Annotated in this window: 46 protein-coding genes and 2 tRNA genes (1 of these 48 cut by a window edge); 29 read left to right on the plus strand and 19 right to left on the minus strand. The window is 68.4% G+C overall.

Annotated features, from left to right (window positions below; translation table 11 throughout):
* From HY049_17545 to HY049_17580, 8 genes are all read right to left on the minus strand, one after another.
* Positions 1 to 303, minus strand: partial view of an undecaprenyl/decaprenyl-phosphate alpha-N-acetylglucosaminyl 1-phosphate transferase gene (locus HY049_17545; GenBank protein ID MBI3450704.1) — the 5' end (the start) only. The gene continues 1,206 nt to the left of window position 1, outside the view; 303 of the gene's 1,509 nt are visible here — the first part of the coding sequence; the start codon lies at positions 301 to 303; its stop codon lies off the left edge, out of view.
* A 290-nt stretch (positions 304 to 593) separates the two neighbouring features.
* The gene (locus HY049_17550; protein MBI3450705.1) at positions 594 to 1,238 is read right to left on the minus strand and encodes a YdcF family protein; all 645 of its coding nucleotides are present in this window, start codon (positions 1,236 to 1,238) and stop codon (positions 594 to 596) included.
* A gap of 41 nt (positions 1,239 to 1,279) precedes the next feature.
* The gene (locus tag HY049_17555) at positions 1,280 to 2,803 is read right to left on the minus strand and encodes a hypothetical protein (protein MBI3450706.1); all 1,524 of its coding nucleotides are present in this window, start codon (positions 2,801 to 2,803) and stop codon (positions 1,280 to 1,282) included.
* A 57-nt stretch (positions 2,804 to 2,860) separates the two neighbouring features.
* A complete protein-coding gene (gene asnB, locus HY049_17560; protein MBI3450707.1) occupies positions 2,861 to 4,819 on the minus strand; it encodes an asparagine synthase (glutamine-hydrolyzing) in 1,959 nt (652 codons plus the stop codon).
* Complete coding sequence (locus HY049_17565) at positions 4,807 to 5,919, minus strand: glycosyltransferase family 4 protein (GenBank protein ID MBI3450708.1); 1,113 nt, start codon at positions 5,917 to 5,919, stop codon at positions 4,807 to 4,809. The genes asnB and HY049_17565 overlap by 13 nt, the downstream gene beginning before the upstream one ends.
* Positions 5,920 to 5,933: 14 nt before the next feature.
* Positions 5,934 to 7,646, minus strand: a complete 1,713-nt coding sequence (locus HY049_17570; GenBank protein MBI3450709.1) for a carbamoyltransferase — start codon at positions 7,644 to 7,646, stop codon at positions 5,934 to 5,936.
* 9 nt (positions 7,647 to 7,655) lie between these two features.
* Positions 7,656 to 8,555, minus strand: a complete 900-nt coding sequence (locus tag HY049_17575; protein MBI3450710.1) for a polysaccharide biosynthesis/export family protein — start codon at positions 8,553 to 8,555, stop codon at positions 7,656 to 7,658.
* A gap of 319 nt (positions 8,556 to 8,874) precedes the next feature.
* Complete coding sequence (locus tag HY049_17580) at positions 8,875 to 9,078, minus strand: hypothetical protein (protein ID MBI3450711.1); 204 nt, start codon at positions 9,076 to 9,078, stop codon at positions 8,875 to 8,877.
* Positions 9,079 to 9,304: 226 nt separating this feature from the next.
* Here HY049_17580 and HY049_17585 point away from each other — a divergent pair, with 226 nt between their 5' ends.
* The 11 genes from HY049_17585 to HY049_17635 all read left to right on the plus strand — a co-directional run bounded on the left by HY049_17585 (position 9,305) and on the right by HY049_17635 (position 19,079).
* On the plus strand, positions 9,305 to 10,306 hold the full coding sequence (locus tag HY049_17585; GenBank protein ID MBI3450712.1) for a hypothetical protein: 1,002 nt from the start codon (positions 9,305 to 9,307) through the stop codon (positions 10,304 to 10,306).
* An 18-nt stretch (positions 10,307 to 10,324) separates the two neighbouring features.
* The gene (locus HY049_17590) at positions 10,325 to 11,200 is read left to right on the plus strand and encodes a 3-hydroxybutyryl-CoA dehydrogenase (GenBank protein MBI3450713.1); all 876 of its coding nucleotides are present in this window, start codon (positions 10,325 to 10,327) and stop codon (positions 11,198 to 11,200) included.
* Between the two features lie 73 nt (positions 11,201 to 11,273).
* Entirely contained in the window at positions 11,274 to 14,075 is a 2,802-nt protein-coding gene (locus tag HY049_17595) for a DEAD/DEAH box helicase (protein MBI3450714.1), read from the plus strand.
* A gap of 296 nt (positions 14,076 to 14,371) precedes the next feature.
* Positions 14,372 to 14,578, plus strand: a complete 207-nt coding sequence (locus HY049_17600) for a hypothetical protein (protein MBI3450715.1) — start codon at positions 14,372 to 14,374, stop codon at positions 14,576 to 14,578.
* A gap of 76 nt (positions 14,579 to 14,654) precedes the next feature.
* Positions 14,655 to 14,861: a hypothetical protein gene (locus tag HY049_17605; GenBank protein ID MBI3450716.1), complete on the plus strand. Its 207-nt coding sequence runs from the start codon at positions 14,655 to 14,657 to the stop codon at positions 14,859 to 14,861.
* 193 nt (positions 14,862 to 15,054) lie between these two features.
* Entirely contained in the window at positions 15,055 to 15,894 is an 840-nt protein-coding gene (locus tag HY049_17610; GenBank protein MBI3450717.1) for a hypothetical protein, read from the plus strand.
* A gap of 52 nt (positions 15,895 to 15,946) precedes the next feature.
* The gene (locus tag HY049_17615) at positions 15,947 to 16,645 is read left to right on the plus strand and encodes a hypothetical protein (protein MBI3450718.1); all 699 of its coding nucleotides are present in this window, start codon (positions 15,947 to 15,949) and stop codon (positions 16,643 to 16,645) included.
* Positions 16,646 to 16,689: 44 nt separating this feature from the next.
* The gene (locus HY049_17620; GenBank protein ID MBI3450719.1) at positions 16,690 to 17,736 is read left to right on the plus strand and encodes a MinD/ParA family protein; all 1,047 of its coding nucleotides are present in this window, start codon (positions 16,690 to 16,692) and stop codon (positions 17,734 to 17,736) included.
* Entirely contained in the window at positions 17,724 to 18,563 is an 840-nt protein-coding gene (locus HY049_17625; GenBank protein MBI3450720.1) for a ParA family protein, read from the plus strand. The genes HY049_17620 and HY049_17625 overlap by 13 nt, the downstream gene beginning before the upstream one ends.
* Positions 18,553 to 18,852: a hypothetical protein gene (locus HY049_17630; GenBank protein ID MBI3450721.1), complete on the plus strand. Its 300-nt coding sequence runs from the start codon at positions 18,553 to 18,555 to the stop codon at positions 18,850 to 18,852. The genes HY049_17625 and HY049_17630 overlap by 11 nt, the downstream gene beginning before the upstream one ends.
* Before the next feature lie 17 nt (positions 18,853 to 18,869).
* Complete coding sequence (locus tag HY049_17635; protein ID MBI3450722.1) at positions 18,870 to 19,079, plus strand: hypothetical protein; 210 nt, start codon at positions 18,870 to 18,872, stop codon at positions 19,077 to 19,079.
* Between the two features lie 14 nt (positions 19,080 to 19,093).
* Here HY049_17635 and purE read toward each other — a convergent pair whose 3' ends face one another.
* The 5 genes from purE to gatC all read right to left on the minus strand — a co-directional run bounded on the left by purE (position 19,094) and on the right by gatC (position 24,241).
* Entirely contained in the window at positions 19,094 to 19,606 is a 513-nt protein-coding gene (gene purE / locus HY049_17640; protein ID MBI3450723.1) for a 5-(carboxyamino)imidazole ribonucleotide mutase, read from the minus strand.
* A gap of 19 nt (positions 19,607 to 19,625) precedes the next feature.
* On the minus strand, positions 19,626 to 20,936 hold the full coding sequence (gene purD / locus HY049_17645) for a phosphoribosylamine--glycine ligase (GenBank protein ID MBI3450724.1): 1,311 nt from the start codon (positions 20,934 to 20,936) through the stop codon (positions 19,626 to 19,628).
* An 89-nt stretch (positions 20,937 to 21,025) separates the two neighbouring features.
* Entirely contained in the window at positions 21,026 to 22,525 is a 1,500-nt protein-coding gene (locus HY049_17650) for an N-acetylmuramoyl-L-alanine amidase (GenBank protein ID MBI3450725.1), read from the minus strand.
* Complete coding sequence (gene gatA / locus HY049_17655) at positions 22,482 to 23,954, minus strand: Asp-tRNA(Asn)/Glu-tRNA(Gln) amidotransferase subunit GatA (protein ID MBI3450726.1); 1,473 nt, start codon at positions 23,952 to 23,954, stop codon at positions 22,482 to 22,484. Before gatA ends, HY049_17650 begins: the two co-directional genes overlap by 44 nt.
* Entirely contained in the window at positions 23,951 to 24,241 is a 291-nt protein-coding gene (gene gatC / locus HY049_17660; GenBank protein MBI3450727.1) for an Asp-tRNA(Asn)/Glu-tRNA(Gln) amidotransferase subunit GatC, read from the minus strand. The genes gatA and gatC overlap by 4 nt, the downstream gene beginning before the upstream one ends.
* 119 nt (positions 24,242 to 24,360) lie before the next feature.
* On the opposite strand from gatC, the gene HY049_17665 reads away from it, so the two are divergent.
* The 6 genes from HY049_17665 (at position 24,361) to HY049_17690 (ending at position 33,996) form a co-directional block, all read left to right on the plus strand.
* A complete protein-coding gene (locus tag HY049_17665; protein MBI3450728.1) occupies positions 24,361 to 25,266 on the plus strand; it encodes a hypothetical protein in 906 nt (301 codons plus the stop codon).
* Positions 25,267 to 25,534: 268 nt separating this feature from the next.
* Positions 25,535 to 28,801: a TonB-dependent receptor gene (locus HY049_17670; GenBank protein ID MBI3450729.1), complete on the plus strand. Its 3,267-nt coding sequence runs from the start codon at positions 25,535 to 25,537 to the stop codon at positions 28,799 to 28,801.
* Between the two features lie 83 nt (positions 28,802 to 28,884).
* Positions 28,885 to 30,423, plus strand: coding sequence for a GWxTD domain-containing protein (locus HY049_17675; protein ID MBI3450730.1), 1,539 nt, complete (start codon positions 28,885 to 28,887; stop codon positions 30,421 to 30,423).
* Between the two features lie 18 nt (positions 30,424 to 30,441).
* Positions 30,442 to 32,061 carry a GWxTD domain-containing protein gene (locus HY049_17680; protein ID MBI3450731.1) on the plus strand — a complete coding sequence of 540 codons (1,620 nt, stop codon included), beginning with the start codon at positions 30,442 to 30,444 and terminating at the stop codon, positions 32,059 to 32,061.
* Positions 32,062 to 32,164: 103 nt separating this feature from the next.
* A complete protein-coding gene (locus tag HY049_17685) occupies positions 32,165 to 33,589 on the plus strand; it encodes a cysteine--tRNA ligase (GenBank protein MBI3450732.1) in 1,425 nt (474 codons plus the stop codon).
* A gap of 41 nt (positions 33,590 to 33,630) precedes the next feature.
* Positions 33,631 to 33,996 carry a YraN family protein gene (locus HY049_17690; GenBank protein ID MBI3450733.1) on the plus strand — a complete coding sequence of 122 codons (366 nt, stop codon included), beginning with the start codon at positions 33,631 to 33,633 and terminating at the stop codon, positions 33,994 to 33,996.
* A 14-nt stretch (positions 33,997 to 34,010) separates the two neighbouring features.
* Here HY049_17690 and HY049_17695 read toward each other — a convergent pair whose 3' ends face one another.
* Both HY049_17695 and HY049_17700 read right to left on the minus strand, forming a co-directional pair.
* A complete protein-coding gene (locus HY049_17695; GenBank protein MBI3450734.1) occupies positions 34,011 to 34,790 on the minus strand; it encodes a glycosyltransferase family 2 protein in 780 nt (259 codons plus the stop codon).
* Positions 34,791 to 34,795: 5 nt separating this feature from the next.
* Positions 34,796 to 36,445, minus strand: a complete 1,650-nt coding sequence (locus HY049_17700) for a glycosyltransferase family 39 protein (GenBank protein ID MBI3450735.1) — start codon at positions 36,443 to 36,445, stop codon at positions 34,796 to 34,798.
* A gap of 47 nt (positions 36,446 to 36,492) precedes the next feature.
* On the opposite strand from HY049_17700, the gene HY049_17705 reads away from it, so the two are divergent.
* The 8 genes from HY049_17705 (at position 36,493) to HY049_17740 (ending at position 41,456) form a co-directional block, all read left to right on the plus strand.
* A tRNA-Gly gene (locus HY049_17705) sits at positions 36,493 to 36,567 on the plus strand.
* Positions 36,568 to 36,641: 74 nt separating this feature from the next.
* Positions 36,642 to 36,716, plus strand: a tRNA-Cys gene (locus HY049_17710).
* Positions 36,717 to 37,228: 512 nt separating this feature from the next.
* Positions 37,229 to 37,855 carry a hypothetical protein gene (locus HY049_17715; protein MBI3450736.1) on the plus strand — a complete coding sequence of 209 codons (627 nt, stop codon included), beginning with the start codon at positions 37,229 to 37,231 and terminating at the stop codon, positions 37,853 to 37,855.
* A 97-nt stretch (positions 37,856 to 37,952) separates the two neighbouring features.
* Positions 37,953 to 39,158, plus strand: coding sequence for a L,D-transpeptidase (locus tag HY049_17720; GenBank protein ID MBI3450737.1), 1,206 nt, complete (start codon positions 37,953 to 37,955; stop codon positions 39,156 to 39,158).
* Positions 39,159 to 39,253: 95 nt separating this feature from the next.
* Positions 39,254 to 39,907 carry a L,D-transpeptidase gene (locus HY049_17725; GenBank protein ID MBI3450738.1) on the plus strand — a complete coding sequence of 218 codons (654 nt, stop codon included), beginning with the start codon at positions 39,254 to 39,256 and terminating at the stop codon, positions 39,905 to 39,907.
* Positions 39,900 to 40,724 carry a hypothetical protein gene (locus tag HY049_17730; protein ID MBI3450739.1) on the plus strand — a complete coding sequence of 275 codons (825 nt, stop codon included), beginning with the start codon at positions 39,900 to 39,902 and terminating at the stop codon, positions 40,722 to 40,724. The genes HY049_17725 and HY049_17730 overlap by 8 nt, the downstream gene beginning before the upstream one ends.
* Positions 40,725 to 40,730: 6 nt before the next feature.
* On the plus strand, positions 40,731 to 41,027 hold the full coding sequence (locus tag HY049_17735; GenBank protein ID MBI3450740.1) for a DUF4197 family protein: 297 nt from the start codon (positions 40,731 to 40,733) through the stop codon (positions 41,025 to 41,027).
* Positions 41,028 to 41,030: 3 nt separating this feature from the next.
* On the plus strand, positions 41,031 to 41,456 hold the full coding sequence (locus tag HY049_17740) for a DUF4197 domain-containing protein (GenBank protein ID MBI3450741.1): 426 nt from the start codon (positions 41,031 to 41,033) through the stop codon (positions 41,454 to 41,456).
* Here HY049_17740 and HY049_17745 read toward each other — a convergent pair.
* From HY049_17745 to HY049_17755, 3 genes are read right to left on the minus strand one after another with little or no spacing between them, the layout of a single operon-like run.
* The gene (locus HY049_17745; GenBank protein MBI3450742.1) at positions 41,453 to 43,252 is read right to left on the minus strand and encodes a carbon starvation protein A; all 1,800 of its coding nucleotides are present in this window, start codon (positions 43,250 to 43,252) and stop codon (positions 41,453 to 41,455) included. The genes HY049_17740 and HY049_17745 overlap by 4 nt on opposite strands.
* A 3-nt stretch (positions 43,253 to 43,255) precedes the next feature.
* Entirely contained in the window at positions 43,256 to 43,789 is a 534-nt protein-coding gene (locus HY049_17750) for a DUF1566 domain-containing protein (protein MBI3450743.1), read from the minus strand.
* 21 nt (positions 43,790 to 43,810) lie between these two features.
* Entirely contained in the window at positions 43,811 to 44,998 is a 1,188-nt protein-coding gene (locus HY049_17755) for a PLP-dependent transferase (GenBank protein MBI3450744.1), read from the minus strand.
* Positions 44,999 to 45,104: 106 nt separating this feature from the next.
* Between HY049_17755 and HY049_17760 the strand changes: the two genes are divergently transcribed.
* Genes HY049_17760 through HY049_17775 form a run of 4 tightly spaced genes read left to right on the plus strand, consistent with a single transcriptional unit; the run spans position 45,105 to position 48,686 of the window.
* Positions 45,105 to 45,893, plus strand: a complete 789-nt coding sequence (locus HY049_17760) for an ABC transporter permease (protein ID MBI3450745.1) — start codon at positions 45,105 to 45,107, stop codon at positions 45,891 to 45,893.
* Positions 45,890 to 46,621, plus strand: a complete 732-nt coding sequence (locus HY049_17765; GenBank protein ID MBI3450746.1) for an ATP-binding cassette domain-containing protein — start codon at positions 45,890 to 45,892, stop codon at positions 46,619 to 46,621. The genes HY049_17760 and HY049_17765 overlap by 4 nt, the downstream gene beginning before the upstream one ends.
* Positions 46,618 to 47,685 carry an MCE family protein gene (locus HY049_17770; GenBank protein MBI3450747.1) on the plus strand — a complete coding sequence of 356 codons (1,068 nt, stop codon included), beginning with the start codon at positions 46,618 to 46,620 and terminating at the stop codon, positions 47,683 to 47,685. The genes HY049_17765 and HY049_17770 overlap by 4 nt, the downstream gene beginning before the upstream one ends.
* A 56-nt stretch (positions 47,686 to 47,741) precedes the next feature.
* The gene (locus HY049_17775) at positions 47,742 to 48,686 is read left to right on the plus strand and encodes a carboxypeptidase regulatory-like domain-containing protein (GenBank protein ID MBI3450748.1); all 945 of its coding nucleotides are present in this window, start codon (positions 47,742 to 47,744) and stop codon (positions 48,684 to 48,686) included.
* A 48-nt stretch (positions 48,687 to 48,734) separates the two neighbouring features.
* Here HY049_17775 and HY049_17780 read toward each other — a convergent pair.
* A partial coding sequence (locus tag HY049_17780) for a TonB-dependent receptor (GenBank protein MBI3450749.1) occupies positions 48,735 to 51,756 on the minus strand: 3,022 nt, incomplete at its 5' end.

A 51,756-nucleotide genomic window follows, 5' to 3' on the forward strand; every position in this document is an offset into this window, starting at 1 on the left:
CCTCATGCCGCGCCAGTCGTCGTACGCGCCGACGCAGGCCATGACGACGGCGCCGATCATCAAGGGCGTCAGCGCCTCGCCTCCGTCGCCGAGGAGCTGGGGCGCCTGCCACCGGACCACGGCAATGACGAGGAGGAATGGGACGACGATGGCGGCGCCGCCGAGGAGCGGGATCGGCACGTGGTGCATCTTGCGCCGCTCCGGGTGATCCACGATTTCCAGCTTGAGCGCGGCGCGGCGCACCACGGGGGTTAGGCAGGCTGCCCCCGCGAATGCGGAGATGAAGAGCAACGCGAGGATCAAGTCAACGCGCCTCCGGCTGGTTCACCCTGGAATGCCCTCCGACACCTCGTCCCCAGTCGAGGATTGCGGAGACTCCCGCCTCACCGGGATGCGCGGCGACCCGCGCATCCCGGGAACACACACTCAACCCCGAAAATAAGGGGAGCTGTTCGGAGTTCCCCCTCTATCACATTCTAACGATTCTGCCCGTAGACCTGCTGGTTCTCGTCCCTACATACGCCGGAACGGCGCGGATGTCAACGGCAGGGGCGCTACGCCTCCCCGGAATCGGCGTTGTCTGGTCGCTCGGCTCAACGCGTCAGGATCGCGATGCCGGGCACCGGAGCGCCCAGAGGACCGGCGACGGCACGAGCACCTGCGCTCGCCGTCAGGAGTCCGGAGAGCAGCCCGGCGACGGCGAGCCGGCGGTACTCGCCCGTGACGACGGCGATGCCGTCGGGCGTGCTCCACCACCGCTCGTAATCCACGTACATGCTCTCGGACGGGTAGACGCCGAACTCCACGCCGCTTCCCGCCAGCACTCGCGAGAAGACCCAGGCGGCGCGCCGCGTGTGAAACGGCGAGGTGATCACGAGGAGCGACTTGCGCCCCGACGCCCGGGCCCGCCGAAGCGCCGCTCTCGCATCGTCGAAGGTGCTCCCGGAAACCTCGCAGAACAGACGATCCCGGGGGACGCGGGCGCGCTCGAGGGGAAAGGCCATCGAGAACGAGTCTAGGCTCTCCCCGGTGAAGAGGATGTCCCCGCACGCTCCGCTCAGCATGAGATCGATCGCTGAGCCCACTCGCTCGCGCGCGCCGCCGCCGAGCACCACCATCAGGTCACACCGCTTGATGGGCACCGTCCTGACGAGCCATCGTCCGGCCCGGGAGACCCCGAAGCCTAGGGCGCTCATCAGGACTGCGGCCAGCGCCACCAGAACACTCGCCAATCTCATCCATCGGGTCCTCGGCTGGCGATCCGGAGGAGCGCTCACCGTCACGCGCTAGCCGGAGCCTCGATCTCCGCTTGCCCGTCCCGTTCCACCGTCTCGCGGATGGTCCAGCCGATCAGCAGCCACGCGAAGGGAGCGCTGACGGAATCCCGAAGGCACTGCCCGAAAAGGCTTCCGAGGAAGAAGGCCGCGAGAACACCGAACACGACACGGTATGTGAAGGGATCAGCGGACTTCGACGCGAGCGTGAGGATGTCGCGAAAGAACACGAAGCCAACCCCCACGAAGATGAACGCGGCGAGAGGACTGCTGCCGTACATGAGCTCGAAGAACATCGAATCGGCCTCGGTGCCCTTGCCCCCGGCGAACCTCCTCGCGGCGATGGTCGTCGAACCGAGCCCGCGACCGACGGGAAACTCGGTGAAGGAGCTGCGGACGATGTACGACCAGTTGGCGAGCCTCATGGTGAAGCTCTTCTCTTCCGTCGGATGGGCGATCCCGGAGATCGTGTGGACGACGAACGGGTCGTTCGAGCGCCCGGCGCCCTGCCAAACCTGCTCCGGAGTGAACGAGTACAACTGCGAGTAAATCAGACCGATCCCGATGAACGCCATCGAGGCTCGCAGGACGACGAGCCGCCTCTCGCGGACGTAGATGATCAGGAACATGATCAGGGAGAAAGCCAGCATGAAAACGGCGGTGCGCACGGCGACGAAGACCAGAGTGAACAACACCATCCCGACGGGTATCAGGTAGAGAGGTCTTGCCTTGTTCCTCCAGTAATGGGCGGCAGCAAGAAAAGCCGTGACGACCATGTAGAGGCTGAAGTCGCCCACCGTGGAGAACGTCGACATGACCCGGACCTTCTCGCCGAACGTCAGCAGGAAGTTCTTCGACTCCAGCTCGTACTTTTCCACGGCCGTCAACCCGAAGTAGTGCTGGTAGACCCCGTACGCGGTGGTGACGGTTCCCACGACGATTATCAGCAGGAACACCTTGTGGATGCCGCGCCGATCGAGCGTGAAGCCCATGAAGACCCACAGCATGGGGACGATGAAGTACATCGCGCCCGCGACGCCGACGAGGATGTTCCCCTGCAGCGGATTGAACATCTCCAGGAAGTAGACCCCCCCCAGCGACACCAGCAGCTTCATCAAGAGGCTGCTCTGGAAGTAGCGATAGCAGCGATTCCCCTGGAAGAGAAGGATCCCGGTGAACATCGCGATCGCCACGAGCGGGGGGAAGATGAGGATCGGATCGGTCTTGGAGAAATCATTGAAGTACAGCACCTGCCGGCGGAGGTAATACATGAACGGAAGGAACAGGAGGATGATGAAGATACCGCGCCGGGGAGACAGGCAGAGCAGTCCGAGCACGCCGAGAAGAATCAGCACGATCGTCCGGATCTCACCCTGGGTGAGGAGGTAGGCGACGGCGACGCCGAGGATAATCGTCGCGAGCCCCCAGAGGAGAACCGGCGTGCGGCGGTCGACCGGAGCGGTGTCCGGCCCCAGAATGAGGGGGATCTGGCCTCCGTGGTGCCGCTCGGACCCCGTGGGCGGGTTCACAGCGTGCGGCTCCCGGCCGCCGCGCCGCGGGCGCGTCCGCGATCGAAGGCGCTCATGCTAGAGGGTGACCTCCGTGCGCCGGCACCAGTCCACCAGCGCGAAGACGGCCCACGTGCGCGACCACGGAACTTGATGGGGCGCGGCCGACTGGGCCTCGAGCAATCGCGCGACCTCGGCGCGCTCGAGGCCGGCGCGGGCCACGAGGGGGGAGTCGAGCAAGGTCTCTCTCATCCGCGCGCGCACGGCTCCTGCGCGCAGCCAGTGCCTGTACGGGAGCACGAACCCCTGTTTCGCCCGAGGCTCCCACGCCCCCGCGAGGAACGGCGAGAGCACGTCGCGCTCGAACGGCTTGTCGGGAGGCCCAGCGCACCTCAGGCGCCCCGGGACGCGCATCGCCTCCTCCACGAACACATGGTCCGTGAACGGGGCGCGAACCTCCAGGGACACTCCCATGCTCATCGTGTCGGTGTCCCTCAGGCACCTTTCCCCGAGGAAGAGGCGCCACGTCAGAAGCGAAGTCGCCGTGACGGCGTCGCTCCCGCCAATCTCCTCCTTCAGGAATGCGACGAACTCGGGCGGCAGCCCGAGGAGTGACGGTGCGCTGTCCGCGCCGGTCGCCCGGGCCGCGGGCGCGATCAGGCGGCGCCGGCTCCACGAGGGGAATAGGATCTGGGCCGCCTGGTAGGCGGCGATCGCCCTCGTCTCCGGGGAGCCCGATCCGTTCGAAGCGGCCCCGAGCGTGTCGAGCGCGCTCCACGAGTAGGTGAGCTTCGACGCGGCGCCGTCTCCCGCCGTCAGAGCGCGGACCGCGCGCCTAATCCATCCGGCCGCCGGGCCCGCGGCGCCGACGAGGGCGCCGAGCGCCGGCACCCCCTTGAAGAAGGGGTAGCCGCCGAACAGCTCATCGGCGCCGATGCCCGAGATGGCAACCTTCAGTCCCGCCCGACGCGCGGCCCTCGAGACGAGATATGTGTTCACGCCGTCGAACGTCGGCTGGTCCATCGAGGCCAGCGCGTCCGGAAGCCACTCGAGGAACTCCGCCTCGCGAACGAGAGACTCCTCGTGCCGCGTCTTCCAGTGCGCCGCGACGCGCCGCGAGTAGGCCGACTCGTCGTGATCCTTCTCATCGAAGGTGATCGAAAAAGTCCGGAGATCCGCGCTCTCGGGGCCGAGGGCACCCAGGACGGCAGAGGAGTCCATTCCCCCCGAGAGGAAGACGCCGAGCGGCACGTCGCTGATCATCCGCAGCCGGACCGCCTCCCGGAACTCGTGGCGAAGCGCCTCGCCTCCGTCGCGTGGGCGCGCGCCCTCCGGCCCCAGGGCGCGCGGCGGCCGCCAATACGGAGCGTTCTCAACGATGCGCCCCTGAGCATCGACGCGCATGAAATGCCCCGGCAGCAGGCTTCGCACGCCGCGGAGCATCGTCAGGGGGGAGACGACGAACCCGTTCGCGAGGTAGACATCGAGGGAGTCGGGATCGAGCCGCCGCTCGACGAGGCCGCTGGCGAGCAGGGTCCGGATCTCGGACGCGAAGACGAAGAGGCCCGGACGGGGGGTCGCGTAGTAGAGCGGCTTCTTCCCGACACGATCGCGGGCGAGGAGCAGCTCGCGGCGCTGGTCGTCCCAGACGGCGAAGGCGAACATCCCTCGAAGGCGAGTGAGGCCCGCCGCACCGTGCGTGCGGTAGAGCTTGAGCGTGATCTCCGTGTCAGTCCTCGAGGCATAGCTCGCCGGCCCCTCGTCCAGATCCTTCCGCAGAGACTGGAAGTTGTAAACCTCCCCGTTGAAAGTGATCCAGTTGGCCGAGCCCGACTCCCTCATCGGCATGTGACCCGCGGCAGAGAGGTCGATGATCGCGAGCCTCGCGTTGCCGAGCCAGCATTCCGCAGTCCCCGCCGGTATCCTCTGAACCCCCGAGTCGTCGGGACCGCGGTGCCGCATGGAGGAGACCATCCTCGGGACCACGTCGGGATCGATCTCTCCGGCCGGCGCGACGAGCCCCGCTATGCCGCACATGTGGCCGCCTCCTCGAGAATCTCCCCCAACCGCTGCCGGAACACCTCGTGGGTAAAGCTCTCGCGCAGCCTGCGGTGCCCCGCCTCGCCCATGGCGCGCCGGCGCTCGGGGTCGGCGAGCAGATCGACGACCGCCGCGGCGATCTCTTCCGGACGGGTGCCGACGCAGCGCCCGTCGATGCCGTCGCGCACGACCTCTGGCGCCGCCCCCTCTCGGCTCGTGACGACAGGAAGGCGGTGGCGCCAGGCCTCCAGGAAGACGATGCCGAACCCCTCTCCCGTCGAAGGGAGCACGAAGACGTCGCTCGAGGCGTAGAGCGATTCCTTGAGATCTTCGTCCACCACCCCGTGAAAGCGCACGCAGGACGAGACGCCGGCCTCACGGGCAATTTCTTCGAGGCGGCCCCTCCACGGTCCGTCTCCCACGATGTCGCAGCGCGTCCCCGGGAATCGCGCGCGGACCGCCGGAAGGGCGAGAATCACTTTGTCGACGTTCTTGTGGGTGTCGATCAGGCTCAGTCGGGTGACGACGAGGAGGCGCCAGTCGCCCTCGGCCTCGTGCATTGTCGGGAAATGCTCCGGGTTTTCCCCGGCGGGCACGTCGAGCGCGTTCGCGAGAAACCGGAAGCGCGCCTCTTCCATTCCGTAGGCGCCGCCCATTGTCCTCGCGGTGAACCGGCTCACGGCCATGACGGTGTCCACGAATCGGCGCACGATGAACTCCTTGACCGCCGGAGGGCGCTCCCACACTTCGACGCCGTGCACCGTCAGGAAGTGCCTCGCCCGCGGCGCCACGAGGTGACCGAGCGCGATGCGCGGCGCGAAGTTCACGTGAGCATAGATGATGACGTCGGGGCGATGCCTCAGCAGGTGCGCGATGAACGTGGCGACGAATCGGGGTCGCGCGGAATCACCGGCGAAGAACTTGACCCCCGGCGGGGCCGCCGCCGACGTCGACGTGTCCCACAGTCCCATCAACCTGATCTCCCCGACCTCGCCGCGCTCGCGGAGCTCGTCGAGGCTCCGGACGAGACGGCGGTTGAACCGCTCGAGTCCGCCTTCCAGGCTGTAGACGGCGGTCGCGACGATCAACGCTTTCACGCCGCGGCCTCCCCTCACTTCTTGATCAGGAACGGACCCAGGCAGAGGGCGTCGAGGCCGGACGAGTAGAAGGTGCGCACCGCGTCCTTCGGCGCGCAGACGATCGGCTCCTCCCGGAGGTTGTACGAGGTGTTCATGACGACGGGGACGCCGGTGAGCCGGTCGAACTGGGAGATGAGGGCGTGGTACAGGGGGTTCACGTCCTTCCGGACGGTCTGGACGCGGGCGCTCCCGTCGGCGTGCGTCACGGCCGGGATCACCGACTTCTTCTCCTCCCGTACTGGGAACGTGAGAATCATGAACGGCGAGTCCGTGCAGCCCACGAAGTACTCTTCGGCGCGCTCCGCAAGGCACGAAGGCGCGAACGGCCTCCACCCCTCGCGGAACTTCACCACTTCATTGACGCGATCCTTCATCGCCGGGTCGCGCGGATCCGCCACGATGGAGCGGCTCCCGAGGGCGCGAGGGCCGAACTCCATCCGCCCCTGGAACCATCCGATGATTTTCCCGGCGGCGAGGAGGGCGGCGCCCTCCGCGGCGATGTCGCCGGGCCGGGTGAACGGAATCTTGCAGGTTCTGAGGAACGCCTCGATCTCCTTTTCACCGTACTCCGGTCCGAGGTAGACGTCGTCGAGGCGGTACCCGGCGGGCGCGCCCCCCGCCATCCGGTGCGCGGCGAGCGCGGCGCCGAGCGCCGTGCCGTCGTCCGTCGCCGCTGGCTGGATGAATATCTCGTCGACGATCCCGGACGCCAGGATCTTCCCGTTGGCCTTCGAGTTCATGGCCACGCCCCCGGCGAGGCAGAGCCGGCGCTGCCCCGTCCGGGTCACCACGTCCTTCGCCACGAGGAGCATCGCCTCTTCACAGCGATCCTGGACGGCCCACGCGATGTCCTTCTCCCGGTCGGTCAGCTCGCTCTCCGGCGCGCGCGGCGCCCCGAACTGCGCGCTGATCGCGCTGACGTCACCGAAGCGTCGTCCGAGGAGCTTGCGCGAGGCGACTCGGTAGCCGCTCCCGTTGAACGAGATGAATCGGCTGAGATCCACGCCGGGATGCCCGTACGGCGCGAGCCCCATCACCTTCCACTCGTCGCTGTAGGGCCGGAACCCCAGGAACTGGGTGAAGCCCGCGTAGAAATACCCGAGGGAGTCGGGATGCGGGTGAGCATCGAGAAGCGCGCAATCCCCTCCCCCCGCCTGCCACGTTGTCGTCGCCTCCCACGCTCCCCGACCGTCGACGATCATGACGGCCGACTCGCGGAAGCCCGAGAGCAGGAACGCGCTCAGCGCGTGCGCATAGTGGTGATCGACGTACTGAACGGGCCTCGCCGGCGCGCCGAACCTCTGTTCGAGAAGCCTGGCCCCGCCCTTCTGCCACATCTCGCGGACGCAGCGGCGGGCGCCGTTGATGAGGTAGCTCGCCGACAGCGGGACGCTGCCGGTGAGGAAGCACTTGAGGTCGTGCGCGAACGCCGCGCCGGGGCGCTGCCACCCGAAGCAGACCTGTGCGATGTCGCGATATTCGATGCCGGCGAACTGGAGAGCCGCCTCGAGGGAGCGATGGGGAAAGGAATTGTCCTTCTTCTGCCGGGAGATGCGCTCTTCGGCGATCGCGAAGATGATGCGCCCGTCCCGGGCCAGCGCGACCGCCGAATCGTGATCGTAGTAATTGATTCCCAGCGCGTAGATCGGCTCGCCTGTCCCTGGCTTCCCGTCATTCCCTCGCATGGACGCGGATCACCTGAACCCTTGCTGAACGACCCGTCCCTGGAAGAGGAATGTCAGCGACCTCAGCACCTGCTCGATGAACTGGTTGTACTTGCCGAGCGCGGTCGTCGGGACGTAGACGATGTCTCCGGGCCGCACGAGGATGTTCTGCGAGAGGTCCCCCTCCACGAGGCGCTTGTAGTTCACCACGGCGACCTTCGGGTCCTTGAGGCCGCCGCGAAGCACCGCGATCTCCTTCGACTTGGCGGTGACCGTCTCCACGCCCCCGGCGCGGGTGATGACGTTCAGGATGCTGACCGGAATCGTCGTCTCGACGGCGGTCTGGTTGCGCACCTCGCCCACGACGTAGATGTAGCGTTCCGCGGCCTCGGGAACGTACACGACGTCGCCGTTCTGGACCGGGACGTTCAGGCTGATGTCACCCCGCACCATCCGGGCAAAATCGACGTCGACGAGGCGCCCCTGGCGAACGAGGACCGCCTTCGCGAGGTCCGCCTTCTCGGTCGTGAGCCCGACCTTGAAGATCACGTCGGCCAGCGAGTTCTCGCGTGGCGTGATGTAGACGACGCCGGGGGACTTGACCTCGCCCCCGACATAGACCTTCTGGCGGCCGAACTCCCTCGCGATGAGGGTGACCTGGGGCGAACGGAGGTAGGAGCCCAGACGTCGTGTCAGCTCGCTTCGGATGTCCTCGACCGTGCGCCCCGCGGCCTCCACGTCGCCGATGAAGGTGAACGAGATCTTCCCGTCCGGACGCACGGGCACGAGGCGCGTGAGCTCGGCGTCGCCGTACACGCTGATCTCGAGGACGTCCTCGACGGCGACGGTGTAGTCCGATCCCTTCAGTGCCGTGCCCACCGACCCGGGGCCCGGCGCGCCCACGGGAACCGGCATCTCGGAGACGGGCACTGGGACGAACTCGGGTGATCCGGCGGCCGGCCTGGCGGCGTCTCCAGTATCCGGAAGCGCTTCGGGGTTCGACGCCGGCGACGACCGGTGTTGGCAGCCTGGAAGGAGAACGGCGCACAGAAGGAGCCCTGCGAACAACAGCCCGCGACCGTTCTTCACGAATGCGTCCTCATGCCGATCGGAACCGCCCGGTGGGGTGCCCGCGCGGGCCGTCTCATCTTTTCCCGGGAACGGGAGGCGCCGACACGACTCTCGGCGGCGAAGGCGCCAACATAGCCGATCGACGTCTCGGCTGCGATCCGGCGACCGCTTTCGCGCGCTAGTTGTCGGTGGCCAGAATCTTGGGGCTCGCCTTGATGATGAAGACCTCCCGGGTGCCGTCGGCGTTCATCTTCTCGACCCGGTGGAGGACGATGCGCTGATCGTTCTTGTAGGCGATGATCGAACTCACCTTGATGGGGTCGGTGGCGCGAGACTTTCTCTGCGTGTTCAGCGGAAGCATTCTCCAGCCGCTGATCTTCATGGCTCCCCCTGATCTCCTGAAGGCCTCTCGCGCCTTCCTCGTGAATTCCAGATCGAGTCCGACGCGGAATATTACATCCGTGGAGGCAGGCAGGCAACCGGAGCATCCGTCTCAACTCCTTTCTCCTGGCCGCTTATCCCGACGCTCGGGAAGACCGCCCGTGCGACTGTGATATATTCGCTACTCCGAAGATCGAAAGCGCGCACGCGCCTTGTCCGGAGGTTTCTTGCCAGAGGTCGTCGTCCTCAGCGCAGCGCGGACCCCCTACGGCCGGCTTCTCGGATCCCTCGCGGATCTCCCTGCCGAGATTCTCGGCGCGCGGGCCGTCGGCGGCGCGCTGAGAGCGTCTTCGGTCGCGCCGGGAGACGTCGAGCGGGTCTTCCTGGGGAACACAGCAGGCCATGCGCTCAGGGGAAATCCATCCGCGGCCGCCGCAGCCGCCGCCGGCCTTCCCGCTTCTGCCCGCGCGATCACGGTGCGCGCCGGGTGCGCGTCGGGACTCTTCGCCATCGTCGCAGCCGCGGAGTCGATCCTCGCGGGGGGCTGCCGGATCGTCGTCGCCGGCGGCTTCGAAAGCTCCTCGACCGCGTCCCATCTCGCTCTCAACCTTCGGCGCGGGCTGCGCCTCGGCGCCGGGACCCTCCTCGACGGCGCGCGGCATGACGGGCCCTCCGCGCCGACAGTTGCCGCGACGCCCGGTCGATCGCTCGCGCCCGAGTCGATGGAGTCGATCCGGGCCAGGATCGTCCCCGTCGAGATCGCGGCGGGGAGGCGCGGCGACCCCGGCGTGGTCGACAGGGACGACGCACCGGAGGCTGGTGACGGCGTGCGACGCGATGCCGGGGCTACGGGGTCGGCTGCGATCGCCGACGGCGCCGCGGCGGTCGTCCTCGCGGAGAAGGCGTGGGCCGACGAGCGCGGCCTCCGGGTCATCGCACGCCTCAGCCCGGCACCTGTCCCGGGGGTCGGCTCGTGGAGCGCATTCCGGTTCATCGAGGCCGACGTCCCGCAGGGAGACGGACTCCCCCCCCTCCCGTGGCAGGACCGCGGCGGCTCGCCCGCGCTCAACACCGGCGCGGGGATGCGCCCCGGTCATGCGACCGGGGCCGACGGCGCCGCGCTGGTGGTGGATCTCGTGGCGCTGCTCGCGAGCGGTGCAGGAGGGGCGGGATACGCGCTCGTCACGGGAGGCTGGGGTGAGAGCGCCGGGATCCGGGTCGACGTCTGACGGTTGCGGGAGGACGGGATGGTGATCAAACCGAATGACGTGTTCGGCGTCGTCGGCTCGGGGACGATGGGGCACGGGATCGCGCACGTCGCGGCGCGCTCCGGCTTCCGCGTGGTGATCGTGGACCTCCAGGAGTCTCTGCTCCAGCGCGCGATGGCGACCATCAGCGGCGAGATGCAGCGGGCGGTCGACAAGGGGCGCATGGCTTCCCCTGATCGCGAGGCGGCCCTCCAGAGGATCCGGACGTCCACGAGCGTCTCCGCCCTCGGCGAGGCGGCCCTCGTCGTCGAGGCCATCGTCGAGCGGCTCGACGTGAAGCGCGAGCTCTTCGCGGCGCTCGACGCGGTGTGCCCCCCGCACGCGATTCTCGCCACGAACACGTCGTCCATCTCCGTTACGCGGATCGCGGCGGCGACGGGACGGCCCGGCTCCGTGATAGGCATGCATTTCATGAACCCGGTCCCGATCATGGAGCTCGTCGAGGTCATCCGCGGCCAGCTCACGACCGACGCGACGGTCGCGGCGACGCACGAGCTGGCCGTCGCCCTCGGAAAGAAGCCGGTCGAGGCGTCCGACTACCCGGGGTTCGTCTCGAACCGCGTGTTGATGCCGATGATCAACGAGGCGGTGACCGCGCTGATGGAAGGAGTCGCGAGCCGCGACGCCATCGATTCGATCATGAAGCTCGGCATGCGGCATCCGATGGGACCGCTCGAGCTCGCCGATTTCATCGGACTCGACGTCTGCCTGCACATCATGGAAGTCCTCCACGACGGATTCGGAGATCCGCGCTACAGGCCCTGCCCGCTCCTGAGGCGGATGGTCGACGCCGGACTCCTGGGAAGGAAGTCGGGACGCGGCTTCTATGAATATCCCGCCGCCCCGGAGCGCTGATTCGCTCTCGGCGTTCGCCGACGAGCTCGCATCCTCGAAGTCCTTCCGCGACGCGGTCGTTCACAGGCGTCTCGTGCCCGGGTCCCCGGCGCGCTTCGCGGACACGGCGAGCCCGCTGCCCGGAGCGATCTCCCGCGCCCTCCACGCGCTCGGGGTGAGCCGGCTGTACGCGCACCAGGCCGAAGCGATCGACGCGCTGCGCGCCGGGCGCAACGTCGTGGCGGTCACGCCGACGGCCTCTGGCAAGAGCCTCGTGTACATGATTCCCACCCTCGAGCGCGCCCTGGAGTCGTCCGCGGCCACGGCGCTCTACCTTTTCCCCTACAAGGCGCTCGCCCGGGATCAGCTGCGCGCGTTCCGCTCCCTCGCCGCGGCAACGGGGTCGGATCCCGGAGCCGACGCCGCCGTCTACGACGGCGACACGACGGAACCCGAACGGCGCAGGGTCCGCGCGCACCCACCGCGGGTCCTGATCACGAATCCCGACATGCTCCACCTCGCGATCCTCGCGCACCATCGCTCGTGGGCGGGCTTTCTCTCGCGCCTCGATCTCGTCGTGATCGACGAGCTTCACGTTTACCGCGGAGTCTTCGGATCGCACCTCCACCACGTGATCGCGCGCCTCAGGCGCCTGTGCCGGCACTACGCGGCCGCGCCGCGATTCGTGGCGTGCTCGGCGACGATAGGGAATCCCGGCGCGTTCGCGGAGGGGGTGATCGGAGAGCCGTTTCACGTCGTATCCGGGAGCGCGTCGGCCCGATCGGCGCGCCACTTCCTCTTCCTGAGCGGCCGCGACGCGAGCCCCTACACGCTCGCGACGCGCGCGATGTCCGTCGCGATCGGGTCGGGCCTTCGCACCATCGCGTTCACGAAGGCGCGACGCATCACCGAGCTCATTCATTCGTGGCTGAGGCAGACGAGCCCCGGAGTCGCCGATCGGATCCGCGCCTATCGCGCGGGCTACCTCCCGGAGGAGCGCCGCGAGATCGAGCGGGCGCTCGGCGACGGGCGGCTCCTCGGCGTGGTGAGCACGAGCGCGCTCGAGCACGGGATCGACGTCGGCGGACTCGACGTCTGCATCCTGGTCGGGTACCCGGGGAGCATCGCGTCGGCATGGCAGAGGATCGGGCGGGTCGGTCGGGAGGACCGGGACTCGCTGGTGGTGCTCGTCGGCATGGGGGACGCGCTCGACCAGTACTTCATGACGCACCCGGGGGAGTTCTTCGATCGGGGGTGCGAGCCCGTCGCCGCGGATCCGGAGAATCCGATCATCGCGTCGCAACATCTTGTATGCGCCGCCGCCGAGCTTCCGCTGACCGAAGCGGATCGCGGAGTCTACGGCGCCGCGACATTCGGCCTCATCCAGGGACTCGTCACGAACGGAGCCCTCGTCGCGGACCACCGGACGGACGCGTGGCGCGCGCTCAAGCGCCGCCCCGAGCGCGACGTGAGCCTGAGATCCGGCGGAGCCGGCTACACCATCGTCGAGGAGCCGGAGGGCCGAATCATCGGGTCCGTCGATGAGGCGCGCGCCTTCCTCGAGTGCCACCCCGGCGCGATATACCTCCAGCAGGGGCAGCAGTACGAGGTCGTGTCGCTGGATCGGGATCGACGGAGGGTCGCGGTGAAGCGCTGCGACGTCGATTACTACACGCAGGTCACCGCGGGGAAGGAGACCGAGATCCTCGAGGTGCTCGAGACACGTGAGGAAGAGGGTTATGTCGTGCGCCTCGGCGAGCTCCGGGTGACGCAGGAGTTCAAGGATTACGCGCGGATCCGCATCGCCGACCAGCGAAGGCTCTCACGCCATCCGCTCGACCTTCCGCCGATGATCTACGAGACCGTCGGCCTCTGGATCGAGATCCCGCGCCCGATGAGCGGAGAGTGGGCGGCGCGCGGCCACCACTTCATGGGCAGCCTGCACGCCGCCGAGCACGCGGCGATCTCGCTGTTTCCTCTCTTCGCCATCTGCGACCGGGGCGACATCGGCGGCATCTCGTACGCGCACCACCCGCAGATCGGGGGGCCTGCGATCTTCATCTATGACGGATATCCCGGAGGGATCGGGCTGGCTCGACGAGGCTACGAGACCGCGGCGGAGCTGCTGGCGAAGACGGCGGTTCTGATTGCCACGTGCCGATGCGAGGCCGGCTGTCCCTCGTGCGTCCACTCGCCGAAGTGCGGCAGCGGGAACCATCCCCTCGACAAGCCGGGGAGCGCCGGGCTGCTCCGGGAGCTCGGGAAGCCGGGCGCGACCAGGTCGAGGGTCAGGGCGGCGGTGGTCACGATTCCCGAGCGACCCTCTCGCGCGGACGCGGCACCGGTCCGAGGCGGCGCCCGGCCGCGCCGCATCCTCTTCTTCGACCTCGAGACCCAGAGAAGCGCCGAAGAGGTCGGCGGCTGGGGGCGCATCCGCGAGATGGGGCTCGCGCTCGCGGTCACCTATGACTCCGAGCGCGGCGAGCACCGCACGTACTTCGAGAAGGACGCCGATCGGCTCGCCGCGCAGCTCCTCTCGGCGGATCTCGTGGTCGGGTTCAACGTCAAGCGTTTCGATTACGAGGTGCTGCGCGGCTGCACCGGCGCCGACTATTCCCGCGTCGCGACGCTCGACATGCTCGAGGAGATCCACCGCCGGCTCGGCTTCCGGCTGAGCCTCGGCCACCTCGCCGGCGCCACGCTCGGCGAGCGCAAGAGCGCCGACGGCCTCCAGAGTCTCAAGTGGTGGAAGGAGGGGCGGATCGATCTGATCGAGGAGTACTGCCGGCGCGACGTGGACGTGACCCGGGCGCTCTACGAGTTCGGGAAGACGCACGGATACCTGGTCTACCTCGATCGAGACGAAGCGCCGGTTCGCGTCCCCGTCGCCTGGTGACCGGAAGTTCTTGACATCGCGCGGATGCCCCGTTAGTCTCGCCCTTGTTCGCGACGGACCATCGATTGAGCCCGCTTTCCCGGGCGCACTGGCCCGGTTCCTCTCGTCGAGATGCGCACAGAGAGTGTCCCAGCATCCCGAATTCACGCCGGCGTCCGCCACGGGAACGTCATGAGAACCCGGAGGCGACGCTCTTCGAAGACTCTGTTCCCCGGCCCCCGCCTCGAGGCGACGTGTGTCGATCCGGCGGGAAGCCTCGAGGCAACCTGTTCCGAACGCGGAAGGAGGTGACCTGAGTGGCAAGGTTTCGCATGGACGATTTCCGAACCATCGAGAACGCGCCGACGTCCCCGGCGACGCTCCGCAGCAAGATCGGCGAGGTGATCCTTTCCTCGACCCACGCGAAGTGCCGCGTCGAATCGATCAACCCGGAGACCGGCGAGTACCGGATCATCCTTCAGGGAACTCTCGACAGGGAGACGACCAGATTCGACGAGTCCTAGGGTCCGCCGGGCCCGACGCGGCCGCCCGCCTCGAGCGGCGGCGGCGCGCGGCGGCCCCCACGGGAGGTGACAGACGATGGCCAGATTCAGAATGCAGGACATCCGGAGCGTGGAGAGGACGCCGACCGCTCCGGGAACTCTCCGCGCCAAGCTGGGTGAGCTGCTGTTCTCCTCCGTCAGCTGCACGGCGAAGGTGGACGCGCTGAACACGGAGACCGGGGAGTACCGCATCGTGCTCCAGGGAACTCTCGACAAGGAGGACAGCAAGTTCGACGAGTCCTGAGGCTCGCGAGCTCACGCCAGGACGGGCCGGCCCTCAAGGCGGCCCCCAGATCGATCTCGGGGCCCGGCGGCTGCCCGACGGCCGGGCCCCCTCCCGGAGTCCCGTCCGGCTCCCGTGCCGGCGACCCGACACTTCGATGACCGCAAAGAGAAAGCGCAGCGAGCCACCCGACGACGAGGCGCCTCGATCTCACATGCCGCGGAAGCCGCGACCGGGGCGGGAGGCGGGGGAAATCGACCGGAGCGCCAGCGCGCCAGCGGAGTCGGAGTTCGGGCCAGGCGGGACGGAGCGCCGAATCCGCGTCCGCGACGTCGACTTCGGCGACTTCCCTCAGATCACACCGCTCAACGCATCGTTCCTCCCCGGCGCGCGCCGTCTGAAGCTCTCGCTCGTCATCGACGGAGTCGACGCGGAGGCCGCGACGGCCGATCTGGTCGAATCGCTCACCGGGTTCCTCCCTTCGCTCAGCAGGCACAGGTGCTGCGGAGGGAACTCCGTCCGCGAGACCTTCGCCGGACGGGACCGCCGGCGCGGGTGCGCCGTGGACGATCGCGACCCGGGCGTCGATCTCGCGCACCTGGTCGAGCACGTGTGGATCGACGTGCAGCACTACATCGCCCGGATGGAGAGGTGCTCGGGCGTGACGTGCGCATGGATCGAGCCGCCGAACAGGTACGACGTGTTCGTGGAGTGCCCCGACGAGACGGTCGGACGCACCTGCGCGGGACTCGCGCTCGATCTCGTCGAGGATCTTCTCGCGGGGCGCCGGCCGAATCCGAGGTATCTCTGCGTGATCCACGTCGCGCGCCTTGCCCACGAGCACACCGGCCGCGCGCTCAACCCCCGGCTCCGACCCCTGGTCGAGACGTGGGGACGTCGCAACACGCTCGACGCGGTCGAGGCGCTCTGGGAGCGCGGCTTTCTCCGGGAGATGCCGGTCGCGTTCAACTTCAGCGGCGGCGCGCTTCTCGCGTTCGTGCCCCGCGAAGAGCCGGAGGCCTCCGGCTTGACTTGGCGCGCGCAGGCCCCCTAACATGCGCCGCAACTTCTGACGCGGTGACGGATTCCGTGATTTCGGAGGAACGTTGCCAGCAGCCAGGCTTCAGCCTCTGCCCTTCCCAGATCCTGCGCGTCTCCTCGATCTGATCGAACAGGAGCCGTCCCTCATCGAGGCCGGACTCACCCTCGTGGCCCGCCGGCTGCCGATCCCCGTCAAGGGCGACGCCGTGACTCTCGATGGCCTTGCGTACGACGCGCGCGGCCGTTGCGTGGCGATCCGGGCGGTCGAATGTCTCACGCCGCGGAGTGTCGAGCAGATGCTCGTCGCGCGCGGCTGGATCGCCGAAAGCCTCGAGACCCTGAGGGCGCTCTCGCCGCAGCTGGCGAAGTGCGGGAACGGCGCGCGCGCGCTTCTGATGGCCGGCTCGGTCGAGCCCGCGGCCGCGACCCTTCTCGCCCACCTGGCCTCGGGCGCCCCCGAGGTCCTGGAGGTGCACGCTTTCGAGCTCCCGACTGGACTCGCGCTCCACGTCACCGCCCTCACGCCCATTCCGGCCGGCTCGGCGCGCCCGGCAGCGCCCGCACCGTCCGCGAAACCCGCGCCGATCGACAGGGAGATGAATCCTCTCGCGGGGATTCCGCTCACGTCGGACGAGCTCGCGGAGTTCCGCAGGCTCTCGATGGCGCGCCCTCAGGCGGCGAAGCCGGGCGCCTCCGGGGAAGGGCGAGTGTCCGCCTCGTTCTCCAGCGCGAACGAAGTGCGCGGCGGATTTCTGGAAAATTGATGGCGAGCGACGGCGTAAGGAAAAAGAAATCGCTCGGTCGCGGGATGAGCGATCTCATCGGAGACTCTCTCGAGAAGCTGGTTCGCGGCGACCCTGAGGCGGGGCTCTCGAAGATTCCCGACGACGAAGGGGCCTCCGCCCAGCCCGTCGCGGCCCCCGCGCCCGGCCTCCCGGCCGCGCCTCCCGCAACCGCGATGCGCACGGCCATCACCCACCCGCAGCCGCGGCGCGCCGCGGCGGACTCCCCCGCGACCGCGTTCGTCGTCGCCGTCGCCAGCGGCAAAGGGGGCACGGGAAAGTCGCTCATCGCCGTCAACCTCGCGGTCGCGCTCGCCGAGTCCCAGCGCGTGGGCCTCATCGACCTCGACCTCGGCCTGGCGAACGCCCACATCCTGCTCGGTCTGCTCCCGCGGTTCGACGTGTCGCACCTCCTGCGCGGCGAGCGCTCGCTCGACGACGTCCTGCTCGCGGGCCCGCGCGGCGTCCTGGTGCTCCCGGGCGCCTCGGGGATCCCCGAGATGGCCGGGCTCGACGATTCGAGCCTCGGCGCGCTCGCCTCGGCCATCGCACCGCTCATGGCGCGCTCGGACATCGTCCTGCTGGACTGCCCCGCCGGATTGAGCCGGCAGAGCATCGTCTTTCTGCATGGAGCCGATCTGGTTCTCGTCGTCACCACGGAGGACCTGACGTCGATGACGGACGCCTATGCGCTGATCAAGACCCTCGTCACGCACCGGCCGCAGGCGTCGGTGGGGCTCCTCGTAAACGACGCGCGCTCGGCCATGGACGGGGCGGAGACGTACCGCAAGATCAGCCACGTCGCGCGCAAGTTCCTCGGCAGGGAAATCCTCTCGATGGGGACGATCCCGCGCGATGCGTACCTCGAGCGGTCGGTGAGGGAGCGGCGCCCGGTGGTCCTCGCCCATCCGACGGCGCCGTCGTCGCGCGCGCTTCTCGAGCTCACCGGCCGGCTCGCGGATCGAGAGCCGATCGACTCGATTCTCAATTTCTCGCAGCGGGTGGGCCGCGTGCTCACCGCCGCGGGCGTCGGCTCCGTCGACCCCGTGATGGGAGACGCATGCGCGTCCTGAGCATCACGAACCAGAAGGGAGGCTGCGGAAAGACGACGACCGCCATCAATCTCGCCGCCTGCCTCGCCGAGCGGAAGATGGACGTCCTCCTGGTGGACATGGACCCGCAGGCGCACGCCACGCTCGGTCTCAGCGCACGGGGCGGCGCCCCGGCGGGTGCGATTCATGATCTCCTCCTCTCGCCCAACGATCTGTCCGCCCGCGCCATCCGCGTCCGCGACGGGCTCGACCTCGTTCCGGCCGGCGACGAGCTCCTCTTCCTCGATTCCGAGCTGGCGCGCACGGCGGACGGCGAGGAGCGTCTCATGGAGTGCCTGAGGCGCACGACGCGCCGCTACTCCTTCGTGATCATCGACTGCCCGCCGAGCCTCGGCACCCTGACGCTCGCGGCGCTGCGCGCGAGCGACACGATTCTCATTCCGGTCGAGATCGGCTTCTTCTCGCTCAACGGAGTGGGGAACTTCCTGCGCGCCGTCAGGCGCCACCGGCCGGAGTGGCTGAAGGAGAAGAGAATCCGCGCCGTCGCCACGATCTACGATCACCAGACCTCGTTCGCCCGCGAGGTGCTCGCCGAGATCCGCTCGTTCTTCGGCGAGGCGCTCTACGCCACCGCGATCCACCGCAACGTGCGGCTGAAGGAGGCGGCGTCGCACGGTCTGGCCGTCCTCGACTACGATCGGCGGGCGCGCGGGACCGAGGACTACTCATCGCTCGCCTCCGAGGTCATCCGCGATCTCGTCCCGGAGCTGGCGAACCGCGCCCTCGCGGAGCATGCGCATCTCGAGGAAGGCGCGCGGCCCGGCGGCCTGGAGCCGGGTGCCCACTGACCGGGCGCGCGCGGGGGAATCGCCGGCCGGCGAAGGGTCGCTCGCGGGTCAGTGCGTGAACGATCGACGGGGCGTCACCCTCGAGGAGCAGGGGATGCTCGCGGGCCCCCCGCGCTGGAACACCGCGCCGGATCTCGGGGGAGACCGGGAGCGCGACGGGAGAGCCGATCGATTCGCCGGGGTGGTTCCCGTGCCGCCGGCAGACGAGTCCGCGTCTTTCTGGAGCTTCGGCGGCCCCCCTCGCGCCGCGCGGAGAAGGCGATTCGTCGACGACTACGAGAAGCCGTGACGGTCTCGGAGGATGGTATGAAAGAGCCCGTGGGTCACCCGATTCCGATGAACGAGCGCGGGGACCAGAGGGGCGGATCGATGCTGGTCCCGGCGCTCGCGACCCCCCCCGCCCGGACGTCGCACCACGCCCTCGCCGCGGAGACGACCTGCTCCGCCTGCCCGGACGATGCCGCCGCGGCCGAGCTGGGCTACCGTCTCGTGCTCCGCTGCACGACGAGCGCGTAGCGCGCGCCGGGGAGTCAGCTCCCGTTCTCGACCTTCGCCGCCTTCCGCTCCACGTCGTCGGCCATCTTCTTCTTGTGATCCGCGAGCTTCTTCTTGAGCGCCGGGTCCCCGGTCGCGAGAATCTGCACGGCGAGGATGGCCGCGTTGCGCGCACCCCAGGGGCCGACCGAGGTCACGGCGACCGGAACTCCGGGCGGCATCTGCACCGACGCGAGCAGCGCGTCGAACCCTCCCAGAGGGGAGGACGCCAGCGGAACGGCGATCACCGGGACGGTCGTCAGCGCTGCGAGGACCCCCGCGAGATGCGCGGCGCCGGCGGCTCCCGCGATCAGAACCTGGATTCCCCGGGCGTCCACCGACGCGGCGTACCGCTCGACCCTCGCGGGCGACCTGTGCGCCGACGCGACGGTGATCTCCGAGGCGACGCCGAACTCCTCGAGAACCCGGGACGCCTCACCCATCACGGCGAGGTCCGAATCACTTCCCATCACGATGCCGACCCGCGCCGGCGCTTTCGCGCTCTTCATGTCGTGACCCACCTGTCCTTCAGACACCCGCCCCCTCCGCCCCGGCAATCCGGCGCACGGCGGCGGAGGCGATGTCCCTCCTGAACATCATCCCTTCGAACCGAATCCTGGCGACGGCCTGGTACGCCGTCCGGGCCGCGGCATCGAGCCCCGCCCCGACCGCTGTGACCGAAAGAACCCTTCCCCCGGCCGTCTCGACTTCCCCCATTTTCCCCACTTTCGTCCCGCAATGGAACACGGTGGCCCCCGGAACCGCTCCCGCCTCCGGCAGCCCATCGATGCGCCGGCCCCTCTCGTACGAGCCGGGATAGCCTCCCGAGGCCACCACCACCGTCACGGCGGGCTCGGGCCGCCATTCGATCTTCCGATCGAGAGGAAGCGAACCTTCCGCGGCCGCCGCGAGCCACGGCACGATGTCGCTCCGCATCCGCGGCAGGAGGAGTTCCGCCTCGGGATCCCCCAGACGCGCGTTGTATTCGAGGACCATCGGTCCGCGCTCGGTGAGCATGAGTCCGGTGTAGAGAATTCCCTGATAGGCGCGCCCCTCGCGCGCCATCCCCGAGACGGTGGGCTCGATGATCCGCGAGAAGACGTCCTTCACCAGAGCCGCATCCACGTACGCGGAGGGTGAATACCCCCCCATGCCGCCCGTGTTCGGCCCCAGATCGCCGTCGAGCGCGCGCTTGAAGTCCTGGCACGTCGGCCACTCGACGACGCGGGTTCCGTCGCAGAGCGCGAAGAACGACACCTCGGGCCCGGTGAGGCATTCCTCGACGATGACGGCGTCCCCCGCGTCGCCGAACGCCCGCTGATCCATCATCAGGCGGACCGCGGCCAGCGCCTCCGCGGCGCGCGCCGCGACCACCACTCCCTTGCCCGCTGCGAGCCCGTCGGCTTTCACGACGATCGGATACCGCGTCGAGTCCGCCTCGAGGTGGGCGACGGCGGCGGGAAGGGATCGGAAGACCCGGTAGTCCGCCGTCGGTATCCCGTGGCGCGTCATGAACTCCTTCGCGAAGACCTTGCTCGCCTCGAGGGCCGCGGCGTTCCGCCGGGGCCCGAACACTCTCAGCCCGAGCCGTTGCAGCTCGTCCGCGAGGCCCAGGCTCAGCGGCAGCTCGGGACCCACGACGGTGAGGTCGATGGACTCCCTGGCCGCGAACTCCGCGAGCCCCGAGACGTCCGCGGCATCGATCGCGAGGCATTCGGCGAGAGAGGCGATGCCGGCGTTTCCCGGGGCGCAATAGACGCGATCGACGAGCGGCGACTGGGCGATCTTCCAGACGAGGGAATGCTCCCTTCCGCCTCCACCCACGACGAGAACCTTCATGAGGAACTCCCCCTGCCGCGCGGCGGGAATGCCGAAGTGTCCGGGAGGTGAGTATTTCACCGGGCCTGGTGGCGGATCAAGGAACGGGCTCAGCGGCCGGTCTTTGCCGCCAACTCGCCGCCCTTCGCGCGAGCGGGCTCGTAGTACCGCACGAGCGCGTCGACGATCCCCGCGGCCACCCGCTGACGGAACTCCGTCGTCACGATCAGCGCGCGGTCCTCGTCGTTGTTCAGGTTGGCGATCTCGACCAGAAGCGCGTGCGGGATGCGCGAGTCCCGGAGAACCGCGGGGATCCACTCGCGGCCGGATCGAATGACGTGATTCCGGATCGGCTGGTAAGGCTCGACGGCGACTCGCTGAGCGCGGAGCGACGCGATGACGCGCCGGGCGAGACCCCGGGACAGGCCCTCGGATCGTCTCAGCCCGCTCAGCGTCACTCCCTTCGGAGCGCTCCGACGATGGTCCGGCCCCGGGACGTAGATCATCGTCCCGCGAATCGAGGGGTGCAGCGAGTCGGCGTGGATGCTCAGGAAGACGACGTGGTCGTCCGGAACTCCCGCGGCGGAGAGTCTGTCCAACTCCGCGTTCGCCAGACGCCAGCGCAGGTTCACGCCGGTCGTCGTGGCGCCCGGGGAGCGCAGGCTGAACGGTGGGTCGCTCAGGATCTCCTCGTCGCGATCCCGGCGGATTCTTCCGTCCTGCGGCCGGTAGCCGGTGCTCTGATCGCGGATGGTCGCCACGACGACCGCCTTCGTGTTCTTCTCGAGGAGCGCCCGGACGCGGCACAGGATGTCGTAGGCGTACTCCTTTTCCTGCACTCCCGCGCTGACCGCCCCCGAGTCATCGCCGCCGTGCCCCGCGTCCAGGACGACGTGCACCCCCGCGAGCCTCTCGGCCCCGCCCCGAACTTTCTGGCGCGTCGACTCGACGATCCCCTCCTCCATGTCGGCGCGCGCCGGCGCCCCGTTCGGCAGGAACTCCGGGTTCACGAGCTCCAGGGGGATCTTGACCGGAAAGCCGGCGTCGATATTCCTCGGATCTGTGATGCCGCTCCGCCCGGCCACGAGGGCGGCGAGCGTGTTCACCTCCGACGGGTCGACGCGGCCCGTGAATCGGACGACGACGGCCGAATAGAGAGCCTCGCCGGGCTTCAGCCGGTAGACGGCGTAGGGGCCCGCCGCGTCGGTGCCGAACTCCAGCGGCGAGGTCGGGACCTCCTCCGGGAAGAGAGCCGACAGAACGAGACGGCGCCGCTCTTCCGAGAGGGCCTCGAGGGGAACGTGGTAGAAGGAACCGGGGACGGGCTCGGCTCCCCCGTTCGCCGCCTTGAGTGCCGCCGCGGAGGCCGTGGAGCCGGCGTAGCGGGCGGCCAGGCGCGCCGCGCTCTCGTCGGCGCCGGCCAGAACGTCGAGGAACAGCGAGCCGTCGCTCTCGGTTGCGAGCTCCCCGTCCGAGAGCACCACCCGCCGCACACCCTCGCCCGCGCGCGAATCCGCAATCGCCAGTGCCGCGAGGAGCACCGCCGCGACGACGCCGATCCGCGCGCTAGATCGGCAGCTTGGGGTGTGGACCTTTGAGCGCGAGGGCATCCTCGATGACGCGGCCGGCCGCGAACAGCGTCGACTCTTCGAAGAATTTTCCGAGGAGCTGGCACCCGAGGGGGAGCCCGCCGCGAGTGAACCCTCCCGGGACCGAGATCGCCGGTATCCCGGCGAGGTTGGCTGTGACGGTGAAGATGTCGGAGAGATACATGGCGAGAGGGTCATCCGTCTTCTCACCGAGCCGGAAAGCCGGGCCGGGCGTCGTGGGCACGGCGAGAAGATCGCACTGATCCCAGACGTTCTCGAAGTCGCGGCGCAGGAGCGCCCTGACCTTCTGAGCCTTCAGGTAGTAAGCGTCGTAGTACCCGGCGCTGAGCACGAACGTGCCGAGCAGGATCCGGCGCCGGACCTCCGCGCCGAACCCCTCTCCCCTCGTCTCCTCGTAGAGGGCGCGCAGCGATTCGGCGCCGTTCGCCCGGTAGCCGAACCGCACGCCGTCGAACCTCGCGAGATTCGAGGAGGCCTCGGCGGTGGCAATGATGTAGTAGGTCGCGATGGCGTGCCGCGTTTGCGGCAGCGACACCTCGACCAGCTTCGCGCCGGCCTCCTCGAGAATCCTGTGGCATCGCTCCATCGAGGCTGCGACCTCGGCGTCGAGCCCCTCGGGAAAGTATTCGACGGGGACACCCACGCGAAGGCCCCGCACCCCTCTCGCGAGCGCCGCCAGGTAGTCGGGAACCTCGCGGTGCGAGCTCGTCATGTCGGAGGGGTCGTGCCCCGCGACCACCTGGAGCAGGCGGGCGCAGTCGGCCACCGTGCGAGCGAGGGGGCCGATCTGATCGAGCGAGGAGGCGAAGGCGACGAGCCCGTAGCGGGAGACGCGGCCGTAGGTCGGCTTCAGCCCGACCACTCCCGTGAATGCGGCGGGCTGTCGCACCGAGCCACCCGTGTCGGTCCCCAGCGCCCCCGGCACCTCGCGCGCGGCGACCGCGGCCGCGGAGCCGCCGGAAGAGCCCCCGGGGACCCTGTCGGTGTCCCACGGATTCCGCGTGACCTGGAACGCGGAGTGCTCGGTCGACGAACCCATGGCGAACTCGTCCATGTTCGTCTTGCCGATGATGACCGCGCCCGCGCGACGCAGGCGCTCCGTGGCCGTGGCGTCGTAGACCGGCACGTAGTTCCGGAGGATGCGGGACCCGCAGGTCGTCTCCCACCCGCGCGTCCCGATGATGTCCTTGAGCGCGATGGGAACCCCCGCCAGAAGGCCCGGAGCCGCGCCGCGTGCGCGCGCCGTGTCCACGGCCTCCGCCTCGCGAAGGGCCTCCTCCGCGCGGAGGGAGAGGAAAGCGCGGATCCGCGGCTCGACGCTCTCGACACGGGCCAGGCACGCGCTCACGACGTCCTTCGACGAGGCCGCGCCCGTGCGCATCAGCTCCAGGAGTCCGGCGATGCTCTCCCCGTGAAGCGGCGGCGTCATCCGGGAAGCGCCCGCGGCGTCTTGAAGTGCCCCTCACCCGACTCGGGAGCGTTCCTCAGCGCGTCGTCCTGGGCGAGGACCGCCGACTCCTCGTCGGCCCGGAGCATGGAGATCTCCTCGGTGAACCCCAGAGCGGGGGCGACCGACGAGGTGTCGACTTCGTCGAGCTGTGCGATGTAGTCGAGGATCTGATCGAGGTCGGCGCGGAGGCGCTCCGCGAGCTCATCGGGGACGGCGAGGTGCGCGAGCGCCGCCACGCGATGGACTTCGTCAATCGTTATCCTCATGGCTCCCCGCGACCACCGGCCTCTTCGCGCCCGTCATCATAACGAAGCGTCGCCGCCCGATCCATCGAGCAACCCCGAAAGCTTCCCCGGACGGGCCGACCGCGATAGGATGACAGCCAATGGAAGCGACAGGCACCACGATACTCCTCCTCGCGCGCCTCCTCCTGACGGGGCCCGACGGAATGCATGCCCTGTCGGAACACAGGGCGCGCATCCCGCTCGGCGCGACCGGCCTCCTGCGGGAGACCGTTCGCGAGCCGGGCCTCCCGGGAGCCTTCGCCGTGAGTGTGACGCCGCGAGAGCGGAGGGCACCCGGCAAGGACGACCCCGGCGTCGCGAGGATCTCGATGTCGTTGCGTGTGGAGCTATGGGCCGACGCCGCGGCGGAGAGCTCGGGCAAGGCGGCCGACGAAGTGAATCTCGAAGAGGTGGAGCTCGAGGCCGGATCGTCGCACCTCGTCCAGGTCGCGGAAGATTCTGCCGGCGACCGCCGCCTGCTGCTCTCGCTGCGCCTGCTCAGGCCGGACGAGGAGACACCCGCGGGCGCGCCCCTCCCCTCCCACCTCAGGGAGGTCGCATTCCGGGTCGATGCCTACCGCGAGGCGGGAGGAATCCGCGAGCTCCTCTCGACCCACGCGCTCAGGACGCTCGAAGGCCTGCCGGTGTCGTGTCAGTCGTCGTGGACGGCCCCGAGGGAGGCGTCGGCATCGGGTCCATCGCGTCCCGAAGAGGAGATCTCGCTGACGCTCCGGCCGATGACGCCGCAGGCGGGGTGGATCAGCGTCGACGCGACCTTCAGCGCACGCCTCCTCCCCCTGCAGGATTCGAAGGAGCCGCGCCTTGTGGACGCGTCGTTCACCCGGACCGTATCCCTCGGAATCCCCTTCGAGCTCTCGTTCCCCTTGCGGGTCGTGACGCCGGAGGACGACCCAAACGCACCGGCCCGGCCTCAGGGCGCCGGCGGGGACGCATTCGTGGTCCAGATCACGCCATATCTGCCCGCGGCGGTCGGAGATACCCCATAAAAAAGGGACGAATGGCTATCATCCCGTCAACCAACGCGGCCGAATCCGGGTCAAAGGCGAGCGAAGAGTTGGTCCGCCCGGGGGAGGGCGGAATGGGGTGCGCCGATGCTGGCGCTACATCGTTATTACGTTGACGCTCGGGTGGGTGTGTGGTATAAGGCTCTGAATTCCGTCCTGTGCGTAAGACCTTATACCTTAACGCTTTCGCTCGGCAATCCGGAAAGTCCCAACCCCTTGTCCGGGGCCTGAGCTGGTTCGGAGGGTGGTGATGAAGACCCATCGACTGGTCGCGGTGTGGCTTGCCGCGTCCGCGCTGCTGGTTTCCGGAGCCTTCGCGCAAGCGACGACGGCGGTTCTGAAGGGCAAGGTCGTGGACAGCGAGGGCACGGGCCTCCCGGGCGTACCCGTGACGGTGGCCAGCAGGACTCACGGCGACGCGAAGAAGACCGTGATGACGGACATCGAAGGAAACTTCAAGTTCCAGCTCCTGCCCCCCGCCAACGATTACTCGCTGAACGTCAACTACCCGGGGTTCGCCCCCATCGAGCTGGGGCCTATCGATCTCGATCCCGGCAAGACGACCGTGCAGGACATCACGCTCCGGTCGCAAGAGGAGTTGACGCAGCGCGTCGAGGTCGTGGCCCACGGAAGCATCGTCGACACGGAGAGCACGAAAACCGCGTCCACGTTCAACACCGAGTTCATCGAGGGGCTGCCCATCATCGGCCACAACTACCAGGACATCCTGACCCTCACGCCCGGGGTGACCGACACCGACGGTGACGGGAACCCGAACGTTCAAGGCGCCCGATCGACGGGGCTCCAGTACCGTCTCGACGGCGGCAACATCACCGACCCTGCGAGCGGGACCTTCGGGCAGAATCTCAACATCGACGCCGTCGAGGAGATCGAGGTCATCACCTCCGGCGCCAGCGCCGAGTACGGGCGCGCCGACGGCGGGTTCGCGAACATCATCACCAAGTCGGGCTCGAACGACTTCGAGGGCTCCTTCAAGATGTTCTGGCAGGGCCGCTTCCTGAACGGACAGGGCGCCACGAACAACGTGGACACCTTCTACACGTTCAACAGGGTGGAGTCCAACCTGCGGCGCACGGCCCCCTACCTCACGGTGGGCGGAGCCCTCAAGAAGGACAAGATCTGGTACTTCGGGTCCATTCAGTACCTGGACCGGGTCAACCCCCTGAACCTCTCCGGCGCGACGATTGTCCAGCAAACGACGGGACACAACACGTTCGCCAAGGTGACCTGGCAGGTCAATTCCGACAACAAGCTCGCGCTCCAGTACAACGACGATCCCTACAAGTTCACGGGGTTCTTCCTGAACTTCGGCACCGACAAAGACTCCGACGCGACGTTCACGCAGGGCGGCCAGACCCCCCAGCTCCGTTGGACGTCCATCATCTCGCCGACGCTGCTCCTCGAGACCCTCGCCACGCACTATGACTCGGGAATTGGGGTCACGCCCGTGTCGAGTCTCTTCCACACGACGAACATCGACACCATCGTGTCGCGCGTCAACGGTAAGGTGAGCCTCCAGGCCCTCTACCCGGTCAAGGAGTGCTCCGTCGGAGGCACGGTCTTCATTCAGAACTGCGACCCGAGCGCCGGGAAACTGTCGATCTACGACATCAACCTCAGCAACGGCACCACGACAGGCCCGTACTACATCCAGTCCTCCGACTCGCGCAAGAGAGACGCCATCAAGACGGACCTCAGCTATACGATCGAGGACGCCTGGGGCGAGCACCAGATCAAGTCCGGCCTCGAGTTCGCGAACGAATCGTACGGGAACTCGCCGACCACGAACCCGTTCTTCCTGAGCTTCCTGAAGGATTGCCCGTCGTGCCGGGATCCCCAGGGTAACCCGATTCCGAACGCGGTCACGGGCGTCCAGGCGCTATTCCAGGCCCAGCCGGTCGTCGTCGATCAGCGAGCGGTCAGCTTCAACTCGGCCATTTATCTCGTGGACTCGTGGAAGCCGAAACAGAATGTGACCTTGCAGCTCAGCGCGCGCATCGATCGCGAGGATGTCGACAGCGCGGGGTTCACCTTCTTCAATCCGCGCACGGAGCGGAAGCAGGCAATCGACCTCGTGAAAGCGATGTGCTCGGACGGGCTCCGGGTCTCGAGCGCCGGCACCGGAGGCAGGAACACGTCGTCCCAGGTTTGTGGTCCGAATCTCACGAGCAACTTCGAGCCGAGCCAGAACCTGTTCTACACGATGGACGCGCAGACGCCGGAAAAGCTGAGAAAGTACGACACCAACCTCGACGGCGTCTTCGACGAGGGCGCGGACGGGTCGCCGTGGAGAAGCTTCTACACCACGTTTCCGGACAGGCTCCCCGAGAACTTCGAGATCAAGAACACGAATCTCTCCCCGCGCCTCAGCCTCTCCTGGGATCCGTGGGCGGACGGCAAGACCAAGCTCTTCTCGACGTGGGGGCGCTACTACGACAGGCTCTTCCTCGATACCGTGCGTTACGAAATCGGCCCCGATTCGGTCGCCTACATCTTCACGCCGGATCCGGCGACCCACGTCCTGAACCAGAACACCGTTTCGAGATCGACGTCCAGCGTCACGATCGAGCAGATCGACCGCAACCTGAAGACGCCCTACACCGACGCCTTCACCGTGGGGTTCGAGCGCGAGCTCGCTCCCGAGTGGTCCGCGAAGGTGACGTTCACGCAGAAGCTCGCGTGGAACCTCATTCAGGACACCGACTTCAACCACGCGCGCTGCACCGATTACCCCGCGTTCTTCGGCGTCAGCTCCTCCAGCGTCTGCCCGCTGTACACCAACTCGAAGACCGGGAAGATCGTCCTCAGCGACGATCTGTTCGGCAGCCCCGTGAATGGCGGCCCGAACACCGCGCCGGACCTCTACAACATCAATCCGAACTTCAACCAGATCCTCCGAATCGGAAACTCGAACGAGTCCTGGTACAAGTCCGTCGCCGTCGAGCTCAACAAGCGCCTCCACCGGAACTGGCAGATGCAGGCGAGCTATACCTACTCGAAGGCCGTCGGCAACGCCGAGGACTTCGCCTCGGCGCTCGGCAACGACCCGTCGACGAAGGACCACGAGAAGGGCTTCCTGAGCTACGACCAGCGCCATCGGGCGGTCGTCATTCTGAGCACGCACCTGCCGAAAGACGTCGAACTGGGAGGAACGATCACCTGGGAAGGCGGAACGCCGTACGCGGTCATCTCCCAGACGGTCGACCAGGACAACGCGGGCAACGTCAGCTTCCGCACCTTCTACCCGACGGGGACGAGAAACGACCAGCGCAACGGCAACTACTGGTCGCTCGACACGCAGGTCATCAAGCGATTCCGCGTCGGCAAGGTGCAATCGTCGGCGCAGTTCGCAGTTCAGAACATCCTCAACAACGATGACCTGACCCTCAGCGCCTACCGCGTCTCCTCGTTCAACGGAGTTGGGCTTCAGGGCGGGCCTCAGGGTCTGCGTCGTTTCGGCCGCTTCTGGGAGCTCGGGGTCTCGTTCAACTTCTAGAAACCGCTCCCTTCCAACGACTATGCTGGGGCCACGGCAACGTGGCCCCTTTTTTCTTGTACGCGCGGAGGCGAGCGAACGACATGGTCCGGCACCGCAGGCTCCTAGGTCTCGCAGCACTCCTGGCTACGACTTTCCTCCCCGCGCACGCCGACGTCGCCCCCGGGGATCCAGCCGCTCTCCTCGATCGAGCGGACGGCAAGTGGAGGCAGGGGCCCGCGCGGTATCTGATCACCAGGGACGAGGACGCCCAGTTTCGAAAGCTGAAGACGGACGAAGAGCGCAAAGCGTTCGTCGATCAGTTCTGGGCCCGGCGCGACCCCTCTCCCGGGACCCCCGCCAACGAGTTCAAGGATCTGCTCGTCAAGCGCCTCACCGTGATCGAGCAGCGCTTCGGCGGGCACAACGGCAAGGGATGGGAGGACGATCGAGGGAGGACCGTGCTCCTGCTGGGGCCACCCGACAAGATCGAGGTGCACGAGTCGGGCTCCGGGGATGCGGGAGGGCAGGGCCCCGGCGGCCCGGCGTCGGGCGGCCCCGCGGATTCCGGAGGATCCGGGCCGCGGCGGAAAGCGACGTTCATCTTCGAGCGCCCGGTGGTTCCCGGAGCCGTCGTCCCGTTGAAGATCGAGCTCGCGGAGGAGACGACCGGCGAGTACCGGTTGCTCTCGAAGTTCGATTTCACAGACCCGCGGCTCACGGGAGTGACTCCGCTTCCCTTGCCGGCGCCGGCCCCTGCGGCGCCGCCGAAGCCGGAGCCGCCACCGCCGGCGGCCCCGGCACCCGAGCCGCCCGCGGCGCCCCCCACTCCGCAGCAGGCGCTCATGGAGGAGCTCTTCTCCGGCGTGACCCCCACGGTGAAGCTCCCGATCTTCTACCGCTTCGATTTCTTCAAGACGGCCGACGCGGGAACGATGGGGACGCTGACGCTCGCGATCAAGAAGCCGACGAGCGGCAACCTCACGCCGATCGTCGCGGCGAGGATCACGGGCCCCGAGGACAAGGTCGTCGCGAAGTTCGACAGGGAGGACACGTTCGCGCCGTCGCCGGCCAACTCGGCGACCGGCGGCGAGGTCGTCTTCCAGGCGGCGCACGATCTTCCGCCGGGCAAGTACTCGTTCACCGTCGTGGCGAAGGACCCGAACAGCGGCGAGGCGGGATTCCTTCTGAACAGGGATCTGGTCGTCCCCGATTTCCACGGGACGGACCTGGGAATCAGCACCGTGGTTCTCGCCCGCAAGGTGGAGCGCCTCGCGGCTCCGGCCGACGCCACCGCGCGTTACGTGCTGGGGAATTTCAAGGTCCTTCCGTCCCCCCGCCCCTCGTTCAAGGCCGGAGAGGACGTATGGCTCTACTACCAGATCTACAACACCGCCAACGACGCGGCGTCGGGGCAGCCGAAGATCAAGGTGTCGTACACCTTTCAGAAGATCGAGAAGACGAAGCCGATCATTCTCGGGGGCAAGCCGATCGAGCAGGTCGTGAACAACAACGTCCAGGCCTATTCGGTCACCGTCGCGCCGCAGTGGCCCGCGGGCGAGTACCAGGTCCTGCTCAAGGTCGACGACCTGATCGCCGCGAAGTCCGCGACCGCCGCCATCGCCTTCAGCGTCGTGAAGTAGCGACGGGGAGTGCCGCTCATGCCCCGAGCCAGGGAATCGAGCCCCTCCCGGCTCCGGATCCTCGCCGCACCGTGCGCGATGGCAGCCCTCGCGGCATGCCTCGCCACGTCCCCGGCGGCTACGTCGAAGACGCACGTCGGCGATGAGCCCACCGAGGAATGGCGGGAGGGACCGGTCCGGTACATCATCACGCGGGCGGAGGACGTCGAGTTCAAGTCGCTCCGCACGGAAGAGGACCGGCGCGCCTTCATCGAGAATTTCTGGCGACGACGGGATCCCACCCCGGAGACGCCGGGGAACGAGTACCGGGCCGAGTTCTGGAAGCGGGTCCGCAGCGCCAACAGCCAGTTCGGCAGGGACAACCCGCGCCCGGGATGGCGCTCCGACATGGGAAAGATCTTCATCCTCTTCGGTCCGCCCGACGAGATCCGGCGCAACGAGGTCCAGGAGGGCAGCCGGGGGACCATCGTCTGGACGTACCGCAACAGCCCCAGGATCGGCGGGTTCAGCACCGAGGCCGGTCCGAACACCGTCATCGCCTTCGCGCAGGACAGCACGAGTGAATACCGCCTGACGGCCGAGCCGACGAAGCTGGCGAATGTCTGGGAGGGGCTCCCCAACCCCCAGCCCCCCATGGGCCAGTTCAAGATATTCGAGATTCAGCGGCAGGCCCTGATGGACGCCTACAAGAAGCGCATCGGACTCACCGATCCCGTGATTCGCGAAGCGGGGGGCCCCGCGTTCGAGTCGCCGCTCGGTCTGACGATGATCCTGGGCCGGCTCCAGCAGCCGCCGAAGGAGTGGACGCTCAAGGGCGAGGTCAACACGCGGCAGTTCTTCGGAGCTCTCCCCTTTCGCGCCCGCGCTGATTTCTTCAAGACGACCGGCCGCGAGACCCAGACGCTCTTCAACGTGGCGATTCGGAGCACCTCGGTGACCTTCCGCGAGTCTCCGACGGGCGGGAAGCCCGCGATTAGGGCCTTCGCGAGGCTCCTGGACTCGACCGCCACGGCGCCGGCCATGCCGGCAGGCGCGGAGGTCGAGTTCGCGCCGGCGCCCGGGAACGACACGGCGGGACTCGACGACGACCTGATCTTCCAGGCGCACGCCCGGCTGGCGCCCGGGTCGTACGTCGCGCGCATCACCGTCCTCGACGAAGTCAGCGGCCGGACGGGGAACAGCGACACGGCGTTCACGGCTCCGGATTTCACGAGCTCCGGGCTGACAATCAGCACGGTCGCGCTGGCCTCCTCCCTCGATCAGGTGCCGCAGGAGAGCGCGGGCTCGACCGCGCCCTTCGTCATCGGGACGTTGATGGTCGTCCCGAGGCTCGGGCAGGAGTTCTCGGCGTCGGACGATCTCGCCTTCTACTACCAGGTGTACGGCGCGACGCCGGATCCCGCCACGTCCCGGCCGAAGCTGAACGTCGCGTACATCTTCTTCGCCCCCGACGGAGAAAAGCTGAAGGAGGTCGCCCGGATCGCGTTCGAAGGCCAGAACTCCGAGGCGCACGGCTACTCGCTGCCCCTCGAGAACTGGCCCCCGGGCGAGTACATCCTGCGCATCGAGGTCACCGACACCCTCGCGTCGCAGACGACGGATCGCGACGTCATTTTCCGCGTCAGGAAACCCTCCTGACGGAGCCCCCCGGCGGCACGCCGGGGGCATGCGCCGCGGCGGCGGACCCCGGGGCCGCATTCTTGACAATGGCGAAGGCCGCGCCGTAGAGTCCGAGCCTGCCATGACTTCCACTCCCGCAATCCGATTTCACAGCACGATGACCCGGCGCACGGAGGCTTTCTTTCCGCTCATTCCCGGCGCCGTCCGCATGTACACGTGCGGCCCGACCGTCTACGACCACGCCCACATCGGAAATTTCCGGGCCTACGTCTGGGAGGATCTCCTTCGACGGTTCTTGAAGCACCGGGGGTTCGCCGTGACGCAGGTGATGAACATCACCGACGTGGACGACAAGACGATCCGGAACAGCCTGGCCGCCGGACTCTCGCTCCGCGATTACACCGATCAGTACATCCGGGGATTCTTCGAGGACATCGATCGCCTCGGCATCGAGCGCGCAGAGATGTACCCGCGCGCCACCGATCACGTGCCGGAGATGCTGGACATCATCCGCTCACTCTCGGAGAAGGGGCACACGTACGAGAGCGGCGGCTCGACGTACTTCCGGATCGACACCTTCGCGCCGTACGGGCGCCTTTCCGGTCTCGATCCCGCCGGAATCCAGGCCGGGGCCCGGGTCGAGAGCGACGAGTACGAGAAGGACGACGTGCGCGACTTCGTCCTGTGGAAAGCCGGGAAAGAGGGCGAGCCCTCCTGGCCGGCCCCGATCGGCGAGGGGCGGCCCGGATGGCACATCGAGTGCTCCGCGATGAGCATGAAGTACCTCGGCCCGTCCTTCGACATCCACACGGGCGCCGTCGACAACATCTTCCCGCACCACGAGAACGAGATAGCGCAGAGCGAGGCGTCCACGGGCGCGACGTTCGTCCGGCTCTGGATGCACTGCGCGCACCTGGTCGTCGACGGCGAGAAGATGTCGAAGTCGAAGGGGAACTTCTACACGCTCCGGGATCTCGTCGGGAGGGGCCTCGATCCGCGGGCCATCCGTTACTTCCTCCTGTCGTCGCACTACCGCAAGCCTCTCAACTTCACGATCGAGGGCGTGCAGCAGACGGCGCAGGCTCTCGAGCGCCTCGACGCATTTCGTGAGCGGCTCGACTCGGAATCGCACCGGACCGGGACCTCGCCCCCGGCGCCGGACGGCGGCGGGCTCGAACCGCGGGTGCGCGCGCACGCCGAAGCCTTCGAAGAGGCTTTGGCCGACGACCTCAACACCGCCGAGGCGCTCGGAGCGATCTTCGAGATGGTCCGCACCGTCAACGCCGCGCTCGACAGGGGCGGCGTCGATCCCGGCGGCGTCCGGGCCGCCGTCGATCTGTACGGACGATTTCAGCGCGTCTTCGGCGTGAGAGCGCGCGAGGACGCCGCGCTCCCGCCGGAGCTTGCGGGGCTGGTCGAAGCGCGGCAGGAGGCGCGCCGGCGCAGGGACTTCTCCGAAGCCGATCGCCTCAGGAAGCTGCTGCTCGAACGAGGGATCACGCTCGAGGACACCCCCGGCGGAGTCCGATTCAAGCGCTCCACCTGACGCTCCCCTGCCGACCGCATCACGAAGAAGGGAGCGAACGCATGGACGACCCACGGCCGGAGCTCGGGCTGCGCGGCGAGGAGGCCGCGGCCCGGCATCTCGAGCGAAGCGGTTACGCGATCCTCGCGAGGCGGTTTCGGACCCGGCTCGGGGAGATCGACATCATCGCGGTGAAGGGCGACACGCTGGTCTTCGTCGAGGTGAAGACTCGGACCTCGGCCAGCCACGGCGCGCCCGAGGAGAGCGTGACCGCTGCCAAGCAGCGGCGCCTCGCCCTCATGGCCGGCACGTTTCTCGCCGCCCGCAGCCTGCACGACCAGGACTGCCGGTTCGACGTCATCGCGGTGGACGCGGCGCCGGACGGCGCGCTCGCGGTACGCCACACAGAGGACGCGTTCCGGACCTGAGATCCCCGCCCGCGTCAGCTGTCGCCGCCCGGCCCGGAGGGTGTCCGCCGGCCGTGCGTCGCCCGCAGGCCGGGGGAGATCCTGACGAACTCGCGGAGAGCCCGGATCAGCGTCGCCGGGCTGTTCCCCGTCTGCTTCCCGTGCGCCCGCGGGAAGTGCGTCACCGCGACCTCTCGGATCACGCATCCGCTCCGCGCAGCCTTGATGAGCGCCTCCGCCGATATGAAGATGGAGTTGGACGCGAGATCGAAATCCTTCAGGAGCTGGCTCCGGTAGACCTTGAACGCGCAGTCGACGTCGCGCACCCTCAGGCCGAAGAGCGCCCCCAGCATCCGCTTGTAGATCGCGGCGTTGAGACGCCGGTGGAACGGGTCGGCGCGGTTTTCCCGAAACCCCGTGACGACGTCCGCGCCCGGAAGGAGCGGCAGAAGACGCGGGAATTCCGCGAGATCGAACTGGCCGTCGGTGTCGGTGTAGAAGCAGAACCCCTTCGTCATCGCGGTGAACCCGCTGCGAAGCGCCGCGCCGTACCCCCGGTTCTCCTGATGGTGGATGACGCGAACCCGCCGGTCCTCGCGCGACAGGGCGTCGGCGATCGATCCTGTCCCGTCGTGCGAGCCATCGTTGACGACGAGGATTTCGAAGTTACCGGTGAGCTTCTCGACCGCCGAGCGAACCGCCTCGACCGTGGCGAGGATGTTCTCCTCCTCGTTGAACGCGGGAAGCACGACGGAGAGCCCGTCCCGATCCAGCGCCTGCGCGCCGAGATCCGACTCGCGGTTCACGTTGTCCATCCGTCTCACCCTCCGGCGCCCGTCGCCGTCACGAGCACGTACCCCGAGCTGTCGTCCCCGAATCGGGCCGTCACGCGGGAGATCGATCCGATGCGATCGACGAGATCCCGATACTCGCGCGCTCTCAGCACGACCGCGTTGTCCGGCCCTTCTCTCAGGAAGCTCTCGACCCGGCTCGGGCGATCCAGCGGCGTCACCGGCACATCAGCATAGTACAGGATGTAGTCGGCTCCCTTCCTCCCGACCCCGACGCGGGCCCCGGGCCGCAGGTAGCGCGAGAGCTCGTGTCCCACCTGCGGCGCGATGTTCAGCCGGTTGCCTGCGTCCATCAGCGACGGCCCGGGTCCGAGGCGCACCACCGCCACCGCGATCACGAGCGCGGCCGCGCCCGCGATCGGGCGGCCGCGCGCCATGCCGGCGGCGCAGGTGGCGGCGCCCGCGAGGACGAGCCCCGCCGCAACCATCACGGCGGTGCCCGCGCCGGGCAGCACGTCGCGGCGCGCGACGAGGAGGAAGCCCACCCCTCCCGCGGCGGCGAGAGCGAGCAGGATGGCCAGATCGCGGAGCCGGTGGGAGAGCCACGAAGCCGCGGCCGGCGCCCCCCCCCGACCCGAGGCGAGGACGATCACCCTCGCGACCAGGAGGGCGGCGGCCGGCAGGAGCGGCATCAGGTACTCCGGGCTCTTTCCCGACGCCGCGGAGAAGAAGACGAAGATGACCGCGAACCACGTCCGGAGGAGCCTCCACGCGGCGGCATGATCCGCGTCGAGCCGTGCCACCGGGAGCGCGGCGGGGATGAGGAACAGCGTCCACGGGAGGAAGTCGAGCGGCAGGGCCTCGAAGTAGAAGTACCATGGCTGCTGCCCGTTCCACGCGTCGAGGAAGCGGCTGACGTTCTGATGGAAGAGGATCTCGCGCAGCCCGTGCGCGCCCAGGCGGGCTTTCAGAAGGATGAACCAGGGAGCGACGATAGCGAAAAATACGACCCCTCCAATCGCCCACGGCCTCGCGACGCGAAGCGCCGCGGGAATCAGACCTCGAAGACCGCGCCGGCACGCCAGCGCGAGGTCGGCGCCGATCACGGCCACGGGGACGACGACCCCCACCGGTCCCTTCGTCAACACGGCGAGGGCGCAGGCCGCCATGAAGGCAATTCCTCCCGCCGCAAGAGTGGGCTTCGCATCCGACTCGCACGGCGTCACCCTCCCCAGAACGGCCATCGAGAGCGCCAGGGCGATCATCGACGAGAGGAGCATGTCGGTCGTGCACCACTGCGAGTAGAGCAGCACGCGCCCACAGGTGCCCAAGATCGCCGCGCCGAGGGCCCCCGTGACCGGATCGAACAGCCGGGCCCCGATGACGAAGGTCGAGAGCAGGAGGATGACCGCCGCGACCGCCGAGGGGATCCGCACGGCCGTCTCGCTGACGCCGCCGAAAAGTCGGCTGACCTCGGCCCCCGCCCAGACGAAGAGCGGCGGCTTGTCGATGTTCGGCACCCCGGCGTACGTGGGGACGACGTAGTCCCGGGACGCGACCATCTCGCGCGTCATGACGGCGTACCGCCCCTCGTCGGGGGGCCACAGAACGCGCCGGCCGATGTGGAAGAAAGGAAGCATGCAGAGAAAGACCAGCGCCAGGGCGATGCGGGACCTCATCGGATTCTTGACTCCCCGAAGAACCTTGTGTATAGATCACCGCCGGTGCGGGAATAACTCAGTGGTAGAGTGCGACCTTGCCAAGGTCGAAGTCGCGGGTTCGACTCCCGTTTCCCGCTCCACCACACCATATTGACCTTCAAGTTCGACGCGCTGGCAAAGAGGTCCGGAGGATCTCTTTGCCTTTGCCTTTTGAGGCGGCGTAGCCAAGCGGTAAGGCAGAGGTCTGCAAAACCTCCATACATCGGTTCAATTCCGATCGCCGCCTCCAACCCACCCCCCCCACCGGCCGGGACGGTCCGGCCCCGCAATCCCTTCGGGCTGCCGGCATCGCGGGCAGCCGCCCGGTGGACGCAACCTGTTGATGGAGAATGAGAAACCCCGCTGAGAGGCCGGCCCGCGGGGAGCCCCACGGATGTTGACGCCGCCCGAAAGCGGCGTGTATTATACGCGCCCTTGTCGCGGGGGGACGAAAGTTCCCTCAACCGAATCCTGCCTCGCGGGTAGGCACCCGCGGGGAAGAGAAGGTGTCGATGGACTCGGAGAGGCGGCTCCCGCACGCGCCCCCCGCTCCGATTCACACCCTTGAAGTTCAGGGCTCCGCAGATCCGTCCGCGGGCTCGGCGGAAATCACGAGACTCGTGGAGGTCGACAGGCCGCAAGACTCGAGAGGACGTGTTCATCGGTTCAGGAAGCCAGAGGTCTGATATCTTTCTTTCGTAACGTTTCTTGTATGTCCGGAAGCCCTCGCGAGCGCGGGGGCGTCTAGGGAGGTCGAAGTAGATGAAGATGCAGCGGTTCGTGACGGTGGGTGCTGTTGTGGCCCTGGCGCTTCTCGTCGTCGGTTGCGCCAAGCCCCCCGTCGAGGAGCAGAATTCGGCCAAGCAAGCGCTCGACAATGCCCGCACCATCGCCGAGAAGTGGGCGCCGAACGAGTGGCGGTCCGCGCAGCAGGCGTTCGATGACTCGAACAAAGAGATCGAAACACAGAACAACCGATTCGCGCTGATGCGCAACTACGACAAGGCGAAACAGATGCTCGGCGACGCCAAGAACGCGGCCGACCGCGCCAAGCAGGCCGGTATCGACAACAAGGAAGCCGCCAAGAAGGAAGCCGAGGCCAAGCTCGGTGAGGCCGAGGCGGCGATCACGGCGGCCCGGGCGGCGCTCGACGCGGCCCCGAAGACCAAGGACACGAAGGCCGACCTCGAGCTCTTCAAGTCGGACCTCGACGGGCTCAACACGTCGATCGGCGACGCGAAGAACATGATGGGGCAGGAGGCCTACAAGGAGGTCTCCGCCAAGGCTGACACCGTCAAGAACCAGGCCAACGACATCAAGGCCAAGCTCGACGAAGCCACCGCCAAGGCCGCAGCCAAGAAGGGTGCGCACAAGGGCGGCAAGAAGTAAGATCCGACTCCACGTGACCCTGGATCCCGCCGCGCCGGTCGACGGCGCGGCGGGATCCAGGCGCCGCTCGCCGCGGCGAACCGGTGGAGGCGCGGATTTGAGACAGACGTTCCTCACGCAAGCCCGCGCGCTCCCATCGCTCCTCCTGCTGGCCCTCGTCCTCGCGACCACCGCGTGCGCGGACGCCCCCGTGCTGCTCAAGTACGAAGTGAAGGGGGCGATCCAGGCGGCGCGCGATGCGGAGGCCGACACCTACGCGGGCGATCTCCTCGGGCGCGCCGAGGCGGCGTATCGCGCGGGAACGCTCGCGATGGATCTCGAGGGCGAGCGGTGGTCGCCCGCGCGCGACTACGATCCGGCGATCACCCAGCTCGAGACGGCTCTCGCCCGGGCGCGCCTCGCGCGCCAGCTCTCCATCTCCCGGAAGTCGGATCTCGCGACCAGGGCCGAGGCGCTTCTCGTCGACGCGCGCGCCTCCATCCAGAACCTCAACTTCATCTTCAGCTACCTCCCCCCGCGCACGCGGGCGCGCTCCGACCTGATGCACGCCCGGGTCCTCGTCGAGGAAGCGGTGACCCTCCGCAAGCGCGGAGATCTCGCGCCGGCGGTCGAGCGGGCGGGCGCCGCGGCGCAGGAGACGGCGCTGATAGCGGAGACGCTCGCCCGGATCATCGATCGCTTCGCCGGGAGCGATCGCATGGCCGATTACCGGCGCTGGATCCGGGACACCGTCCGCGAATCCGAGGCGACCGGAGACCACGCGATCCTGGTCGACAAGCTGAGGCACACGCTGACTCTCATCCGGGGAGGGCGCGTCGTGCGGACGTACCGCGCCGAGCTCGGGCTCAACGGCAGCGCCGACAAGACCGTGTCCGGGGACAAGGCGACTCCGGAGGGTCGCTACCGGATCGTCGAGAAGAAGGATCTCGGCGAGACGCACTGGCACCGCGCGCTCCTCATCAACTATCCGAACGACGGCGATCGCGCGCAGTTCGCGGAGGCGCAGCGGCGCGGCCTGCTTCCCCGCCGCGCGCGCATCGGCGGGCTGATCGAGGTTCACGGCGAGGGGGGACGCTTCCAGGACTGGACCGAGGGGTGCATCGCGCTCGACAACGACGACATCGACGAGCTGTTCCGGCTGGTCGCGGTCGGCACCCCCATCACCATCGTCGGCTACGAGGGTGACAACTGGCTGGAGATCCAGCCGGCCCGCGACGGCCGTCCGGAGGTGACCGCCGAGCGACAGGACGGCCCGGCGCCGAGATCCCGCCGCTCGGGAAGCCGCAGGGGGGAGAGGCGGTGACCCGCCTGCCGCCGCCACGGCAAAGGCTCTCCGCGCCGCGCCCGGCGGCGCCGGCGCCCGCTCGCAGGACGGGTCGTCTCGCGGGCGTAGCCCTGTTGCTGGTGGCGACCTCGCTCGGCCTCGCCGCCGGATTCGTCGCCCTCAGGATGGGCGCGCGCCGCGGGGAGGGTCCGCCGTCGGTCGAGCTCGTCGCGGTGCCTGAGGACTCGCGATCGATCGAGGCGCTCGCCGCGTCCCTCGACAAGGACGTGAAGGCGCTCCGATCTCAGAACAAGCGCCTCGAAGAGAAGATGGCGAAGGTCCGACCCCATGGGCTGTACGTCGTCATCGACGTCGGCGCCGACAAGCTCTTCGTCATGCAGGACGAGAAAATCCTCCGCGAAGCGGTCTGCTCCACGGGATCCGGCGTGCGCCTCGCCGACCCGAACACGCCGCGCTCGTGGGTCTTCGACACGCCGCGCGGCGAGCTGACGGTCCGGGGGAAGACGACCGATCCGATATGGGTGAAGCCCGACTGGGCGTTCATCGAGACCGGCGAGGGGATCCCGCACAGCCGCGACGACCGGATGGAGGAAGGAGTCCTGGGCGACTACGCGCTCGATCTCGGCCAGGGATACCTCATCCACGGGACCCTCTTCGAGCGGGCGCTCGGGCTGCACGTGACCCACGGCTGCGTGCGCATGGGCTCGAAGGATCTCGAGTACCTCTTCAAGACCGTGAAGCCGGGGACCAAGGTGTACATTGTCTGATCGCCCGGGCCGGAACCGGCTGCGAGGCGCGCTGGCTCTCGCCGCCGTCTGCGCGCTCGCGCTCTCCGCGCCGCGCGCGGGAGCGGACACCGCGATGGACCGGGTCCGATCCCTCATCGAGGAGAAGCGCGCGCTCACGTGGAAGAACCAGCAGCTCACCACGGAGCTGTCGTACGCCAGCACGCCGGCGCCGTACGTGTTCGTCGATCTCCAGAGCCGTGCGATCGAGTTCCGCGTCCGCGGCAAAGCGCACAAGATCTACCACGCCGACGCGATAGAGGTTCTGGGCGATGAAGGGAAACCGATCTCCCAGGCCGCGCTTCACTCGCTGGCCCCGAACCCCGTCGAGGTCCTCGAGAAGGCGGGAGGCCCCCCCGAGCTGAAGCCGCCTCCCGCCTCGGCGCCCGACGCGAACGGAAGCAACTTCACCGGCCCCGATCCGAACGCCGGGCCGGTTCACTCGGACGCGGGCATCCTCGGCGTCGACGCTCCGACGAACTACGACGTGGCCCTGGAGGGGAGCGTCACGATCCAGATCCGGACCGTGCCCAGGGAGACGCGCTGGGAGAAGATCCGCGGCACTTTCTCGGAGGCGCTGGCGGCCTTCGCCTCCGCCCTGCGCCATCTCACCGGGGGCGGAAGGCCCGAGACACCGGTGGTTCATTCGGCCGCCGTCCGGGTCACCTTCGACGAGGAATCGGCCAAGGCCTTCTACCACTCCATCCTGCCGACCGAGCACGTCTTTTTCCTGCCCGCCCCTCCCCCGCCTGTGGAGCTGGTCGCGACGCTCAATCCCTCTCCGGCTCCGGCGAGATAGGACTCGATGGCTCCGCGCCACTCCAGGTATCTCCGGCTCGTCGTCTGCGGTCTCCTGTTGGCCGGGGCGCTCGCACGCGACGCCGGCGCCTCCGGCCTCGGCGGTCTTCTCGGAAACGAGTCGTCCCCCCGCGATTCCAGGATCGCGAAGGGGTTGAAGGAGGCCCTCAAGGTCGGATCGGCGAACGCGGTCGGCCGCACGGGCACCGTCGACGGCTACTTCAGGAACGAAGCGATCAAGATCCTGATTCCGGAGAAGCTCAAGCCCGTCGAGAAGGGGCTCCGTACCGTCGGCCTCTCGTAGAAGGTGGACGAGCTCGTGCTCGGCATGAACCGGGCGGCCGAGAGGGCCGCCCCCGCCGCGAAAAACATCTTCCTGGGCGCGATCCGCAAGATCACCTTCGAAGACGTGCGGCGGATCTACTCGGGCGGCGACACCGCCGCGACCGAGTACTTCAGGGCGAAGACGACCGCGCCCCTCACCGCCGCCTTCGCTCCGGCCGTGAAGCAGGCGATGGAAGAGGTCGGGGTGTCTCGCCAGTACGACGAGATCGCCTCGCGATACGACCGGCTCCCGCTGGTCCATCGGGAGGCGTTCGACCTCGACGAGTACGTCGTCTCGAAGGCGCTCGCGGGGATCTTCCTCGTCCTCGGCGAGGAGGAGAGGAAGATCCGGACCGACCCCGCGGCCCGCGTCACGAGCCTCCTCAGGGACGTCTTCGGACACCCCTAGCCCGGCGGAGGACCCGCTGCTCCCCGCAGCACGGCGATCCACCTCCGCATCGAATCGAGGATGATGACTCCCACGCACCCCATCATCACCGCCGCCAGGGTCGCGTTCAGGTAGCCGAGGAAGGGCTGCCCGCCGGCCGTCGCCAGGGGAAGGAAGTTGTCGAAGATGCTCTGCCAGCCGGCGGTGAGCGTCGTCGTCGCGACGAAGGCGAGCGGGAGCCCCGTCACCCACGCGTACCGCGCGCGGCCCGAGTTGATGATCACGGTGGTCCCGACGCAGAGGGCCGTCGCGGCGAGGAGCTGGTTCGAGATGCCGAACATCGGCCAGATGCTCGTGATGCTCCCGTTGAGGATGAACCAGGCCCACGCGACGACGATGGCGGCGCTCGAGAGGAGCGTCCCCGGCATCCAGTCGGTGCGCGCCATCGGCTTCCACACGCGGCCCGCAAGCTCCTGGAGGATGAACCGCGCGACGCGCGTGCCGGCGTCGATGGTGGTGAGGATGAACAGGGCCTCGAACATGATCGCGAAGTGGTACCAGTACGACATGAGCCCGCCCATCCCCGGGATCCCCGAGAAGATCTGGGCCATCCCGAGGGCAAGGCTCACGGCCCCCCCCGTGCGCCCGGCGACGTTCTCGCCGACGGCTTGCGCGAGATGCGGGAGGTTCACGGTCGCCATCCCGAGCGCCGCGAACTTGTCGGGGGCGACGTTCACGGCGAAGTAGTCGCCGGGGTAAAGGCTCGACGCGGCGATGAGGCTGACGACCCCGACGACTCCCTCCATCAGCATCGCCCCGTAACCGATCGTCCGGCAGTGGCTCTCCTTCATCACCATCTTCGGCGTCGTCCCGGATCCCACGAGGGCGTGGAAGCCCGAGATCGCCCCGCAGGCGATGGTGATGAAGACGAACGGGAAGAGCTTGCCGGGGATGATCGGTCCTCCTCCCGCGGCGAACTGGCTGATCGCGGGCATCTTCAGGTCGGGGTGCACGACGAGGACGCCGCCGATGAGGACGGCGATCGTGCCGATCTTCATGAAGGTCGAGAGGTAGTCCCGGGGCGCGAGGAGGAGCCACACGGGCAGCACCGACGCCATGAAGCCGTACGCGGCGATCAGGTACGTGATGCCGTCCTTCCCGAACGTGAACCACGGCGCGATGGCCGAGCCCGGGATGAACGCCCCCGCGATGACCGCGCCGAGCAGGCACGTCACGCCGAAGACCGTCGCGGGCACCGTCGCTCCGCCGTGCCCGCGCTTCATCCACGCGCCCATGATCAGAGCGACGGGGATCGTGACGCCGATCGTGAAGACCCCCCACGGGCTGTCCTTCAGCGCGTTGACGACCGCCAGCCCGAGCCCCGCGAGGGCGATCACGACGATGAAGAGGATGGCGCAGGCCGTCGTGAGCCCCGCGACGGGCCCGATTTCGGCGCGGGCGATCTCCGCGAGGGATCGCCCGCCGCGCCTCACGCTCGCGCTGAGGATGACGAAGTCCTGGACCGCCCCCGCGAGGCAGACGCCGATCACGATCCACAGGAGGCCCGGAAGGAAGCCGAACTGCGCCGCGAGGACCGGCCCGATGAGCGGGCCGGCGCCCGTGATCGCGGCGAAATGGTGCCCGAAGAGAACCCACTTCGGCGTCGGGTGGTAGTTCTGCCCGTCGTTCAGCGCGTGGGCCGGCGTCACGCGCGCATCGTCGAGGCACATCACCTTCGTCGCGAGGAAGGCCGAGTAATAGCGGTAGGCGATCGCGAGACAGCACAGGACGCCGAGGATCAGCGGGAGGGCGTTCAACCCCTACATCCCGTCATGGCCGAAGCCTCCGCGCACGCACCAGAAGCGCGAGAGCGTGCTCTTCGCCTGGTCGAAGAGGCCGCCGTCGGCGAGGGAGACGCCGTAGGCCTCGCCGCCGATCCCGGCGACGCTCGTCGCGGTCCAGTAGACGTCGGGCTGAATCCCCACGAAGGGATGGCCGGCGGGCAGGCTGGGGCTCGCCGCGGACGGGTCGATGAGGGACATGAGCTCCTCGACGGCGGGAAGCCGCCAGCCCTTGCGCCCCCCGACGCTCTTCCCGAGGCAGACGAACGGAGCGGTCACCCACGAGATCGACGCGGTGTCCGGGGCGATTTCCCAGACGAGACCGGTCTCCCGATCGAGGACGGCCGAGCCGTCGAGCGCGGGCTTCCACCGCCTCGAGGCCGGGAGAAGGCGATCCCACGGCTGCGCTCGCGCGGCGATCCTCTCGGCGCCGGGCGTTGCGGCGGGGGTCCCGGGGCACACCGAGGCGGCGAGAGCGACGACGAGGACGACCCATCCGGCGCGGCGCGACATTCTCCCTCCCCCCCTTTCCCCTCAGACGTTCGCGAGCGCGCGATCGATCTCCTCGACGAGATCGGACGTCTCCTCGATCCCCAGGCTGAGACGGACGAGGCCGTCGGTGACGCCCGCGGCGGCCCGCGCCTCGGGAGAGAGGGAGAAGTGCGACGAGAACGCGGGGAGCGACACGCTCGTCTCGATGCCCCCGAGCGTCGGCAGGAGCCGCACGAGGGAGAGCCCCTCGACGAACCGGCGGGCCGCCCCCTCCCCCCCCTTGAGCTCGAACGAGAGCATGCCGCCGAACCCGCCTCGCATCTGGCGGCGCGCGACGGCGTGGCGGGGATGCGACGGGAGGCCCGGATAGTGAACTCTCGCGACCGCCGCGTGCGACTCGAGGCGCGCTGCGATCGCCATCGCGTTGGCGCTCTGGGCCCGCACGCGAAGAGGGAGGGTCTTGAGCGATCGCGCCAGCACCCATCCGGCGTCGGGATCGAGGGAGCCTCCCAGCTCGATGCGGAGATCGCGAAGGCGCGCCAGGTGCTCCCCGTTCGCCGCGACGATTCCCGCGATGAGGTCGCCGTGGCCGGCGAGGTACTTCGTGGCGCTGTGGATCGAGAAGGAGGCCCCGGCCGCGAGAGGGTTCTGGTGGATCGGCGTCGCGAAGGTATTGTCGGCGATGACGATCAGGCCGGCCTCGCGCGCGCGGCGGCAGGTCGCGTCGAGATCCAGGACGCGGAGCGTGGGGTTCGTCGGCGACTCGCAGAAGAGGGCCTTCGAGTTCGGCCGGCGATGGTCACCGGGGCTCTCGAGCTCCTCCGTGCCGACGATGGTGAGCTCCACCCCCATCCGCGTGAACACCCTCTCGAGGAGGCGGGTCGTGCCCCCGTACAGATCGCGCTGGACGACGACGTGATCGCCGGCGGAGACGACCGACATCAGCGAGGCGGTGATCGCCGCCATGCCGGAGGAGAACGCGACGGCGCCCTCCGCCCCCTCGAGCGCCGCAAGACGCTCCTCGGCCTCCACGACGGTGGGGTTCGAGTATCGCGAATAGATGAATCGCTGCTTTCGGCCCGCGAACGTCTCGATCATCTCGTCGATCGATTCGAAGGCGAAGGCCGACGTGCGGTAGACGGGGGGCGTGGGCGACCCGGTCGACGGATCGAGCCGCGATCCCGCGTGAACGGCGATGGTCGAAGCTTTCAGGCCCGGGCGGAGCGGCATCGGCGGTCCTCCACGACGCCGCGCATGATACAGGAACCGCCCGGTTTCGGGAGCGATCCCCTGTGATATCCTCACGCTCCGGTTGGGACTCTCCGGGGGGCGGAGCGTGCGGCGGCTCGTCGAAGATCTGGGTGCCAGGGTTCGCGGGACGCTCACGACGGCCGGCGAGATGGCCACGCTGCTGTTCCTGAGCCTGAGGTCCATTCCCGCGCTGATCGGCCCCTCCTCGAGGGTCGTGGCCGGCGTCGCCTTCAGGCAGGTCTACTTCACCGGCAACCAGGCGCTCCCGCTGACGGGGCTGATCGCCTTCCTCCTCGGCGCCGTCGTCGTCATCCAGGCGGTGACCCGCCTCTCGGGGCTGGGCGCGGAGGGTTTCGCCGGCGACATCCTCGTCATCGCCGTGCTCCGCGAGCTGGGACCGCTCGTGGCGGCCGTCATCGTCATCGGCCGCTCCGGAACCGCCATGGCGGCCGAGCTCGCGACGATGCGCCTGCGCGGCGAGATCGACGACCTCGACACTCTGGGGATCGACCCCGTCCAGTACCTCGTCCTGCCCAGGCTCGCCGGCGCCGTCGTCTCCCTCTTCGGCCTGATGGTGTTCTTCGATCTCCTGGCCGTGGTCGGAGGATACGTCGCGCTCGGCTCCCAGACGATGACGCCGCTGCGCTCGTACCTCGATTCGATCCTGCAGGCGATCCAGCCCCGCGATCTGGCACTCATCCCGGCGAAGGCGATCCTGTTCGGCGGGATGATCGCCGCCTTCTGCTGCTACCGAGGCCTGAGCGTGGAGGCCTCGCCCACCGAGATCCCGCAGGCCGCGACCCGTGGGGTCGTCATGTCCCTCGTCGGCATCTTCGTCGCCGACTCGATCCTCGCGACGCTGGTGTACTCGTGACCGGGGCCGCAGGGGATCCGCGGGAGCCGGCGCACGACGAAGCGTTGCTCGTCTCGATCGAGATCGACCGCGGAGCCGAGTCCCCCGCGGCGTGGCCGGGGACACCCATCACGGTCCGGCGGGGAGAGCTTGCCGTCATCACCGGGCCGGCCGGCTGCGGCAAGTCGCACCTTCTCCGCGGCGCGGCGGGGCTCGCGCTCGGCTCCGGCCGCCGCGCCCTCATCTCGCATCACGAGCTCGGAACGATGACCCACCGGAGACGGCGCGAGACGATCGCCGGGGTCCGCCTCTTCTATCTTCCCCAGGACCCGCCCCTCGTCAGCAACCTGACCGTCCTCGAAAACCTCCTCCTCCCGATCCGCTACCTCGGCGAGCGCGACGAGGCCGGGGCCATGGCCGAGGCGCGCCGGTGGCTCGAGGCGTCGGGGATCGCGTGGGCGGCGGCATCCCTTCCCGCGCGCCTCTCAGACGAGAACCGCCGGACCACGGCGCTCCTCCGGGGATTCCTGCGGCGACCCTCCATCGCGCTGCTGGACGATCCCCTTCTGGGGCTCGACGACGACCGTCGCGCGGCGGTCCTCCCCCTGATCCGCGCCGCCCTCGTGGAGACGCGGTGCGCGATCCTCGCGACGTCGTCCTCCCTCGACGGGCTCGAGACCCTCTCCCCTCAAGAGATCCGCATGCCGGCGCGGCACGCGCCGGGGGCCTCCGCCGGAGCGCTCGCGTGAGCGGCAACCCTTCCGCCGCCTCGGGGAGGCTCGAGTTCCAGCGGCAGAACCTCTGGGTCGGGCTCTTCGTGATCGCGACGACGATCGCGTTCGTCCTCGTCGCGGCCTTCGCGGTGCAGGAGCGCGTCTTGAGGCGGGAGTACCGGCTGACCTCCTCGTTCCCGGGGATCGCGGGGCTCAAGCCGGGCGCCGAGGTCTTCCTCCGGGGATTCGCCGTGGGGCGCGTCACCCGCATCGAGCTGTCGACCGATCCCGACGTCCGGTTCGACGTCGAGTTCACGGTCCGGGACGCGGTGAAGCTCATCGCCGGAACGCGCGTGCGGCTCTCCACCCGGGGCTTCGGCAGCAAGGTCCTCGACCTCGTGACGCCGGGCGATCCGTCCGACCCCGAGGCGCCCCCCATGCCGCCGCCGGGCAGGCCCGTCAGCTACCTCGAGGCCGGCGCGAGCGTCCCGGGGACGAGCGGAAGCGATCTCGACGCCCTGATGAGCGACGGGCTGGCCCTGACGCGCCGCATCACGACGACGATGCAGCATCTGGACAGGCTCCTCTCCGAGGACCTCGGCCCGAAGCTGAGCACGACGCTCGGAACGGTCAACGCGAAGCTCGAGTCGCTCACGGGCGAGATGCAGTCCACGCTGAAAGAGGCGCAGTCGGTCCTCAGGCAGGCGGACGCCACCATGGCGGAGGACCGGCCCCGCGTCACGAAGCTCCTCGACAGCGCGTCGAAGGAGATCGACGCCCTCGACGGCGTCACCCGCCGCTCGGACGACGTGATCGCCGGCTTCCAGTCCCGCGTCGAGCCCCTCCTCGACCAGTTCGCCGCGACGCTCGCCGAGGTCAACGGCATCACGAAGACCCTCTCGACCTCCCTCAACGAGGAGGATCTCAAGGCGACGGTCGCCCACCTCAAGGCCATCTCCGAGAAGGGGGATCTCCTGGTCACCGATCTCCAGAAGCACCCCTGGCGCCTCCTGCGGCGGGTGAAGGGGGAAAAGGCGGATCTGATCGAGCAGCTCGAGGCGGAGCGCAAGGCGCGCGAGGCGCCGCCGCCCGCCCCGTGAACCGCCCCGCCCGGCGCTGCTAGACTCGGGGCAGCCCGTCCACGGAGGTGCTCGCGATGGTTCGACGGCGCCCGTCCCGTAACACGATGGTCGTGCTCGCGGCGCTCGCGCTCGCCGCGGGCTGGCGCCCCGCCGGCGCCGGCAACACCGGGAACTTCCAGCTCGACGTGACGGACGCCGCCGGTGCGCCGATTCGAGGCGCCGCCGTCACCATCCTCGACCCCGACAACCCGTCGTTCCGCCAGGACGCCATCACGGACGCGAAGGGGAGGGCCGTCGTGGCCGGGCTGCCGCCCCGGCCGTTCAATTTCCGCGTCACCCGCGACGGGTACCAGGGATACGAGAGCAACTTCGTCTCCGCGGCCGGCGGCGTCGAGAAGAAGAAGGTGACGCTGAAGGCCCTCGAGGCGGTCGCCGCCGCGGCGGTCGAGACGCGCGACCAGCCCTGGGTCGCCGAGTACAACGAGGCCGTCTCGCTCTACCACAGCGACGCAAACGACGCGGCGCTGGCTCGTCTGGACGCGGCGCTCAAGCTGAAGGCGGATTTCCCCCCGGCGATCTCGCTCAAGGGGACGCTTCTCAAGGACCGCGGCCGGTGCGACGAGGCCATCCCGCTCCTCCGGCAGGCGTACGCCCTGGACGCCGGCACGACCGCCGCGCTGGGGCCGCTCGCCGAGTGCCTCGACCAGAAGGGGCAGAAGGAGGAAGCCGAGGCCGTGAGGCGGAAGCTCCCCGCCTCCGCGGCCTCGAAGAGCGATCTTTACAACCAGGCCGTCGCCGCCATCAACCGGGGGGACGACGGGGCGGCCGCGCCCCTCATCGAGAAGTGCCTCGGGCTCGACTCGAAGTTCGCGCCGGCGGTCTACCAGTCGGGGCTGATCCTCTTCCGCAAGGGGGACGTGGCGGCCGCCGCCGCTCGGCTCGAGAACTACCTCGCGCTCGACCCGAAGGGGGAGTTCGCGGAGGAGGCGCGCGGGCTGTTGAAGGCCATTAAGCACTGAGAAAAAAGAGGGGGCTTCGCGCGAAGCCCCCTCCCCTGAAGTGAAGCGCTAGAACGTGAACCGCGTCCCGATCTGGACGGTCCGAGGATCGACCAGCGTGTCTCCCGTCGGCTTCCCGTAGCTGGGATTCCGGACGATGCTCCCGTTCTTGTCGACGGTCAGCTGCTGGTGAAAGACGAAGAGGCCGTGGTTCACCCTGTCCAGCAGGTTGAACGCCTCGGCAAAGACTTCGACCTTCGTCCCCTTCCCGGTGTCGAACATCTTGCTCGCGCGCAGATTGAGGGTGAAGTAGTCGTCGCCGACGCCGCTGCCTCGCGACCCGGCGTATTCGTTCTGGCTGTTGAACCCGTCGCCGTTGAGATCGACGCCCGCGAACCCCTGGTACGCCGTTCGGGTGCCGTACGTGAGGCTACCGGCAGCCTGGAACTGCAGCGGGAAGTGGTAGATGCCATACGCGTTCACGTAGAGGAACTGATCGCCGGAGATCCGGCCCCACTCCGAGTTGATGTTGCCGCCGGTGAAGCGAATGTTCCCGGCCTCGAAGATGTCGACAGGTCCGCCGTCGGTCGGTCCCGTACCCGCGTTGTCCTGGGTTCCGAGAGCCTGCGAGAGGTTCAGGTTGATCCCGAACTCGAAGCTCGGGTACCGCGCCTTCACTCCCGTCTGGAGCGAGATGTACTGGGACTTTCCGTCGGTCGTGAAAAAGTCGGCCAATCCCTCGAAGCTCGACCCGGGGGCGCGCCCCGAGTTCGGATCGACGATCGGGTTTCCGTTCGGATCGAGATCGACCGGGAACGGCGAGTAGCGCCCGCTGTTCCGACCGCGCCAGCTCTGCCGGTAGAGCTGGTGGAATCCGCGCCGGTAGACCAGGTTCGTGTCGAGCGCGAGGCGGGGCGAGAAGACGTGCCCCCACCCGATCGAGAACGCCGACGTGTAGGGGGTCTTCCAGTCCGGTCCCGGCATGAAGACGCCGTCGTTGAATGTCGCGCGCCCGAGAATCGAGCCGAGCTGGTTGAACCAGTCCCGCAGGCTGAATCCGTTCGGGTCGGTGACGGCCGGGTTGAGCCAGTTCGCGAGAGTGAAATCGACCGGAAGGGGCGGAAGACGCGGATCCACGACGGTGCCGGCCAGCAGCTGGTTCGACGTGAGCGTGGCCGGGTCCGTGGGGTCGACCCCCGCGAGCACGGGGAGGGCCGGCGAGAAAAACGGGCTCAGGTTCTGGCGCATGAAGATCCCGAGGTTGTCGAGGAACTTGTCGTAGAACAGACCCCACGATCCGCGCAGGACATCCTTGTCCTCGCCGTTCACGCGGTAGACGAACCCGAGGCGCGGTGAGATGTCCGTGGGGTCCTTCGGCGTGGTGTTGTTGAAGCTCGGGAACTTGACGTTGGGATCGATCTGGAGCCCCGCGGGACGGCCGCACTTCGCGTTGTTGCGGGGATCCGCGATGCAGTCGTAGAAGTCCTGGTTGACCCCCGTCGTGGCGTCCCTGAAGACGTTCTGATCGCTGTCGACGCGGAGGCCGATGTTGAATCGCCAGCGGTCGTTCATCTCCCAGTCGTCCTGCGCGTAGATTCCGTATTGCTCGTACCGGGTGCCGGGAATGAACCCGGGGTTGACGAAGGTCAGGTCGCTGATCGCCTCGACGCCATCGTTCGTTCCGTTCATGTTGGTGTCGCCGTTCGCGATCGAGCCGTTGGGAGTCACGCCCGCGTTGAACGTGATCTGGACCGACGGGTTCGTCGAGGGACCGAGGAACGACGGGAGCATGTCGACCCGGATCACCTCGAGCCCGCCCTTCAGCGAGTGGCGCCCGAGGATCCAGGTGAAATCGTCGCGCATCTGGTACTTGTTCTGGACGGTCTTCTGCGGCGTGTTCACGTTGCGCCCCAGCTCGAAGCTGTCGTAGTCGAGCGTGAGGATGCTCGAGACCGGATCCGTGGCCCGGCTGGTGACGCCGTTCGTGAACGTGATCCTGTTGAACTTGAGCTCGTTGATCATGTTGCCGCGGATGTTCCACTGCCAGTTCACCACCGCCTGGTGAACGAGGTTCGTGGAGTCCCCCTGGTTCTCGGGGTTCGTCAGGCTCGCCCCCTGGTCGTTCTTGAACGTGTTGTCGTCCCGGAACCAGCGGGCCCAGAGCGTCATGTTCTTCGAGATGTTCCAGTCGACCCGCGCGTCGTACTCGTGCCGCTCGAAGTCGTGCGAGACGGTGGTCCCGTTCGCCGAGATCGCGATCGGGAAGTTCGGGTCGAGCCCGGTGGAGAACCGGGTCAAGGCGGAGTTGAGCGCGACGGGGCTCGCCTCGTTCTGCTTCTCCGCGGCGAAGAAGTAGAAGAGCTTGTCCTTGAGGATCGGGCCTCCGACCGAAAAGCCGTACTGTTCGCGATCGGATTTCGCCTTGTCTATCCCGGCGAGATCCTCGCTGTACGTCTTCGCGCGAAAACTGTCGTTGCGGTACGTGCCGAAGACCGAGCCGCCGAAATCGTTGGTCCCGGACTTCGTGATCACGTTGACGACGCCACCCAGGGAGCGACCGTACTCGGCCTTGTACTCGTCCTGGATGATCTCGAACTCCTGGATCGCCTCCGCGGAGACGCCGCCGACGAAGAAACCCACGACGTTGTCGTTGTTGTCGGCGCCGTCGATGGAGATGTTGAGGTTGCGGCCGGCCGAACCGCCCGTGGTGAAGGGGGTGTAGATCCCCTTGTGCTTGGTCGGATCGAACTGACCGCTCGGCGCCTGCTTGACGCCGGGCGCGAGCGAGGCGAGATCGGTGTAGTCGCGGTTGAGGAGCGGGTACGATCGGACCTGGGTCTCGCTCACGACCGTGCTGATCTCGTTCTTCGTCGTGTTGACGATGGGAGCCTCGGCGGTGACCTTCAGCTCCTCCTTGAGCCCCCCTCCGGGCTTCATCTCGAAGTTGAGAGGCACCTTCTGCCCCAGGTTGACGACCACCGTCTTGAGCGGCGCGCCGTACCCCGTGAACGTCGCCTGCACGATGTAGGTCGCCGGAGGGAGCGCGAGAAGCGAGAAGTTGCCGGACCCGTCGGTCGTGACGGCGCGCTCG

It is taken from the genome of Acidobacteriota bacterium (genome assembly GCA_016195325.1).
In the GTDB taxonomy this organism is placed as follows: domain Bacteria; phylum Acidobacteriota; class Polarisedimenticolia; order JACPZX01; family JACPZX01; genus JACPZX01.

Excerpts from the sequence above, each read along its gene's own strand:
- HY049_17550 (MBI3450705.1), bottom strand. The coding sequence starts at position 1,238 with ATGAGATTGGCGAGTGTTCTGGTGGCGCTGGCCGCAGTCCTGATGAGC.
- asnB (MBI3450707.1), bottom strand. The coding sequence starts at position 4,819 with ATGTGCGGCATAGCGGGGCTCGTCGCGCCGGCCGGAGAGATCGATCCC.
- HY049_17570 (MBI3450709.1), bottom strand. The coding sequence starts at position 7,646 with ATGCGAGGGAATGACGGGAAGCCAGGGACAGGCGAGCCGATCTACGCG.
- HY049_17580 (MBI3450711.1), bottom strand. The coding sequence starts at position 9,078 with ATGAAGATCAGCGGCTGGAGAATGCTTCCGCTGAACACGCAGAGAAAG.
- HY049_17590 (MBI3450713.1), top strand. The coding sequence starts at position 10,325 with ATGGTGATCAAACCGAATGACGTGTTCGGCGTCGTCGGCTCGGGGACG.
- HY049_17605 (MBI3450716.1), top strand. The coding sequence starts at position 14,655 with ATGGCCAGATTCAGAATGCAGGACATCCGGAGCGTGGAGAGGACGCCG.
- HY049_17610 (MBI3450717.1), top strand. The coding sequence starts at position 15,055 with ATGCCGCGGAAGCCGCGACCGGGGCGGGAGGCGGGGGAAATCGACCGG.
- HY049_17620 (MBI3450719.1), top strand. The coding sequence starts at position 16,690 with ATGAGCGATCTCATCGGAGACTCTCTCGAGAAGCTGGTTCGCGGCGAC.
- HY049_17625 (MBI3450720.1), top strand. The coding sequence starts at position 17,724 with ATGCGCGTCCTGAGCATCACGAACCAGAAGGGAGGCTGCGGAAAGACG.
- HY049_17635 (MBI3450722.1), top strand. The coding sequence starts at position 18,870 with ATGAAAGAGCCCGTGGGTCACCCGATTCCGATGAACGAGCGCGGGGAC.
- purE (MBI3450723.1), bottom strand. The coding sequence starts at position 19,606 with ATGAAGAGCGCGAAAGCGCCGGCGCGGGTCGGCATCGTGATGGGAAGT.
- purD (MBI3450724.1), bottom strand. The coding sequence starts at position 20,936 with ATGAAGGTTCTCGTCGTGGGTGGAGGCGGAAGGGAGCATTCCCTCGTC.
- HY049_17650 (MBI3450725.1), bottom strand. The coding sequence starts at position 22,525 with ATGCCCTCGCGCTCAAAGGTCCACACCCCAAGCTGCCGATCTAGCGCG.
- gatA (MBI3450726.1), bottom strand. The coding sequence starts at position 23,954 with ATGACGCCGCCGCTTCACGGGGAGAGCATCGCCGGACTCCTGGAGCTG.
- gatC (MBI3450727.1), bottom strand. The coding sequence starts at position 24,241 with ATGAGGATAACGATTGACGAAGTCCATCGCGTGGCGGCGCTCGCGCAC.
- HY049_17665 (MBI3450728.1), top strand. The coding sequence starts at position 24,361 with ATGGAAGCGACAGGCACCACGATACTCCTCCTCGCGCGCCTCCTCCTG.
- HY049_17670 (MBI3450729.1), top strand. The coding sequence starts at position 25,535 with ATGAAGACCCATCGACTGGTCGCGGTGTGGCTTGCCGCGTCCGCGCTG.
- HY049_17675 (MBI3450730.1), top strand. The coding sequence starts at position 28,885 with ATGGTCCGGCACCGCAGGCTCCTAGGTCTCGCAGCACTCCTGGCTACG.
- HY049_17680 (MBI3450731.1), top strand. The coding sequence starts at position 30,442 with ATGCCCCGAGCCAGGGAATCGAGCCCCTCCCGGCTCCGGATCCTCGCC.
- HY049_17685 (MBI3450732.1), top strand. The coding sequence starts at position 32,165 with ATGACTTCCACTCCCGCAATCCGATTTCACAGCACGATGACCCGGCGC.
- HY049_17690 (MBI3450733.1), top strand. The coding sequence starts at position 33,631 with ATGGACGACCCACGGCCGGAGCTCGGGCTGCGCGGCGAGGAGGCCGCG.
- HY049_17695 (MBI3450734.1), bottom strand. The coding sequence starts at position 34,790 with ATGGACAACGTGAACCGCGAGTCGGATCTCGGCGCGCAGGCGCTGGAT.
- HY049_17700 (MBI3450735.1), bottom strand. The coding sequence starts at position 36,445 with ATGAGGTCCCGCATCGCCCTGGCGCTGGTCTTTCTCTGCATGCTTCCT.
- HY049_17715 (MBI3450736.1), top strand. The coding sequence starts at position 37,229 with ATGAAGATGCAGCGGTTCGTGACGGTGGGTGCTGTTGTGGCCCTGGCG.
- HY049_17735 (MBI3450740.1), top strand. The coding sequence starts at position 40,731 with ATGGCTCCGCGCCACTCCAGGTATCTCCGGCTCGTCGTCTGCGGTCTC.
- HY049_17750 (MBI3450743.1), bottom strand. The coding sequence starts at position 43,789 with ATGTCGCGCCGCGCCGGATGGGTCGTCCTCGTCGTCGCTCTCGCCGCC.
- HY049_17755 (MBI3450744.1), bottom strand. The coding sequence starts at position 44,998 with ATGCCGCTCCGCCCGGGCCTGAAAGCTTCGACCATCGCCGTTCACGCG.
- HY049_17775 (MBI3450748.1), top strand. The coding sequence starts at position 47,742 with ATGGTTCGACGGCGCCCGTCCCGTAACACGATGGTCGTGCTCGCGGCG.